Consider the following 57,671-nt stretch of genomic DNA (forward strand, 5'->3'; position numbering starts at 1 on the left):
GCGTCTTTTTATCGACTATTTTTCACTTTTCAAACTCACCCGGCGTTCTGCGTTTCGCTTCACCCCGTCGGCATGGCGCGCATTATAGGTCGTTTTAAATCTCGCGCAAGCAGTTCACGCAGAAAAATAGAGAAAAACGAACCGTTCGCCGATTTTTCAGACGATCCGTTTATTCTTCATGCGATTAAGCCCCGTTAGCAGGCAATAAAGCAGCCTATATAGGAACGATTAACCGGTTATCGACTTTATCGCCCTGCCCAATCATTTCGTCATAGGCTGATTCATGTACTAAAAACGCTTCCTTTATAGTAGCGGACGACAGTTGCTGCTTTACCTGGCTCACGCTATAGAACGGTCGCGGTTTATTGTTCTCACCAATGATGTAGCCATTACGCCCATCAAAATCGACTTCCGCCAGATAAACACCCATTTCAAATGAGTGGACCGTTAACTTATCAATCACGACGTCCTGAAAGTTCAGGTGTTCTAACCGATGCGCCATACAGACCTCCTGTTAATCACCTAGATCTGTACGGCGCAGCTCTCTTTATAGATCTGTAGATATCAACCGTATCTTAGAAATCGTATTTCGCTGAGAACTGGATCCGGTTCAGGTCGCCATCTAAATCAGATTCGAGAACCCGCGTTGCATGACGAACTTCGACCCCGACCGATACTTTACTAGCCAGTTGATAAATCAGGTTAGCGCTATAGCTTGATGTGCTTTCAGTTTGCGCAAGACCGGTCAGATCAACCGGATTATCAATCTGCTGGGCGGAATAAAAGAAACTCGACCGTAACTTGTCATTCCATGAATGCTTGTAGGCCAGCGTGTAGCCGATACTGCTAATTGCTTCTAAAGCCCCTGCCCTCGTCAATACAGCATCATTACCGGTGTTTAGGCTGAGGTAACGGCCCAGTCCGTCGCCGTAGGTGACAGCGAAACGGATATCATCAGTTTTTGACACATTGATTTTGCCGCTAAACGATAATCCATACCCCTGCACGGAATCGTCAACCAAGCCTTGTTGCATCGAGAGCTGCCGGCTTAAAGCTGATACCGTTAACCCACCCCAGTCTGCGGTATGGTTATAACGCACTACCAGATCGGGTAAAGAATTGTCATCAGTCACGATGCGACTGCCGCCACCATTTGGGGTCACTGTCGTTTCAGGATTTTCTACCGCAAACTGCCAACCGCCCGTGGTGTAACGCACCTGCGCTTGGCGCACGAACACAGTCCCATCTGTGGTTCCGACAAAGTCCAGACTATCAGGCAGCGCATTGGTATCCATAAAGGTGGTCCAGGTCTGACCAAACAACCAGCCGTCGTAACTGAGGAATGCATGGCGGATCTCCGGCGCATAACCGTTGCTAACACGCTGATCCCCAGTTCCCGTCGTAGCCATCATGTCAAATTCAAAACGTCCGGTAACTTTTTTACCATTTTCCAGCATGGTCTCACTGCTGATAAAGAAGCGGGATTGCCGTGCATGCATGTCCCAGGTCGCTGACTCACCGGCACTACCGACGGGGGTCAGACTCGGGACATAAAACTCGCGCCCAATCCCTGTAGCGATTTGACCGTCTGAAGTATCAGTCCACAGCGCATCCAGTTTGAGATACCCGCCGATATTGATTTCGGTCGTATCACCGACTTTGAAACCTGCGACTGCGCTTTGGCTGTATGCCGCCATGCATAATGCAACAGCCATGGCTGTCCGCGTGATAGTAAGCCGGCTGGTGTGACCTTGTGTGGGCAGATTTTGTTGCATAGTTGTACTCCGCTACCTTGTCTGTTGATCTGTTGTGGTTTTAATGCCACTGCAAATCTGGTAGACGGACACAAATTGCTCAATTAGCCATTAGTCGTAAACGAGGGTACTTGTAGACTAATGTCTAATTTGCCCTGACGGGTAGTTTCGGTAGAACTGGATCATCAAAGAACATCAGGCGCAAAGCGCCACACGGGGAAGACGAACCATGACACATCAATCTGTATATCCGGTCCCGGCATCGGCCAAAGAGCGGACCTGGGCGGACAACGACACTTATCTGCAAATGTACCGGGCCTCGCTTGATAACCCAACGGCATTCTGGGCTGAGCACGGTAAACGTATTGATTGGTTCAAGCCTTTCACTGAAGTCAAAGATACCAGCTTTGCGCTCGGCGAAGTCCATGTGAACTGGTTCAGTGACGGTACCCTGAACGCCAGCTACAACTGTCTGGATCGTCATCTGCCGGAAAAGGCCAATCAAGTGGCCTATTACTGGGAGGGTGACGAACCCGGTGTACAAAAAGCGGTGACCTATCAGGAGCTGTACGACGAGGTCTGCCAGCTGGCGAACGGCATGCGTGCGCTTGGCGTGGGTAAAGGTGATCGCGTCACTGTATATCTGCCAATGATCCCACAGGCCGCGGTTGCGCTATTAGCTTGCGCCCGGATTGGCGCTATTCACTCTGTCGTTTTCGCTGGTTTTTCGCCGGATGCTTTAGGTAGCCGGATTGTTGATTGTGATTCGAAACTGGTCATTACCGCTGATCAGGCCTTACGCGGCGCGCGCATGACGGCGCTGAAAGATAATACCGATCAGGCCATCGCGCACTTAGGTAAAGCCAATCCGGTTAAACATGTCATCGTTGTGAAACACGTCGGCCAGAACATTGACGAACATCCGGGCCGCGACGTCTGGTATCACGAGTTACTGGCAGCGCAGCCGAAGCACTGCGAACCGGAAGCGATGAACGCTGAAGATCCGCTGTTTATCCTCTATACCTCAGGCTCCACCGGCAAACCAAAAGGTGTGTTACATACCACCGGCGGCTATATGGTTTGGGCATCGATGACCCACCAATATGTGTTTGATTACCATCCTGGGGACATATATTGGTGTGCCGCTGATGTCGGCTGGGTCACCGGCCACACTTATATAGTGTATGGTCCTCTGGCAAACGGCGCGACCAGCGTGATGTTTGAAGGGGTGCCAACCTATCCAAGCGTCAAACGGATTGCCCAAATTGTCGATAAGTATCAGGTCAATATTCTCTACACTGCGCCAACAGCTATTCGTGCACTGATGGCACATGGCACTGCGCCTGTGGACGGCAGCAGCCTGACGTCACTGAAAGTACTGGGTAGCGTGGGCGAACCAATCAATCCGGAAGCCTGGCATTGGTACCATGACAATGTCGGTAAAGGCCGCTGCCCGATCGTCGACACTTGGTGGCAAACTGAAACCGGTGGTGTATTGATCACACCTTTACCTGGTGCAACCGCATTAAAACCAGGTTCTGCGACTCGCCCATTTTTTGGTGTACAGCCGGCTATTGTCGATAACGAAGGTAATCTGCTTGAAGGTACCTGTGAAGGTAATCTGGTGCTGCTGGATAGCTGGCCAGGTCAGATGCGTTCTGTCTATGGTGACCATGAACGATTCGAACAAACGTATTTCTCGACATATAAAGGTATGTACTTCACTGGTGATGGTGCCAAGCGTGATGATGACGGCTATTACTGGCTGACAGGTCGCGTCGATGACGTATTAAACGTCTCAGGTCACCGTCTCGGAACGGCCGAAATCGAAAGTTGTCTGGTGGCGCATGAAGCTATTGCCGAAGCTGCTGTGGTGGGTTACCCGCATGACCTCAAAGGCCAGGGTATTTATGTGTTTATCGCCCCTCGCGTCGGTGTAGAGCCAAGCGATGAACTGACCAAAGCCGTGCGGGATTGGGTACGCAGGGAGATTTCACCGATTGCCTCGCCAGATCTGATCCAGTGGGCGCCGGGTCTGCCAAAAACCCGTTCGGGCAAGATTATGCGCCGTATTCTGCGAAAAATTGCCGCCAATGAACATGATTCACTGGGAGATATCTCAACGTTGGCAGATCCGTCCGTAGTCGAACACCTGATCAATAATCGCCTCAACAAATAGCATACAGGTAAGGCCATAATCTGTAAGGGATTATGGCCTCTGTTTACCATGGACAGACCTGCACAGACTGGTTAAGCTGGTACTGGATATTTATCTTCGCTGTCCGAGGGCACCTGATGACTAAATTAATTGTCGCTGACGACCACCCACTATTTCGCAATGCGCTAATCAACGCGATTGGTCATATCATCACGGTTGAAGCGACTATCGAAACCGATTGTTTTGATGCAACTGTACAGGCCTTAGAACAACATCCGGACGCCGATCTATTGTTATTGGACTTACACATGCCGGGGAACTGCGGTTTTCTTGGTTTAATCCAATTGCGCAAGACTTTTCCAACGATGCCAATTGTGGTGATCTCGGCCAGTGATGACCTTGATGTGATCCGCCGGGTGATGAACTTTGGTGCATCGGCTTATATCCCCAAATCCGCTCATCCGCTGGAAATTGGCAATGCACTAAATGCCGTACTGAACGGTGAGTTATGGTTACCGGAAAAATATCGGCATTTATTTAAAGCGGATCCGCAGCAGCATGATGATTCGGACTTGGCTTCCAGAGTCGCGCAACTGACCCAACAACAATATAAAGTGTTGTACTACCTGACCGAAGGCTGGCTGAATAAACAAATCGCCTATGATTTACACATTTCTGAAGCCACGGTCAAAGCGCATATGACGGCTATTTTCCGCAAACTAGGCGTTACCAACCGCACCCAAGTCGTGATTCAGGCGCAGCGCTTGCAACTGGAAACTCCGGCAGATCGTGATTTGTCCCGCCACCCCGGTTAAGACAAACCGGGGATAGCGCTGTGATCGACTTCGTCAATTTGTTCAGCAGCCAGAAATTCATGGGCAAACGTCAGATAAACCTTTTGTTCGACAAAAATGCGGAATAAATCTGCGTCAATGTGCTGTTCTTTTGCCATAAAGCCAAGGATCCGCAAAGACTCAGATAGCGTTTTCGCCTTTTTGTAAGGACGGTCAGAAGCTGTCAAGGCTTCAAAAATATCGGCAATCGCCATAATTCTGGCCTGCACCGACATTTGTTCTTTTTTTAGTCCGCGGGGGTAACCGGTCCCATCCATTTTTTCATGATGGCCACCGGCATATTCCGGCACATTGCGTAAATGTTTTGGGAAAGGTAACGATTCCAGCATTTCGATGGTGATATCAATGTGTCGATTAATGACGCGTCGTTCTTCCGGATTCAGCGTGCCACGCTCTATACATAAGTTGCTGACTTCCGCCGGTGTCAGCACCGACTGCTCCACACCTGCAATGACAATATGATACCGGGCAGCGATATCCCGTACCCGCTTTTGCAGTTCCCACGACATAAATTCGCCGCCGATATTGCTGTGTTGCAAAAATTTCAAATCAACCCGCAGTTGATCCAACATCTCTTCGCGGCTGGTTTGATCCAGCGACTGATCCAGTAATATGTCGCGTTTGGCAATTTCAAAACGGGTTTCCACTAAGGCGATGTTGTCATGTAGCCCATGTAACTTGGTGGCTTTGTCCATCACATATTCCGGCGTGGCGATTTTGCCGCAATCATGTAACCAGGCCGCCACCGATAACTCATGTACATCCGCTTCACTCATAACAAAATCAGCCAACGGGCCTTCGCGCGTTTCAGTACAAGCATGTGCCAACAGCATCGTGATCGCCGGCACTCTCCGGCAATGACCACCGGTATAAGGTGATTTTTCATCAATGGCTTTAGCCAGTAGCCTGCTGAGCGCGCCAAACAGTTCTTCCAGATCCAATACCAGTTGTTTATTGGTCAGCACCATCGCCGCCATCGACGACAGTGCAATCACCAATCGTTGGGTCTCGGCTGAAAATGCCTGCACCTGACCAGCACTATCGAGGCAGTTAACCAATTGCAGTACCCCGGTTACATCACCCTGATGATCAAGTAGTGGGACTGTTAGCATCGATTGCGTGCGATAGCCAAGCTGCTGGTCGAATTCACGGGCTTTTTGTTGATTGACCAGTGGGCTCAGATACACGTCATCAATGACGATCGGTTGTTTTTGCACGGCAGCCAGCGCCACGACAGCACTGTCATTCGGTTTTCCTGCGGTATATAACGGAATTGGTGCCAGTGCCGGACTCTGCCCTGAACTGCCGCCCTGGTGTAGGCCCAGACTGCGATTAAATAAAGTGGCGAACTCAAGACTGTTGTCACTAGTCAGGCGGTAGATAGTGCCCCCATCAGCCTGACTGATGTGTTGTGCGCTTTGCAGAATTTGTTCGAGCAGAACGGTACGGTCTGTTTGGCGGGCCAGAGCCAAGCCTATATTGACAAAGTGTTCTAACTGCTCAAGATTTTCCACTGACTTCGTCCTTGTACATGATTTTCAGCGATAGTTACCGCTGAGTATAGTCAGATAATATTTGTTCATTGCAAGCTAAGAACGACAAAATTCCACTTGTCGACGGCATCAGCGGTTCGCCCGCACTCCGCACCGGCAGACCGATCGCCACAACTGTAACAACTGTTGAACAGTGGCCTGTCACGGCGCATGCCAAACTCAGCTGGCCGGTGCGGTTTCTATCAAAGTTCCGGCACTAGAACCGGCACTCAGGATGATGATCGTTGGTTAAATTCGGTCATAAAAATTTGCCAGAACACCATAAACAGCGCTGCGACCAGTGGCCCCAACACAAATCCGTTAATCCCAAACAGACTGATGCCACCAATAGTGGAGAACAACACCACATAATCCGGCAGCTTAGTATCGCGTCCGACTAATAATGGCCGCAGCATGTTATCTGCCAGACCGATCACTGTAGCGCCATAAACCACCAACACGGTGGCCTGCTGCCATTGTCCGGTTGCATACAGATAAAGTGCGACCGGCAACCAGACCAACGCAGCTCCAATGGCTGGTAACAAACTTAAAAAAGTCATCATGACGCCCCAAAGCACTGGAGCCGGAATATCTAACAGATAAAAAATGATGCCGCCAAGGGTACCTTGCACCAGCGCCACGACCAGATTGCCTTTAACTGTGGCGCGGGTTACTTCGGCAAATTTAGCGAATAACAGATGTTCGCGTTCGTCGCCAAGTGGCAACGCCTCAACCAGCAAATGCAGCAATTTAGGGCCGTCACGCAACAGAAAAAATGCCAGATACAGCATCAATGCAATATTCAGAAACAGGCCGGCGGCATTCTGGCCTATTGCCAGCATTTCACTGGCCAGAACTTTGCTGGTGGTCATCGCAAAATCGCTTAATTTTTGCCGCAGGTTATCCGTATTGATGCCGAAATCATGCAGGGTTGAAACCACAGCCGGAAACGCTGATTTAACCGCATCAATCATTTTTGCCGGATCCACTTCACCGCTTTGCAAACGGTCGTAGAAACTGATGCCTTCCTGCACAAATGACGCACCGATAGCCAACAGCGGTAAGACCACCACCAGCACTGAACACAGCAGTGTCACTAACGCCATTCGGCCACGCCGGGCTGATACGTGCAGCAATAACCACTGTTGCAGCGGATAAAAAATCACACTGAGTGCACAGGCCCAAAATACTGCGCCCCATAATGGTTCCAGCACCCAGCCGAAGGCTAACGTCACAACAACCAACATCAGCAGAAAAAATCGGCTTTCCAGTTCGGCACGCATGCAAATCTCCTTGTTGTATCTCCCTGCGTCATTCAGGGCTGTGCAGTTTCAGTGAATTTAAAGCCGCACGCAAGGCCGCTGCTTTGATCGGTTTGGCTAAAAACACCATCCCGGCCGCCTTGGCCTGGGCCGGCAGTGTCGGATCGGGCGCTGCCGATACTAAAACACCACGCAGCTTCGGCCAACGTTGTTTTAATGCGATAAACAGCTGCAGCCCATCAGGCGGCTCGCCTAATTGATAATCAGCGATCAAGATATCTACCGGCTCGTTGCGCTGCAGCGCGGTTTGACCATTGTCTTCACAGGCAATAGAACCGAGTTGCCATTGCGTTAACAACACATTGAGCGCCGCAAGATTGCTATGGTCATCATCGACACAAAGGATTTGCAATCCGGCACTGATGAGCTCAGCAGTTGTCGCTGTGCTCTCGGTATTATTGGTCAACACTGTGGGTAAATGGCTGGCCAACAGCGGCACCGCCACTCGAAAACAACTACCGTGCCCCGGTACAGAATGAACCTCGAGCGGATGGCCAAGGCTTCTGGCCATGCGCTGCACCACGCCGAGGCCAAGACCGACACCTTGCTGGCCACGTGCGGTTGCCTGCACACGGAAAAAGTCGACAAAAATCTGTTGCTGGTCCATCTCCGATAAACCAGGCCCGGTATCCCAAATTTCGATCCAGACCTGCGCGCCCCGCCGGCGACAACCCATCAACACTTTGCCGCTTTGAGTATATTTAATCGCATTACTCAATATGTTCTGAATGATCCGCCGTAAATAAGTGGGATGACTACTCACCTGAAAATGACCTGGCCGGACATGCAACTGTAACTGTTTCTGCTGCGCCAACAGCTGACTTTCATCAGCCAGCTGCAGCAGCATCGCGCGCAAATCGACCGGTCCGACCGGAAACTCCAGTTTGCCTTCGTCCAACCTGGCGATATCCAGCAAGGTCGCCATCAGCTCTTCTGTTGCCTTTAATGAATTATCCAACTGCCCCAGCATTTGCCGGCCTTTATCATTCAACCCCTGATCAATCAGCGCGGCCGAAAACAATCGCGCTGCGTTGAGCGGCTGCAAAATGTCATGACTGGCCAGTGCCAAAAAGCGGGTTTTTGAGGCATTGGCAGCTTCAGCTTCCGCTTTTGCCTGCAGTAGCTGCAACTCAGTGGTGCGACGCAGATCAACCTCCGCCAGCAGATCCGCATTCATCTGGCTGATTTGCGCCGTGCGTTCTGACACCCGGATTTCCAAATGCTCCTTGGCGGCAGCCAGCGCCTGCACCGCTTTGACGTGCTCGGTGATATCGGTAAAGCTGGTAACAAAACCCCCACCAGGTATTGGATTACCGCGAATTTCGATGACGGAACCATCCGGCCGTACGCGCTGGAACACGTGGGCGGTGCCATTTTGCAAGTGACTGATCCGCTTAGCGACATGTTCATCGGCAGCACCTTCGCCGCACAAACCACGCTCTGCATTAAAACGCACAATATCGGCCACAGCACGGCCTACCCGGATCATGCCGGCCGGATATTCAAACATTTCCAGATATTTTTTGTTCCAGGCGACTAATTGCAGATCACGGTCCACCACACTGACGCCCTGACTGAGGTTTTCCAGCGTCGAGAACAGGATCTTGCGTGAAAACTGAATGGCTTCGCGCGTGTCATCAAACATCGTGACGACGTCTTCGAAAGCAAAAGATCGACCTTCCAACACCGCATTGACCATCGCTGCGGCACTGGACGAGCCAATCACCCCGGCGAGCTCACGTTCGACATGGCGTACTAACTGCGGTTGTAAAACATCGTCTGCGGAGGGTCTGTAGCCATTGCGCTGGGCAAATTCGTCCAGAGCTTCCTGCACCCGGTTGCTACCGACAAAACGCTCCAGCAACGTCAGCATATCGGCAGAGCGCAGCGCAGTTCGTTTTAAGGATTTGCCATCATCCGGCAGTGGCAGGTTAGGTTTGACAAAAGCCACGGCTTGTAGCCGGTCATTTAAATCGGCTTTGTGTAATAGTGATACCACGACATAGGCCAGCGTATTTAACCCTAGTGACCAATACACACCGTGACTGAGCGGGTCTAACTGAACACCGAATAATGCGGTGGGTCTGAGCCATTGCAGGCCAAAAGCCCCCTGCTGCAGCAATGGCTCTGCCAGTACACCGGCATTGACCAGCTGCGGCAGCATCAGGCAATAAAACCACAACACAAATCCGACCGACACGCCGGCATAAACGCCCCAGGCATGACCCCGCCGCCAGTACAAACCACCAAGCACTGCCGGCGCCAGCTGAATGATCAGCGCAAATGCCAAAAGACCGGTTTCTGCCAACTCGTAGCTGCGCGCAAACCAACGATAATAACCCCAGGATAAAGCCATCACGACGAGGATCATCAGCCGGCGTACACGCAGAATTAATCTGCTGTAGTCGCCGGTATGTGGCTGCATCTGCCGGCGTCTTAAAATGGCAGGCATCACCACGTCATTACTGATCATGGTGCCAAGCGCCAGCGTGGCAATTACAATCATCGAAGTTGCTGCCGAAAATCCACCGATAAACACGAACGCACTGAGGATATCCCAGCCTTGGCTCGCCGGAATCAACAACACAAAGCTGTCGGCATGCGCCAGTTGCGTCGGAAACAAATCCACACCGGCCATCGCGATGGGCACGACCACCAGCGTCACCAACACTAGATACAGCACAAACCAGCGTCTTGCCTGATGCAAATGTGCTGCAGAAGTATTTTCAACAAAAGTGACATGGAACTGGCGCGGCAATAAGAAAACAGCGCAGACAGCGAGTAAGGTTTTAGTAAAAAAACTCAGCACACTAAAGGCTTCAGCCGATTGTTGACTGGCGCTGTGTTGCTGAAACTGTTGTAGTAGCAGTGAGGGGGCCGGGATCAGCCAGTACAGTACTGCACCGGCTAACAACAGAAGTGCCGCCAGTTTAACCACGGATTCAAAAGCAATAGCCGCCATCACACCACGATTTTGCTCAGTCAGGTGCAGCTTGCGGGTGCCAAACAAAATCGCAAACAACGCCATCGTCGCCGCACTCCATAGGGCGGAATCCTGCCATACAGGCCCAGTGGTGTCAGCCGCACCGCCGACCAATACCTGATAGGAGCTGGTGACCGCTTTGAGCTGCAACGCGATGTAGGGCACTACCACCACCAAGCACAATAATGCAGTCAGTGCAGCAATCGCCTGCCGTTTGCCATAACGGGCGCTGATAAAGTCAGTGAGTGAGGTCACATTGTGTTTTTTGGCGACAAACAATAGCTTGAGCAGTAAGCGATGACCGAATAAATACAACAGCACAGGACCCAGATAAATCGGCAGATAGTCCCAACCAGAACTAACTGCAGACCCCACAGCACCATAATAAGTCCAGGATGTACAATAGACCGCCAAGGCCAGGCTGTAGATCGCCCCCCCATACTTTTGTAGTAATGAATCATGCCGCGACTGGTCAGCCCAATTAGCGATGGCAAATAGGCCGCCGATATACGCGACTGCCAGCATGATGATCCAGCCTGTTGCCACTGGACACTCCTCTTTTCATTTCAATTAGTTACAACCTGTACAGCCAGCAATCATCTGCCAGGCGTTGCTGCTCAGTCTTTGATAAATAGGCCAGACTGTCAATCACATCAGCAGGCAAAACCTGATAGGTGTCAACCACTTCGACTAAAGTCGGGCTAGGCGTTTTGCCAGCAGCGGCTATTGTGTAACCAGCGGCATTTGCCAGCTCACAACAGGTTATAACAATAAACAAAACACAACGAGGAGAGACTTTATGGCGTTTCACAGCTCTGAACAAGCCAGTGCCTATTGGCGTGAAAATGTCAGTCTGATGCTGAAACTGCTGGCGATCTGGTTTGCAGTTTCATTTGGTGCCGGCATTTTATTTGTCGATGCGCTGAACGCAATCCAGTTTTTCGGCTTCAAGCTCGGATTCTGGTTTGCCCAACAAGGTTCTATCTACGTTTTTGTGCTGCTGATTTTCGTCTACGTCGTGAAGATGAATCAGTTAGACCAGAAATACAACGTCCAAGAAGATTAAGGGGCGCGCCATGGATTTACAGACTCTCACTTATATTATTGTCGGCGCGACCTTCCTGCTGTACATAGGTATTGCAATCTGGGCACGGGCCGGCTCTACACACGAATTCTACGTCGCCGGTGGTGGCGTTTCGCCATTAGCCAACGGGATGGCGACTGCTGCCGACTGGATGTCTGCTGCATCCTTCATTTCGATGGCCGGTTTAATTTCCTTTATGGGTTACGACGGCTCTGTCTATCTGATGGGCTGGACCGGTGGTTATGTGCTGCTGGCGTTATGTCTGGCCCCCTACCTGCGCAAATTCGGCAAATTTACAGTGCCGGATTTTATCGGCGATCGGTATTACTCACAAACAGCGCGCACTGTCGCAGTGGTTTGCGCGATCCTGGTGTCGTTTGTTTATGTTGCAGGCCAAATGCGTGGTGTCGGCGTCGTGTTCAGCCGCTTCCTGGAAGTGGATATTGAAACCGGCGTTGTCGTTGGCATGGCGGTAGTGTTTTTCTACGCAGTTTTAGGCGGTATGAAAGGCATTACCTATACCCAGGTCGCGCAATATTGTGTGCTGATTTTTGCCTATCTGGTTCCTGCCGTGTTTATCTCTTTGATGATCACCGGCAATCCAATTCCACAACTCGGTTTTGGTGGCACAATTGAAGGTACAGATACCTACTTGCTGGATAAGTTAGACGGCCTGTCAAAAGAGCTCGGCTTTGCGATGTATACCGATGGTACTAAGTCGATGATCGATGTATTCGCCATCACTGCAGCCTTGATGGTCGGTACTGCCGGTTTACCTCATGTTATCGTGCGGTTCTTCACAGTGCCACGCGTGAAAGATGCGCGTATTTCAGCTGGCTGGGCATTAATCTTCATCATGATCCTGTACACCACAGCCCCATCAATCGGCGCTTTTGCCCGCTACAATTTGATCAACACCATCAATGGCGCTGATCAACAAGGCACCTTGGTCAGTGAAACACCACAGTGGATCAGCAACTGGGAAAAAACCGGTTTGATCAAGCATGAAGATAAAAATGGTGACGGCCGCATGTTTTATTCAGGCGATGAGCGCAATGAGATGACCATTGACCGCGACATCATGGTATTGGCCAATCCAGAAATTGCGAAGTTACCAAACTGGGTCATTGCATTGGTGGCGGCAGGCGCAATTGCGGCAGCCCTATCCACTGCAGCCGGCTTGTTGTTGGTGATTTCGACGTCGATTTCGCATGATTTACTGAAGCGAAATCTGATGCCAAACATTTCCGACAAAATGGAGTTGCGTTATGCACGGGGCGCTGCTGCAGTCGCGATTTTAGTAGCCGGCTATCTGGGGATCAATCCGCCAGGCTTTGTGGCCGAAGTTGTAGCCTTTGCTTTCGGTTTAGCGGCGGCCAGCTTCTTCCCGGCGATTATCCTTGGCATTTTCTATAAGAAAATGAACAAAGAAGGGGCGATCGCCGGTATGTTAGCGGGCATGGTGTTTACCATCGGCTATATCGTCTACTTCAAAGGTATCTTTATCACCCCGATGGCGGCCAATATTCCGGCCAACTGGCTCCTCGGTATTTCACCGGAAGGTATCGGTACCGTTGGTATGCTGGTCAATTTCATTGTGGCCTTTGTGGTGAGCAGATTCACCAAAGAAGTCCCAGTCGAAGTGCAGGAAATTGTTGAATCTATCCGGTTCCCGAAAGGTGCTGGTGCGGCATCCGCCCACTAAACTTTCACTAAGATAACCGGACACCGCAGTATCAGGTCAGCGTCACGGCGCTGACCTTTTTCATGCAGGAGCTTGTGATGCAAATTCAGGAAGTGGTGCAGTTTTTAACGCAAGTTCCCCCTTTTGCCGAATTGCCGGCGGCCGACCTCAGCGCGCTAAGCCAACAAATCAAGATCTATTATGCCGTGCAATCCGAACAGCTACCGTTCAGCCACCAGCTGATATTGGTGCGTACCGGCTTGTTTCTGATGCAACAACAACAGCAACTCTATCCACTGCAAAGCGGTGATTGCTGGGGTTATCGCCAGTTGTTAACGCAACAGGATGTCGCCGAACAACTGCATTGTCAGGAAGATGGGTTGGTTTACCTGATCCCGCAAGCGGTGTTTGAACAATATCAACATCAATTCAAAAACTTTGCGTTGTATTTTCAACGCTTGCTTGGCCGGGCACTGCACTTACATCAGCAAAGTGCTACCGACCATCAGCGTGTTGCTGATCTGTGTGCCCGACAGGTTTACAGCATTCAAGGTGATGCCACGATCCAGCAGGCGGCGATATTGATGACGCAGCAGCGCATATCGTCTGTTTTGGTCATGGCTGATAATCAGCTTTGCGGTATTCTGACCGACCGCGATCTACGCACTAAAGTGCTGGCCACCGGCCTGCCAGCGAATACCCCCGTCGAGCAGGTAATGACGCGAAATCCTTACCGCATTGCCGCCGACGCCTTTAGTTTTGAAGCCCTGCAGCTGATGAGCCAGCATAATATTCACCACCTACCGGTCGAACGAGCAGGTAGCGTCATCGGGGTGCTGACGACCAGCGACTTGGTGCGCAGTACGCAGGAACACCCACTGTTTTTAATCAGCCATATTCACCGCCAGCATGATAGCGCAGGGCTGAGTGCCTGCCAGGCATCCATCACACAACTGTGCAGGCAATTGGGACAACAACAACTGCCGTCCCGCGAAATCAGTCAGATCCTGACCACTTTGTATGACGCGCTGGCGCAGAGCTGGCTGAAGTTAGCGCTACAACAGCTGGGCCCTGCCCCATGTGCATTCAGCTGGTTGTGTTTTGGCTCGCAAGCACGACAAGACATGTTACTCAGTGCCGATCAGGACAATGCGCTGTTACTGGAAAAAGAACCGGTCGGTGATGTTGAACGCTACTTCAGTGCGCTGGCTAGCTTTGTCTGTGACGGTTTGGCCAGCTCTGGTCAGGTACTGTGCCCGGGATTGGTGATGGCGACCAATCCGAAACTACGGCTCAGTCTGTCAGGCTGGTCAAGCCGTTTTGCCGGCATGATCCAGACCCCCACACCACAGGCGTTGCTCGACAGCAGTATCTATTTTGATGCCCGTGTGGTCGCAGGCAGTCAGGCACTGTTTAACGCACTGCAGTCAGATATTCTGGCGATGAGTAACCAGCAGCTGTTTATCTGGCAACTGGCAAAAAATGCGCTGAGCCATCAACCGCCACTAGGCTTTTTTAAGCACTTTATCCTCGAGCAGGACGGCGCCAAACGCCGGGGATTGGACTTAAAAAAACGCGGCATTGCGCTGATTCATGATGTTGTCAGAGTCCATGCGCTGGCGCATGGCGTTTCTGCTGTGCAGACGCCGGCCCGACTCGACGCCTTGGTCACATTACAGGTGCTCAGCGCCAGCGAAGCGCGGGATTTAACCGCAGCATTTGAATTGTTACATCAGCTGCGCTGGCACCTGCAATATGCCGCACTGCAACAAGACGGATCAATGACAAATTTGCAGGACCCGGCCCAATTGAATGTGCTGCAACGTCATCAGCTCAAAGACGCCTTTGCGGTGATCAGTCAGCACCAGCAAATCGTGGCACAGCGCTATTGCCGGGAGCTATAAGAATGTTATTCAGTACCTGGTTACAGCGACTGAACGCGCTACGCCGCACTCCGGCATTTCCCGGACTACAGACGGTTTCAGGTCAACTGCTGGCGCGCCAGGCGCATTTTTTGGTGCTCGATCTGGAAACTAGTGGTCTTGACGCTAAACAGCATCATATTGTCAGTGCGGGATGGGTCTGCATCAATCAGTTGCAGCTTGATTTGTCTGACAGCTTTTACAGCACACTGCGACCTGCAACTGACGAGGCCAGAACCCTCGGTCAGAGTGCCGTGATCCACGGCTTGCATCAGGCCGATTTGGCTGGTGGCATCAGCGAAAGTGAATTTTTACGCGAGTTTTTACAAGCCGCTGCCGGTCGGGTGCTGGTCTGTCATCACAGTGCCATTGAAAGCCGTTTTTTGCAGCAGGCCTTCAAACGTCAATACCAACAAAGTCCGGCACTGCGATTCGCAGATACGCTGGCCCTTGAGCAACAACGCCTGCAGCGCCAGGGCCAGGTGGTAAAAAGCAGCGCTCTGAGTCTGAACCAATGTCTGTTGCGCCATGGCCTGCCACAGGTCCAAGCGCACAATGCGCTGGAGGATGCTTACGGCTGCGCGTTATTGCTACTTAGTCAAATCCGGGCTCGCGGCCATGACTTGACGATCAGAGCTTTGCTAAACCCTCATTCAGTCTGAGGCAGACGAATGATTCACGCATGGCGATAACCCAAGGGGGATGAACTGTGCAAAAAAAAACCGCCAGAAGGCGGTTATTTTTTAGCAGAAGCCAATTACTTGGCGCGGCTGCGGTACTCGTCAGTACGGGTGTCGATTTCGATTTTGTCGCCGATCTCAACGAAAGCTGGAACCTGAATTTCAAAACCAGTTTCCAGTTTTGCCAGCTTCATGACTTTACCTGAAGTGTCGCCACGGGCAGCAGGCTCAGTGTAAGTCACTTCACGAACTACGATGGTTGGCAGGTCAACAGAGATTGCACGTTCGCCGTAGAATACAACTGAACAAGCCATTTCTGGCATCAGATACTTCAGCGCATCTGTCATGTTGTCGGCTTCGATTTCGTATTGGTTGTATTCAGCATCCATGAACACGTACATTGGATCAGCGAAGTAAGAATAAGTTACTTCTTTAGTTTCCAGCAGAACTTGTTCAAATTTGTCGTCCGCGCGGTATACAGTTTCTGTACCCTGGCCAGACAGCAGACCTTTCAGCTTCATTTTTACAACAGCGGAGTTACGGCCTGATTTGTTGAATTCAGCTTTCTGAACAACCATCGGCTCGTTGTCGACCATAATGACCTGGCCGGCGCGTACTTCTTGAGCAGTCTTCATCATAATTGAAATATCTTCTTGTTAGGAAAAATTGCGCGACATTATAAGTCGGTTTTGTGCAAAACGCACGAGGTTGCTGGCAAGATCTTGCTGAGCCAGTAACTTATGCTGCCAGCGCAGCATAAGGCCCTGTATTTCATCGAAATTATCTACGAGTTGCGGCCAAAAAGCAGCAAAATTCTGCTCTTGTTCCCAGGCCAGATGCAGCTGGCGCCACCAAGCTGCCAGTGCAGGTGGCTCATCAGCCAGCATCAGCGTCAGAAATGCATGAAGTTTTTCCAGATGCGCCTGCTCTGCCTGACGATAGATCTGCCAGATAAATGGCCGACCGGCCCAATGGGCCCGGATCACAGAATCTTCACCCCGGACAAAATTCAGATCACAGAGCGCCAACAACAGATCGTAATCCGGTTGCGGCACAAATGGCAGGATCTGCAGTGTCAGACTGCCGCTCTGCAAGACTCCATGTTGTTGCAGGGCTGGGTAACAGACCCGCAGGTATTGAGCCAGCGCACCTTCAGCAACCAGTAGCCAGTTTGGCCGGTTGTCTGAAGCAAGCAGGTCCAGCCAGGGCTGGATACCAGCCTGGCTGTAGGCAAACACGGAGATCACCCGACAATCCGGCGCAGGTAATGTCAGACCGAGTTGACGCCACGCCACAGCTCTGGCGTCCGCATCTTGCTGCAGATAGCGGGCGGATGCAACCACGTTCGACTCACGTAGCAGTCCACCCACATCGCCAGTAAAACCGGGGAAAAAGAAGTATTTTTTTAAACGGACCCCAGCCTGAGGCGATGGCAGACCATGACAGCCACCGGCCCAGTCTTCGGCCGTCAGATACTCCAGATTCAGCCACAGCGCCTGTGGGTTTGCTTGCTCAAGTGCATTAAGAAATTCCGCTGGCACAGTGCAAGCGAGGGCTTCAATACACAGCTGGACAGTACAAAGTTCAGCAGCTTCCAGCAATGTCTGTGCTGGCAACGCCGTCTGCCAGTGCAGAATGTCCACATCGTTAATGCGCTGGCGTAACGCAGCAGGAGCAACTTGCGGACAAATCCGCGCAAAGCTCTGAAGGTCATCGACAAACAACCGCACCTGGCAGCCATGCTCTGCGACCAGCTGACGGGACAGCCGCCAGCAGATGCCAATATCACCGAAATTATCAATGACGGAGCAGAACATCACCACCGACAGGCCGTGCGCAGGCACCGCAGCAACAGATTCAGACAATATTAAACTCCGCGCAAATGATCAGATTAAGCCAGTACGGCGCGCAGTATAACACCGGCAAGTTTCAGGCTGAATGCCAGACACACCAGACACAGGACTAAGAACAACAGCAACATCAGCTGATACCAGCCAAACCGCAGCCAATACCATAACCGCGCCAACAGACCTGCCACCGGCTTTGCTGTCGGCACCTGCTGAAACATTTGTTTGGCCAGCAATAACAGCAGGCACCACAACAATAATAACAACGGCAATAACAGCCATTCACTGCGCTGCGGCAACAAAAAAAGTACGACACTGCCCAGCAATAACAACAGTGCGCAGATCTGTAAAAACTGCGGTGAAAACCAGTGGCTTGAGCGTTGTAACAACTGCTGATAGCGCCGCCAGAACCCGCGCATCAGAGCAACTCCTGCGAATACAAATCCGGCGGATACAACGCGGCAATACCGGCATCGCCGCGATAATCAGCCACCAACCAGATTTGTTCAAATGGCTGGGCTTGAGGAAGCTGCATCGACTGGCGATAGTGCTGCAATTGTTCAGCACGCCACAGCGGATTGGTATTGCGGATCACCAGCCAAACGCGCTGACTGTCATAACTTTTGCCGGCTTTTTGCCGGATCAATCGATCCAATGCTGCCAGCATCCGTTGCGGCGTAGGCACGTCTGCAAGCGCCGCCAGCGCGTCACGGGTCAGTGGGCTTAAGTCGCGGCCAAGCAGTTGCATAGCCTCGGCTTCGCTACCGTACAAATGCGCAATCTCGAGGTCCAGGCGTTGTTGTTCTAAATAGCAGGACACATCAGGTTTAGCCGGTTCGTTGTGCCAGATATGCCGCATCGAAACGCCATACCGGCGTTGATACAATCGCATAAACAACCGGGCGGCTTCATGTTCCAGCCGGATCTTCTCTGACAATTCCTGCATGCACCTGACCTAATGACGAAGAAACGAATCTGATTCTACTGCAGTTTTCCGCATGGCAGCTATATTAATCAACACTGCGATGTTTCGTGTTTCAGGGGGCTTTTGTGCCGGTAAAACCCTCATCACTTCGGCCTTTATCTTTAGTCAGACGCTTAACCAGACTGAATTTATTAATTCTGGCTGGCACGATTTTTAGCACAGTGCTGTTATTGGCAGCCGTCACCTGGCATTCCGCCCGGGAGCGCCATCTGGCTGAAGCTGCCGTCAATACCGAACAACTGGCGTTAAACCTGGCAGCCAGTCTGGTGTTTCTCGATAAAGCCGCCGCCGCAGCCGAACTGCAAACTTATGCGCAGCGACAGGATGTGCTGGATCTCGCAGTGTACCAACCTGACATGCAGCTATTCGCCAGCCAGCCAGAAAAAGTCAGTCGTTTGTGGTTACAAGCTGACAGCTATCAACAGCTGGATTGGCTGCAATTGCAAGTGCGGCGCCCTATCCGTTTTAAAGCAGAAACTGTTGGCAGTGTGGTGGTGACGGAAAGCTTGGCCGGCTTACAACAGGCATTGTTGTCACTGCTGCTATTGTTTGGCCTGATCGTGATCCTGGCCTTATTCGCGGCCAGCCGGGTACTGCATTTGGTACAGCGTAAAGCACTGGCGCCGGTGGTAGAGCTGGCAGAGCTGGCTGATTATGCGGCCCGAAAACAGGATTACAGTATCAGAGGCACAGTGCGGCGGCGCGACGAAGTCGGCCGTCTGACCGAGCGACTGAATGAACTGTTCAAACGGATTGAGATCTGGCAACAGGACCTGCAACAGCAATTACAGCAGCAACAACAGGCACGGCAGCAACTGGACAAACTGGCGCACTCCGATCACCTGACCGGACTCGCCAACCGCCTATATTTTGAAACTGAATTGCCGCGTGCGGTCGCCTATGCCGCCACAGAGCAACAAACGCTGGCGCTGCTATTTATCGATCTGGATAACTTTAAAACCGTCAATGACCGCTGGGGTCATGATGCGGGTGACGAAGTGCTGCAAATCGTCGCCAAGCGCATGCAATCGCAACTACGACAGACAGACCGGCTCTTTCGCTTAGGCGGCGACGAATTTGCCGTGCTGTTAACAGATATCGTACAACCAGAATGGGCCATGCAACTGGCAGAGCGGTTGATCCAAAGCGTGCGGGAGCCCATGTGGTTAAAAAATTCATTGATGCCGGTTGGAGCGACGGTCGGACTGGCATTTTGCCCACAAGACAGCACCGAAGCTGTGATGTTGTTACAGCAAGCGGATCAGGCGATGTATCAGGCCAAACGGGCCGGTAAAAACACTTGTCGGAGGTTTACCGATGGCGAGGATTAGCTGGTTAACTGCGACGAGCTTGGTGTTGCTGAGCTGGTCTGTGATAGCACAAACGACCAAAGCTCAAACGACCGAAACCGAAGCGCCTACACAAGAAGCGGTGCAAACATCTACGGCAAATAGCTCACCGGCTACGCCGAGTCTGGAACAACTGCTCAGCACGCCACTGAGTGACGTGCCGCAGCAAATCGAAGTTAGCACCGCCGCCCGTTATGCTCAGTCCAGTAACCAGAGCGTCAATGTCACTTATGTCGTCACCGCTGCCGATATCGAACTGTTTCAATGGCAAACGCTGGCACAGATTTTACAAAGCCTGCCCGGTATTTATATCAGCAGTGACAGTGCTTTTTTATATGTCGGCGTGCGTGGGTTAGGCCAACCAGGAGACTTTAATTCGCGTCTGCTGTTTATGCTCGATGGAGTCCGGATCAATGAAAACATTTACGACGCAGGTTTGTTGGGCAGCGACGCTATCATCGATGTAGAAAACATCGACCGGGTCGAGTTTGCGGCAGGTCCTGGCGCAGCAGTCTACGGTAACAATGCGTTTTTTGGCGTCGTGAATATTCTGACTAAAACGGCACAACAACTGCGCGGTGGTGCCCTGCGAATGACGATGCAGAACAATGGCAGTAACCGCTATTTCTTTAATACCGCCAGACGGCTGGAACAGGGCGCCGAATGGTGGTTTAGTGCCAGCCATCAGCAGCATCCGGAGCTGCCACTGGCGTTTGAGCCCCCCGCCGGCGATGCTGAGGCCTATCAAGCACTCAATCATGAACACCTGAGTCGTTTACGTGTTGGTTACCGACAACAAGGCCTGCGATTCCAAGCATTGTGGTCCGGACAAACCCGCTATAGCCCCTCTTCTCTGTTGACGCCGGCAGGCTGGCAAACCGTTGCAGTTGCCGATCAGAACGACAATTTTTTACTGTCACTGGCGCACCAACATACGATCGCAGAAGATCTCACCTTAAGTGGGCACCTGAACCAAAGTGGTAGCCGTTATCAGCGTAACATCCCCATTTACCACCCGGACTTTGCTCAAACCATATTGCACAACGATCAGCTGGGTCGCTGGTTCAGCGGTGATCTGCTGTTGCAATATCAGGGGCTGACCGCGCATGACCTGCTGTTTGGTCTGGAATTTCAGGATGATGTGCGCCAGCAAATTGAAGTATTGCTGGCAGCCAGCAACGAGTTATATCAGGGTTATTATGGCCACAACCAACGCAAGTCGATGTTTGTGCAGGACCAATGGCAACTGCTACCGCAGCACAGCCTGTTACTCGGTGTGCGCTACGATGATTCCCGTGTCAGTCCAGCACGCTGGAGCCCCAGAGTAGGCTGGATCTGGCAACTTAATGATGCGCAGAATCTGAAACTGCTGCATGGCAGCGCCTATCGGTCGGCAAATTTGTACGAATTTGCCACTAACTCCAGCTTTTTTGCACCGCAACCTGAAGTTGAAACTGTAACGTCAACCGAACTGACTTTCGAACAACAACTGTCCCGACAATTCAGTTATCGCCTGAGTTGGTATTATGCGGACATCGATGATCTGATTGCGTTGGAGCCGGCCGAGGCCGTGTTTACCAACAGCAATCACATGCATAACTATGGCACTGAGCTAACGTTGGACTGGCGGTTGCAAAGCGGTGCCATGTTCAGTGCCGCCTGGTCGTGGCAACGCGGTCAGAATGCGCTGGGTCAGCGCTTGCAAAACTCGCCACAGCATCTGGTCAAACTGCAGTTTCAGCAACCGATCAGTTGGTTAGATGCACAATTTAGCGCCACCGCTTTGGGTATGAGTCAGCGTTGGGTTGGCGACAGTCCGTTAGCCGCTTATGTTGTGATCGATTTGGGTCTTACCTGGCAACTAAGTACCGAGCATCTGCTGGCCATACAACTGCAGAATGCCGGCGACCGGATGATTTTTGACCGGCCCATTCAGAGTAATCCGCCGGCATTGCAACCAGGCCGGGTATTCTCCGTCACCTGGCGGTGGCAACTATGGTAAAGCTGAGGGCACTGTGGTTATGCGTCAGTCTGTTGGGCACTTCGGTCACACCGGTGCTGGCCACTGGATTTGCTGCTGATGAATTTAGTCTCAAAGCGACCTTTTTATACCGGTTTGGCCAATACACTCAGTGGCCCCCGCCACCGCGCAGTCCGATGCGTTTTTGTATTGTGCAGTATCCGCAACTGCTACAGGCACTGCAGGCGCTGCCGATCCAGGTTGACGCCAAAGCTATCGATGATGAACCTGCGTTGGCGCAATGTGATGTTCTGATGATCGGTTTGACCGAACGCCGTGCGCTGCAACAGTGGCAGAGATTGTTGGCCGGTCGCCAGCTATTGATTGTCACAGACAATGCCGAAGCCTACCGTCAGTTGGGCATGATCCAGTTATTGACGTCACCGGATGGCATTAGTTTTCAGGTCAACTTGCAACGTACCCAATCGCACCAGCTGAAACTTGGCTCCCAGCTGTTAAAGCTGGCGCAGCAGGTCGACTAAAGGCCAGTCAGGCTGCAACGGCTTGTAACCACAACTCATACACCACCGGCAGCACCGACAATAACAGCAACAATGCCATGCTGTAGTTGAACCACTGCCGATAATGTGGCTGATTCAGCACCCGACGCAGCATAGCGCCAAACGTCAACCAGGCGCCGACACAAGGAAAACTGACTAGCAAAAACGCAGCGGTGATCTGCAATACTTCCGATAAGACAGCGCCCCCCACTGTGGTGAAGGCGGCAATGGCGCCGGATGCCATCACCCAAGCTTTCGCATTAACCCATTGAAAAGCCGCCGCCTGCCAAAAATTCAGCGGTTTATTCTGCACCGTATCAATTTGACCGGCGCCACTGCCGGCGATCTTCCAGGCCAGCCATAATAGATAAACCACGCCAATAACCTTGATCACCGTATGTAACCACGGCAGCGTGGTAAAGATCAGACCAAAACCCAGACCAACCAGCAATACCATGGCTGGAAAGCCCAGGCAGATACCACACAGGTGCGCCAGACTGGCACGCACGCCATAGTTCACGCCAGACGACATCATCATAATATTGTTCGGACCCGGCGTGATGGTGCTCGACAAGGCAAAAAAGAACACAGCGAAAAATACGTCCATCAATACTCCCGATCAGTTTGAGTTTGGCAAGTACAGCAATCAGTCATGTCCAACGGCAGGGCTGGTTGCGGTGATGGCAGGACGGGTTGGCAGGTATGGATTTTGTATCTTTAAAACCCGACGTTGGTCAAGTCCTAATCCCTTTAACTTCGCGGCAAAATGCCGGTCAAACAAGCGCTGCAGACTACCATCCTGCTGCATCTGCCGGATGCCCTGCTCCAGCGCTGCGGCTAACAACGGATTTTGCTGACTGACAAAAAAATACTCAGCTGACGGATATTGGATTAGCCAGTGCGGTTCAATCATCAGGCCTTGTGACTGCCACTGCGCAATTTCATCACTGATCTCCAGCACACCGCGGGGCACGGCGTCTACACGTTGTTTCAGCAGCAACGGGAACAAATTAGCGTACTGCGACACACCCTGCACTTGCCAGCCGTGTTGACGTAATAATTTGGTGTCGATCCAATCGTGCACCTGAGCAAACTGCAATTCACGCCACTGTGCACCGGTGCGTAGCGCCGCAAAACGGGCCTGTTGCTGCTGATGGATCAGCAGCAGCCGGTAACCACCATAACCAAAATAGATGGGGATCCGCACCGGCAAATATTTTTGTTCACGCTCAACCGACGTCAAGGTCCAAACAACGTCGACCGCACCACCCGGCATTAACTCTTCCAGAGCGCGACTACGGGAAAACAAATGCCGGGAAGGCACCACTTTGAGATGGGGCGCGCTACGCTGCAGTGCTTCCGTCAGCAAGCTGATAGCGTAGTCGGAGCGGCGGTCTTGCTGATGCTGTGGTGGCGGATAACGCACCTGATCCTTGGGAGTAGCGGCAAATGCCGGCAGCACGCAGCAAAGCCAGTAGCAAAAACCCTGCAAACAGAGCTTCATCCGTGACACTTGCATTTACCTCCATGCCCTGCCGGTATGACCAAAAAAAACTGCAGGAGCAGTTTTTAACAATGCCACGCATTGGCCCAACGGGTGAGCGTCATGGATGGCAGCGAATAAAAAACTGCAGGAGCAGTTTTTAACAATGCCACGCATTGGCCCAACGGGTGAGCGCCATGGATGGCAGCGAATAAAAAACTGCAGGAGCAGTTTTTAACAATGCCACGCACTGGCCCAACGGGTGAGCGCCATGGATGGCAGCGAATACAAAACTGCAGGAGCAGTTTTTAACAATACCACGCATTGGCCCAACGGGTGAGCGCCATGGATGGCTGCGAATAAAAAACTGCAGGAGCAGTTTTTAACAATGCCACGCATTGGCCCAACGGGTGAGCGCCATGGATGGCTGCGAATAAAAAACTGCAGGAGCAGTTTTTAACAATGCCACGCATTGGCCCAACGGGTGAGCGCCATGGATGGCAGCGAATAAAAAAAACCAGCCCGCAGGCTGGTTTTTCTAATCAGGCTTCTGCAGCAAAGCTGTCCCGTAAGCCCACGGTGCGGTTAAACACCAGATGATCTGCGCTGGCATCGCGATTATCCAGGCAATAATACCCTTCGCGTTCAAACTGATAAGCCTGCTCCGCTTTGGCACTGGCCAGGCTTGGTTCAACATAACCCTGCTTCACTGTCAGCGATGCCGGGTGAATCACTTGAATAAAGTCATCTTCCGCTGACGGGTTAGCGACACTGAATAAACGGTCATAGACACGGAATTCAGCCGTCTTGGCTTGTGAAGCTTCGACCCAGTGGATCACGCCGCGCACTTTGCGACCGTCGGCCGGGTTTTTACCCAGCGTTTCCGGATCATAACTACAGACCAGCTCGAGAATATTGCCGTCGGCGTCTTTGATGACTTCATCGGCACGGATCACATAAGCACCGCGCAAACGTACTTCACCGCCGGTGACCATCCGCTTGTAATGCTTGTTGGCTTCTTCGCGGAAATCGGCACGGTCGATATACAGCACTTTGCCAAATGGCACTTTGCGGCTGCCCATCGCTTCGTCTTTTGGATGATTCGCCACATCCAGCCATTCCACATCCGCTGCGGTGAAATTGCTCAGCGTGACTTTGATCGGATCCAACACCGCCATGGCGCGTGGCGCGTGCGCATCCAGATCTTCACGGATACAGGCTTCCAGCGCACTCATTTCAATGACGTTATCTTGTTTGGTAATACCGATGCGTTTGGCGAATTCACGCAATGATGCTGGCGTATAACCACGACGGCGCAAGCCAGCAATGGTTGGCATCCGTGGGTCATCCCAGCCAGACACATGATTACCTTCAACTAATTGATGCAGCTTACGCTTACTCATCACCTGATATTCCAGGTTCAGCCGCGAGAACTCAATTTGCTGCGGGTGACATGGGATAGTGATGTTATCGAGGATCCAATCGTATAAACGGCGGTTATCCTGGAACTCCAGCGTACACAACGAATGGGTGATGCCTTCGAGCGCATCGGAAATACAGTGGGTGAAATCGTACATCGGGTAGATGCACCATTTGTCGCCGGTCTGATGGTGATGCGCAAACTTCACCCGGTAAATCACCGGATCGCGCATACAGATAAAAGACGACGACATGTCAATTTTGGCGCGCAATGAGCACTCACCTTCTTGAAAACCGCCCGCGCGCATTTTTTCAAACAGCGCTAAGTTTTCAGCCGGCGTGGTATCGCGGGTCGGGCTTGGCTTGCCTGGCTGCGTCAGACTGCCGCGGTATTCACGCATTTGTTCGGCATTTAAGAAACAGACGTACGCCAGACCTTTATTAATCAGTTCAACGGCATAACCATATAAGGCGTCAAAATAATCAGATGAATAACGCACATTGCCAGTCCACTGGAAACCCAGCCACTGCACGTCACGTTGGATTGAATTGACGAAATCGATGTTTTCTTTTTCCGGGTTGGTATCGTCAAATCGCAGATTGCAGGCGCCCTGGTAATCCTGTGCAATACCAAAATTCAGGCAAATGGATTTAGCGTGACCAATATGCAGATAACCATTTGGCTCCGGCGGGAAACGGGTCTGCACAGCAGTGTGCTTGCCGGATGCGAGGTCGGCATCAATGATTTGCCGGATAAAATTCGTGGGGCGTGTGTCGATGTCCGCCATATCAATCAGGTCCTTTTTCGGATAAATGCTGGGATAAATGCTCGATGCATAACGCCGCATTATAACACCGGCGTCAGCGCTGACCAGTAGCAGCGCGACAGTTGTCTGTGACCGAATTCATCAAGTGGGAACAACGCGCAGATCCAGTGCTCTGGCCAAGCCGTGATTGGGAACTTCAGACAGTTATTTGGTTTTATAAACCGGAGTTCGCATGCATCAGCCCTTGTTTCGCCGTCTCGCTGCGTTGTTATTGTGCAGTGCCTGCTTTTTACTGCCGCCAGCTCAGGCCGCGCACCCAGCGGCGCCGCTGGCTGAAATTGCCGTGGCGGCCGGCAGTTGGCAAGGCAAGCTGCTGTATAACGACTATGCCTCGCCCGGCAACATGGTCACCTTGCCCACGGCGCTGCATGTATCTTTGAGCCAGCCAGACACCCTGGTGCTGTATTTTATCTATGACGATGGTCCGGGCAAAATTGTCTATGGCTATGATCAGATGCAATTCGATCTGAAGGCAGGACTGGTCAATTGGCGCAGCGGTGACAATGCAACAGACACACAGCGCTATACAATCAGCGGGGTGCAGCGTAACTCAGCCGGCACGCAGTTCAGCCTTAGCCGGCAAGCGGACTCAATGTTAATCCAATATCAGCTGACGATATCCGCCAGCAGCATTGTCATGGAGAAAACGGAAGTCGCAGCTGCGTCGCCTGCGGTGTTCCGCCATCGCTATGAATTTTCCCGCCAGAAACCATAGTGCGCCGGCTTGTGGCTTTTGACCCATGGTAAAGAGGCTAAAAAAAGGACACCCACATATTCTAAAATGTGGGTGTCCTGAATAATTGCCCGTCACTCAAACCGCTTTGCAGAACCCGTTGCTCAATTGAACGGGTCCTACATTCATTGCCCGGATTGAGTCAGATGACGCTGTAAAAACTGATCCAGCGCCTGAAAGGTCTGTAACCGGTGTTGATTGGTGCTGAGGTAATGATCGCCTTGTTCTAATTCAATATATTCAACGTCTTTACCGGACTTTTTCAACAATGCGGCCATTTGCCTGCTGTGTTTCACTCGCACCGTTCGATCTTTTGTGCCATGAACCAACAACACTGGTACTTGAATATCCGTGACGAAATTGACTGGTGAGCGCAATTCCAGGTCAACGTCATCGTCGCCAAGTTGCTTTTGTACCACTTTATAATTAGTAAAAGACTTGCTGTCGCTGACCAGTTGCTGCAAATCGGTCACCGGGGCGAAACTTGCAACACAACGATACAATTCAGGCGTTTTGATCACGCCCATTAAAGCGGCATAACCACCATAACTGGCACCGACAATACAAATGCGCTTCGGATCACTGACCCCTTGCTTGATTAACCAGCGGGTGCCATCTTCGACATCATCTTGCATTTGCAGACCCCAATTTTTTAAGCCAGCCTGCATAAAATCAAAGCCATAGCCAGAAGACCCGCGGAAATTCATTTGCAGCACGGCATATCCCCGATTAGCAAAAAATTGCGTCCAATAGTCAAATCCACCATCGTCGAAGCTAATTGGGCCACCATGCGGAAAAACAATCGTTGGCAGATTTTTACCTGTACTGGCCTGAGGCAACGTCAGCCAGCCTTCAATCGCCAATCCGTCCCGCGCTTGGTAACTCACTTTGGTTTTTTCTGCCATTAAATCCGGTGGCAGTTGGCTGTAACGCTCCAGTAACGACGACATGTTTTTTTCTTTGCGATCCCAAAGCAAATACTGCCCAGGGTGCGAGTCACTGGAAGATAACACCAGCATAAGACTCTCATCTTGGCTGGAACTGATGATTTCGTTACTGTATTCGGGCAATGCAGTATCTAATGATCGTTGCAGTTTCACGTATTCTTCGTCAATGTAACGGCCACCCAGGCCAATTACTTTTTGCTTTGCCGCCGAGTATTGCATGCTGGCCGGGACATCATAATTCTCATCTGACATCACCAACTCGAGTTTTAATTGTGGATCATTCAGGTCCACTAGAAAAATAGCCCGCCGCCCCTGATGATAAGCCGAAACATAAAGCTGATTTGCCGCTTTGCCAAAACCAATAGGCCAAATCTCATCAGCCGACAAAGCTTCAAATTCCCACAATAGCCGATAGTCGTTGGTCGCAGCATCGCGCTCTTTAATTTGATAGGTGGTCCGCTGATGAAATATCGCAATACGCGGCTGATGTTGTCGATCCGCCACCCAATCGATAAGATTTTCCCGCCCCGTTACCAACAACTGGGTTAGTTCACCATCGAGGTTGATTTTCACCACAGCCGTCGAGAGTTTATCGGTTAAACCATCGACAGCCAGTAAAATATGCTTGGGGTCGTCTGGTAAGTCATCGACGATATTGGACTGAAATTGTGGTACCCGAACTAATTTACTCAAGAACTGCCTGGGAATGACGTTTTCTGATTTGCCGGAATGAATATCTATTTTTAACAACCGGGTTTCAATCACGGGCGTGCCATAACGGCTCGATGCATAGGCTCCGCGCATCAACAATTGATCATTGTTCGCCCAGCTTAATGACAAAATGTTTAAATCACGACTATCCGCTTTGACCAAAAAACGCGACTTACCGTCCGCCAGATTAAATAGTTTCACCAGAACCAGTTGCTCTTTGTCGGTGTTAAATCGTTGCACCATCGATAACAAAGTTCCATCAGGCGATAGTGTGATGTGGTCAATACTGGGAATACTGGCGAATGCCTCGACGGGTAACATAGCCGCAGACTGCTTTACTGCAGGCTCCTTGGCGACAGCTGCAAAAGTAAGAAAGCATAACAAGTGACAAAGTAGTTTAAATTTCATGACAGGTCCGTTAGTCAGCAGAGGATAGATGAGAGGAACAACACTAAAAATCACATTATTATGCAACATAATACACAATCAAAAAACAAAAACAGTTCGCAACGCCAAGTTGAGAGCGGTTTCAACAGCATTGCATTAAGCCTGCCGGATACCATCTGGCGCCATGCTAAGGCGTTTGAGGTTATAAAATAAAACCGGCCATACAGGCCGGTTTTTGCTAGACGAACTCAACACTCAAATCAGAACTGGTAGCGCACCACCAGCGAGACTACCCGCGATGCCTGCAGGCCTTGGGCAACATCCCAGTCCGGGTTGGCGGCAAAACTGCCGTCGGTTTTAGTGATTTGCGCAATTTCATTCACTCGCGTTGGCGTGTCTAAATTCAACAGATTGTACGCCGTGCCTTTCACTGTTAAGTCCCCGCCTGCGACTGTGGTCTGATAGGTCAACGACAAGTCCATTTCATACAACCAGTCGAGACGACCCGCGCTGCCACGCGGCGCCGGCGTGCCGTCCCAGTCATAAAAAGACGCTTGGTCATACCATTGGCTGGCACACCAGTCGGCCCACAACGACGGCGCTTTACAGGTGTCGACGCCGCCCGGATGGATACTGAAGCGGTTTTTCGGCGCGCCGGAAGTGGCGCGGGCGACTAAACCCAGGCTCCAGTCGTCGCTTAACTGATAAATCCCGCTGAATTTCAGCGCATGGCGGTGATCGTTCGGCAGGTTGCCATAGCCGTGGTCCATCAGATCGGCATAATCATAAGACGTGGTCCAGCCCGGGTCGGCCTGGCCGTTGTCGGTGCGCACCAAACCTTCGGTCATGCCCCAGCTGTGCGACCAGACGTACGAAGCAAACACCTGCAGCTCGTCCAGCGGTTTGCCTTCAAGAGTAAACTCAGCCGCCAGATAACGCCGTTTCGGATCCGGTAATTGCAGGTCGGCCGCGCTTAACTCCACGCGCTCTTTTTTGCCATCCTGATCAAAGTCATACAGGAAAGTCACGTCCTGACCTGGATTGATCAGCGTGTAGAAGTAACTTTCATTCGACTTATTTTGTACCTTATTTTGCTTCAGCCACTGTGCCACAACCGGGCCGAGGTCCGAATCTTCAATCGACTGTTTTAAATCGCGATATACCAAGCGGGCGCCGCCTTTGTAACGCTCGCCTAGCTGCTGTTCGATACCTAAAGTCCATTCATCGGAATACATCGGGCCCAGATCCTGTGCCGCAATACGTTCGACATCGACCGCGCCACTTTGCACGGTATTGGTCGCCACCAGCGCGCCAATGTCCGGCGAACCGTCCGCTTTTAGCAACGGGCTGCCGTTGGCGGCAAGCTGACCCGGTTTGTAGTAAAAATGCAGATCTTTTTGACCGCTGGCCTGTTTGATATTCATGTTGGCGGCGATCGGCTGGAAATAGCGGCCAGCCGTGGCAAACACTTTCTGAGTGCCATCACCCTGTGTGTCCCAAATCAGCTGCAGACGCGGTGCGATCTGACTGTCCAGTTTGGCGTAAGTCTGACCGGTGGTGGCGGTGTTTTCAAAATTACTGTGGCGGATGCCGGCGTTTAACACCAGAGTGTCGGTCATTTGCCAGCTGTCCTGCAGATAAAATGCTGCAGAATTCACTTCGGTCTCACCGCCGGTATCGCGCTGGCGTTTGCGGATATAAGTGCCTGCCGGCAGATTGATGCGCGAAATGGCGGTATAAGTGCGGTATTCCCACCAGCCACGCGCCTCACCGACGCCGTTCTGGTATTCCAGATAATCCACACTTAAGTTTTCACTGTCATAACCAAACTGTAGCGTGTGATCGGCCAGCTGCCAGGTGAAATCCAGCCGGATCTGGTCGCGCTGATAGGACTCGCCGGTCAGATTACTGGTGGTCCAGTCGCCGATGCGTTCGCCATTCAGATTGACATAATCCCATACGCCAGGCAGGTCATTGGTCGGCACCGTATCGCTATTATCCTCGACCCGGCCTACCGTGGCCGACACCGAGAAATCTTCCGTGAAAAAGCCTTGGTAACGCGCCGAATACATAGTACCGCCGCTGGTTGATAACGTCGTACCGGTGTGAGCGCCGACGCCACTGTCTTTGTTCCATTTGTAGTTCTGGTAAGTCAGATCTGCGCTGTTATCCAATGCGGTCAGTGTCAGCGAGTGATCTTCAGTGATATACCAGTCCAGATTGACAAACCAGCGGTTGTCGTCTTTGGTGTGATCGGTAAAAGCCGTGCCGGCCGAATTGGCATACTCTTCCTGATACCGCCGTGGATTAAACAACGCGTAAAAAAACGCTTTGTCTTCCAGCAATGGACCACTGAGCCAAACACTGGCTTCGCGGAACTGTTCTTCACTGTCGGCGTTGTTCAGCGCCATGCTGCCATTGGGGTTGTATACCGTGTCGTGCGCAGAAGCTAGTGCAGCCGGGTCATAACGCAGTTCAGCACCATAACGAAACTCGTTAGTCCCTGATTGTGATACCGCGTTGACCACCCCGCCGATAAAACGGTCGTACTCGGCAGAAATCCCGCCGGTTTTTACTTGCGTCTGCGAAATCGCTTCCCAGGGTAAATCGATAGAACCAATCCCGGTGCGCAGTGCGCTGATATTCATGCCGTTTAAGAAATAGCCGTTTTCGGCCGACGAGGCTCCGCCAAAGCTTGAGGCTTTAAACTGTGAACTGCGCGCCACACCGGGGGTTAACAATGCAATGTTTTCGAAACCAGTGTTGACTGGCATTAAGTCCAGCGTGGCCGCATCCAGCGTCAGACCTGCGGTCGAATCGCTGGTATCGATTTGGCGCATCATGGCGCCTTTGACTTCAATTCGTTCGATATCACCATCTTGCGGCAGCACCGGCGCGAACGTCTGCGCCTGACCCAGGCTGATATTCAGTTGCTGTAATTCGACCGGCGCCTGACCGGCGCGGTTTGCCAGTACCTGATAACGGCCTACCGGCAATGCGCGCAGGACATATTCACCTTTGGCGTTGGTCTGGGCTGAGCGAGTAAAGCCCTGCTCCAGATGTTTCACTGTGATAGTGACATTTTCCAGCTGCTGACCGGCGCTGGAACTGACCACGCCACGCAGCAAGCCTGAAGTATTGTCCTGCGCCATGACCGGGCTAGTGTTGAGTGCCAGACCAAGCGCGCTGGCCAGCATTGATAATCGTAAGGTATTGATTTGATGTTTAATTTTATGACTGTGCTTCACTGTCCAATCCTTATTTGAGGATATTATATATTGTATACCATTTCTGGCGACGCTATCCTAGATGAAAAATTCGCCAACTGTAAAGCCTCGTTTTTGCATTTTCGTCACAAAAGTGGCGCCGCATTGCTGCATAGCCGGCTGCGACAAGATCAGGGCTTGGCTTCGGCAACCTTGGCCTGAGCAACCTCGCTCTGAGAAAGCTCGCTCTGAGAAACCTGGGCCAGCCACTGCTTAAAACCGGCATCCAGTGACGTTCCCCAGCTTTTCACCAGCGCCTGATAACGCGGGTAGTCGCCGGCACGCCAGAATTGCAGTAGCTGGCTGGTTTTCGCGGGATGTTGTTCAATCAGGTAACGGCTGGCCAGATAACCCCAGCGATAGACGCGATCGCTGCCGCCGTTCTGTTCATAGCCGGTATTAAACAGCGCGCTGAGCTCAAACGCTGGGTTTGCCGCCAAGGCCAGTGCTTGCGGGTTGTCTGCACCATGCGCGATATACTCGGCCAGCCCCTCAGTCCACCACACCAGATAAGGCGTCAGAGGCGCTGGCTTCGGGCAATGTTCCGGTGCGGCGTGGGAGTCATGTAGGTTGGCGCAAAAATCGCCATAGAGGTTAAACCGGCCATCGAGGTAATGAATAAACTCATGTCGTAAGTTCCACACCTCACCGTTGTCGCGCTGATATGCGACAAATTCGGCCTGATTGCCGGGCCGGTCCGGCATGCCTTCCAGATACATGCCGCCATTGTCGGTCGGCATCGAAAAATGCACACCGGCATAGCGTTGATAGTCCGCTTTGGAGGCATAAATGTTGGCACGCAGGGTGGAGTTGCCATCATGTGCAACAGGCTTGTGCCCGGTCTGCAGCAACTGATGAAAGCGCTGTTCCAGTGCAGCCAGATCGATACAGATCTGCGTCAGCTGCGCGGGCTGCAGGTTGGCATGGCGCAGTTGCAAAGTATCACTGCAGCGATGCTGTTGCTGCAGCACCTCAGACACTGCCGGTGCCCCGGCGGAGGTCGCTGTTGCCGCGTCGGCCGGCAACGACAACGGCGCTGTACTCAGCGCAAGCCCGCCGAGCACAAATGTCAGCGCTTTAAATGACAGCTCTTTAAATGACTGCGCCGTAAAAGACAACGCCTTAAATGTTAGCGCCCTCAGGTTAAACGGCCGCTGCGGCGCCGTCCCAAGTTGCCGTGTCTGTGTTTTCGCTAAAAATAATCCCCGCATCACTTTCTCCTGTTCCGGTGGAAAATCCACCCAGTGGCTTTACATTGCAATCAGATATATTGTATACAATAGTCAAATGCTGAATTGCAATGCTAGGATGAAAGGCACGCGCTTATGCGAAATCCCCCTGTTGTTACCGGGCCCCAACGGTCAGCCGATCTGGTCCCACAACTAAGCCAGTGGGCGCCGGCCGCCTCGACTTTATGCATACAGACGTTGGATTGTCATACCGCCGGTGAGCCGCTACGCATCATCACGGCTGGTTTTCCAAAGCTTCACGGTGCGACTGTGCTGGCACAGCGGCAAGATTGTTTGCAGCAGCATGATGCATTGCGTCAGCTGCTGATGTTTGAGCCGCGCGGGCATGCCGATATGTACGGCTGCATCATCACGCCGGCGGAACGACCTGACAGCGCTTTTGGTGTGATCTTTATGCACAACGAGGGCTACAGCACTATGTGCGGCCACGCGATGATCGCGCTGGCGAAGGTGGCAGTGGAAAGTGGCGCGGTGGCGGTGACGTTGCCGGTGAGTAGTTTTTGCGTAGACGCCCCCTGTGGTCAGGTGCGGTTGTATGCCGAAGTGGTCGCGACCACAACGCCGGACGGTAGCGGCTTTCGGGTCAGAGATAGCTGGTTTGACAATGTGCCGTCTTTTGTAGACGGGCCGCGCCGTATGACTGAAGTGCCAGGGCTTGGCACTGTGTCTTATCAGCTGGCGTATGGCGGCGCGTATTACGCGTACGTCGAAGCCGCTGATATTGGTCTGTCACTGGCTGCAACCAATCACCGCGCCATCATTGCCGCCGGCCAGCAGATCAAGCAGCAGATCAACACCGAACTTCAAATCAGTCACCCCTTTGCCGCCGATTTGAGCTTTTTATACGGCGTGATCTTCACCGGACCGGCTGAACGCGCTGCAACAGGCGCTCAAGCAGCCACAGCAGCGGCCGATCTGCGCAATGTCTGTGTGTTTGCCGACGGTGAACTGGATCGCAGCCCGACCGGCAGCGGCGTCAGTGGCCTCGCGGCTATTTTGCACCAGCGCGGTCAGTTGCAACCCGGGCAGCTGCTGCGGGTTGAAAGTATTACCGGCGCAGTGTTTCAGCTTAGTGTGCTGCAGTCCTGCAGCTACGGGCCCCATCGGGCGGTGATCCCGCGCGTGCGCGGCCAGGCCTTTGTCACCGGCCGCCAGCAGTTTTTTTTAGACCCTCACGATCAATTTCCACAAGGATTTATTTTCCGATGAATACAGGGATCCCGATGCGCGCCGATCTGCAGGCGTCACCCGAATATGCCCGGCGTATGCGCCAGTTTCGTCAGACGATGCAACAGGCTGGTCAGGATGCTGCGTTGATTTTCGCACCACAACATCTGCGTTATTTGCTGAATTACGCCGGTGAAGCGGCGACGGCGCTGATCAGCAACGACCAGTGTTACCTCATCACCGACTATCGGTTTGAAGCGCAGGCGCGACAGGAAACAGTGCAGGCGCAGCCGCAATGTCAGGTGTTGTGCCGCGACCGTGACCGGCAAAGTCTCGGCGCTTTGCTCGGCCAGCTGCTGGCAGATCTGCACTGTAACAATCTGTGGTTTGAAGCCGACCAAATCACAGTCCAGCTGTGGCAACAACTGCTGGCCGATCTGCAATCGGGCGGCAATGGCCATCTGCTGCGCGCCACCGCTTGCCCGCCGGTACTCGCCGGCATGCGGATGATTAAAGATGATTATGAAGTCAGCCAAATTCAGCAGGCAGCTGCCATCGCAGACAGTGCATTGGCACAAGTACTCGGATTATTAAAACCGGGGATCCGCGAGCACGAATTTGCCACTGAGCTGGAATACCAGCTGAAAAAACGCGGCGCCGATGAGTTGTCGTTCGCCACTATTGTCGGTTTTGGTGCGCGCTCGGCCTTGCCCCATGCCTTGCCCGGTGACAAACGGCTGCAAAAAGGTGATTTGGTGCTGGTGGATTTTGGCGCTGCGGTGAATGGCTATCGCTCCGATATGACGCGCAGTTATGTCGCCGGTAAACCGGACGTGATGCAGCAAGCGCTGTATCAAACTGTGCGGCAGGCCCAACAAGCAGCGCTGGCGCGGCTCAAAGCCGGTGTGACCGCCAGCAGTCTGTTTCAGGTGTCAGACCAACTGCTGCAGCAATCCGAATTTGGCCGTTTCGCCGGACCAGGTCTTGGCCATGGCGTCGGTTTGCAGTTACACGAGCAACCCTTTTTGAGTCCGAACTGCCATACACCACTGCAAAGCGGCATGGTGGTTACGATAGAGCCGGGCTTATATCTGCCCAATTATGGCGGCGTGCGGCTGGAAGACGATGTGCTGGTGACCGAGCGTGGTTACTCTTTGCTGACGCAAGCACCAAGCCACTTCGAATTAGCACTCTGATTAGATAAAAAGGAACACCGATGCAGTTTATCAGTGCACAACAAGTCGATCAGGTGCTGGAGTTTCCATTACTGATCAACGCTTTACAACGTGGCTTTGCCAGTGAATTCTCGATGCCGGCGCGCCAGGTTTTTCCACTATCGACTGCTGGCAGCGACGCCTTTGCGCTGTTGCCGGCCTGGACCGCTGACCTGATCAGCGTCAAAGCTTTTTGTTATTTTCCAGACAATAGTGCAGTCGATCTACCGACTTTGCATTCCAGTATTCTATTGTACCGACGCCAGCACGGTACACCGCTAGCGATGGTCGAAGGCACGCGCGTGACCTGCTGGCGTACGGCTGCGGTTTCAGCGCTGGCGGCACGTTATCTGGCGCGCCACGACGCAACGACCTTGTTATTGCTCGGTACCGGCGCCCTCGCCTTACCGCTGATCCAGGCGCATTTGTCGGAACGGCCACTGCGCCGGTTGCTGTTGTGGGGCCGATCCCCCGCTAAAGTGGCGCTTCTGCAACAACAGGTGCAACAACGGTTTCCAGCAATAGAGATTGAAATCTGCACCGACATCAAAGCCGGTTGCCGCGAGGCCGACATTATTGTGGCTGCCACCGGCAGCGCGACGCCGCTACTGTTTGGCGCCGACATCCGCCCAGGTTGCCATGTCGACTTGCTCGGCAATCACAGCCCAGCGCAGCGGGAGTGTGACAGTGTTTTGCTGCAACGGGCGTCAGTTTATGTCGATGACCGGCGCAATGTGCTGAATGAAGCCGGCGAACTGTTAATCCCGATCAGCGAAGGCGTGTTTGCCGCCAGTGATATTCGCGCCGAACTGGCGGAACTGTGCCGTGCCAACCGCTTCGCGCGCCAATCCGATCAGGAAATAACTTTGTTTAAATCAGTCGGCACCGCGCTGGCCGATTTGCTTTGTGCCGCGCTGGTATTGCAGCAGCCGTATTTCAGTTAAGCGGCAGCGTCGCCACATCAGCCTGCCTCATCCGGAGTTTTCATGACCGAAGTCCACGCGAAGACCCGCACGGCCAAACCCTTTGGCCGCGCTTTTTATCTTGCCAACGGCATGGAGATTTTCGAACGGCTGGCCTGGTACGGTTTTTTCAGTCTGTCGTCGTTGTACCTGACCAGCCCGCGCAGCCAGGGCGGCTTGGGTTTTAGCGATCAGGAGCGCGGGTTTTTGCAGGGCATGATCCCGTTTTTACTGTATTTGTTGCCGGTGCTGACCGGTGCGCTGGCCGATCGTTATGGCTACCGCCGAATGTTTTTATTGTCGTTTTGCTTGATGGCGCCAGGCTATTTTTTGCTCGGGCAAGTGCAAAGTTTCTGGCCGTTTTTTTCAGTGTTTTTGCTGGTTGCCGTCGGCGCGGCTTGTTTTAAACCGGTGGTAGTCGGCACTGTAGGCCGCAGCAGTGACGACAGTAACCGCGGCCTGGCATTTGGCGTGTTTTATACCATGGTCAACATCGGTGGCTTTTTAGGCCCGCTGGTCGCGGGTTATTTACGCGCCATCAGCTGGGATTTAGTGTTTCTGATGTCGTCGTTCTGGATCCTGCTGAATTTTATTCCAGCCCTGCTGTGGTATCGCGAACCCCAGCCCGTCAGCACCCAGAATGCCGGCGCTGCGACAGCGGATCAGCGCAGCCTGCGCCAGGTGCTGCTCGATATGCAAAGTGTGCTCGGCAATGGCCGGCTTGCACTGTTGGTGCTGCCGCTGTTATTGCTTTTGATGTTCAGCCCGCGCTTGCCGCTAAGCCCAGCGCTATTGCTGACGACTGGCCTGAGCTGGCTGGTACTGAACCTGCTGTGGAGTGCCTGGCAACGTTTTCGGACGACAACCGCTGATACCTTGCCGGTCGCATGTCAGCCGCAGCCCTGGTATCGCCAGCCAATCCGACTCGGCCATCGGCCTTTCGTGGTTTATTTGCTGATCCTGACCGGCTTTTTTACCGCCTATATGCAGTTGTTTATCACCTTGCCGCTGTATCTGCGGGACTTTGTCGACACCGCCGATTTGGTCCGAAGCTTAAGCACGATAGCACCGAGCACACTGGATTATCTAGCCGCGGTGAATGTACCACAGCTCGCCACCGCCTTACCCTTGATGGCGCAGCAATATCTGGCAGATCCGACTCAGCTGCCAGACATCGCCCGTCAGCTCGCCCATCATAAAATCCAGCTGCCGCTGGCCGACCTTGCCACCGGTTTGCAGCAGCTCAGTCAGGCCGGTCACGATGCAATGCAGCTCGCACAGCAATGGGCGCAGGTTTACCGGCAGATTAATCCGGAATACATCGTTAATCTGGGCTTTCTCAGTATTGTGCTTTGCCAGATCGCCATCAGCCGGCTGATCCAGCGTTGGCCGGCGCTGCCGGTGCTGGTCGGCGGTACTGTGCTGCTCAGTCTGGGTTTATTGCTGTGTGGTCTGTCGGCGCAGGTGCGTATCGCTGGAGCCATGCTGGGTGGCGGCATGCTGGTGATCGCCGGTGTGTTGTTATTTTCGGTCGGTGAAATGGTGGCGTCGCCAAAAAGTCAGGAGTATGTCGCAGCAATAGCACCGCCTCGTCAGACCGCGATGTACATGGGTTATTATTTTGTCGCGATGGCATTGGGTAACTTATTCGCCGGCTTATTGTCGGGCTGGTCCTATAGCTATTTTGGCCAGACGCTGCAACAACCGCTGCTGATGTGGGCTTTGTATGCGCTGATTGCGGGCCTGACCGCCATCGCATTATTGTGGTTTCATTATTGGCTAGGTCGCGGTCCCATGCATGAGTCGATGGCAGCATCGGTCACTGCAGCCGACCCAACCTGAGTCTGCTGCCGCAGCAGCAAAAACTAAGGCGGCACCTGGCCGCCTTGGTTATTACTTCGAGACTATGAGCTTCGAGACTAGTTGTTTCGAGGCTAGTCGCTACGAGAGATCAGTACTTCGCTGCCTGCCCTTCTTTAGGCAACGACGCTTTGATAAAAGCCCGTAGGTCGTCGTTGGATGATTTTAAATCTTCGTAGCGCAGGTACATCATATGACCGCTACGATAGCCTTTAAAACTTAAGCGCGATTTCATTTTACCGCTCGGGTCCAACTGCCACATGCTGTACTTGGCATCAAAATAATTGGTTGCACCATCATAATAACCCGACTGGATCAGCACATGCAGATAGGGGTTTTGTGCCATCGCCTGACGCAGGTTTTCACCGGTCTGATCGCCCTCGCGGTTCCATGGGTGCACCGGGCCAAACATGTTGTATTTGACGTCAGTTTTGTAATTGAGGCTGGTACGCAGGTAATCATTGATCGCCGGCGTGAATGAATGTAACCAGGACGTCAGTTCGGCATTGTAATCAGGCTCAGCTCCGGCTTCTTTACGGTCGATGCCGAGGTAGCGCGAATCCAGCCGGCCCACGGTCTGGCCACGGTCACGCAGCAACTCTTTCCAGAAATAATCAGTTGGAATATCCAGATTATTCGCCAGCACCGCCTGCACTGACAATCCGGAGAACTTCGCCACTTGCTCTGCTACCTGCTGTCTGTCAGCCACTTCGACATAAGAGCCTTTCGCCAGATGCGGTAAATAGGTGTTCAGCGTAAATTGTTCAGATTGCGCGAGCACGTCCATCAGGTCCAATTGCTGCAGCTCCGCCGGCAACTTTTTGTGGTACCAGGCCGTCGCCGTGTAATACGGCAGGCGGTTCGCCACATCAACCGGGCCTTCGCGTTTGATGCCAAGCTCAGTCGGTGACACCAGGATCACGCCATTTAAATACATCCATTCTTTATTTTGCAGCGCGAGCGCTAAACCGGACACGCGAGTCGTGCCGTAGCTTTCACCGATCAGATACTTTGGCGACGGCCAGCGTTGATGCCGGCTGACAAAAGTTTCAATCCAGGACGACAGATAATTCACATCTTCATTGACGCCAAAAAACATTTTTTGCTGCGCATCACGCGACGGCATTTTGCCGTCTTTGCCCGGTAATACCCGTGAGTACGCAGTATTCACCGGGTTTACAAACACGATGTCGGCAGTATCCAGTACCGAATATGGATTGTCTTTGGTGCCGTATGGCTGCAGTGGATAGCCTTCACTGTCGACATTCAACGCGCGTGGACCTGTGTAGGCAATTTGCATCCAGACCGACGCCGAGCCCGGACCACCGTTAAACGAAATTAACAAAGGCCGCTTCGACTTGTCTTTGATATCCGAGCGTTCGTAATAGGTATAAAACAACGTCGCCGTTGGATTGCCCTCTTCGTCCCACACCGGCTGCGTGCCAGTCTCAGCGGTATAAGGGAAACTGACATTGTTCACTTCCGCCTGATGTTTGGTCACTACTACTTTGTCGATATCGATCTGGCGGTTATGGCTTTCGGGTGCGGCATCTGCTGCCTGTACCGGTAACAGCGGCATGCTCAGCAACAGGGCTGACAGCAAAAACACTTTATTTTTCATGTGAAGACTCTTGGTTAGATAAAGAAAAACAGCTGGTCCTGATTAAACTGCGGGAACGCCAAAGAAATATAGTCAGACTGAGACCAATAACCAAAATACAGGTTAAGTGCGGAACTATGCTGCAACAATGACGCGGTCTGGCCGATTTTCCGCTATGGTTTGTCTTAAGTATCCCGGATCTCCCAGGCTCAGGGAGAGTTCACGCGCCGCAACCGGAATGTTTTTGCGCAGTAAGCTGGCAGCAACAATGAATATCAGCCCACTGTCCCGACACTTTCGCGCCTTGATTTATCTCTGCCTGTGCTGGCCAATTGCAGCATGGTGCCAGCATCCGGCGCCATGGCAGGCACAACTCGGGCAAATTCAGCTGGAAAGCAAATCTGCGCCACGCCAGGCAAATGCAAAAATTGACCAGTGGCTACCAAAAGTACCCACCGACAATCTTGAACTACGAGAGCAGCTGATCAATACCAAAGCGTTTAATCTGTTGATCCTGTCGGAATATGCCGCGTCCGAACAGCTGCTGCAAGAATGGCAGCAGGAAGTGCAGGTGCAATACCCCGAACGCACTACCCGCGCGCTGGAGATCCGTGGTTACGCCGCGATGCGTCAGGGTGACCATGCCAGTGCCAGCAAACTATTCAAGCAGGCACTTGAGCAGGCCACCGACTATGCGCAATTTGAACGGCAAATCACCACGCGGATCTATACCGCGATGCAGGCCATGTACACGGGCCAGCACGACCCCGCATTGGCATTACTGCTGGCGGCAAAAGCGCTGAATGACAAACATCAGTTTGCTTATCTTCGCGTCAATATTATTAATAACCTCAGCACTTTATATATTGATATGGGCAAGTATGACCAGGCACTGCCACTGTTGCAGGCGGCATTAACTGATCCAGCGTTTTTACCCGCTGACCTGTTATATGTGAAGATGGGACTGGCACGTTGTTATCTGGCGCTCCGGCAATATACGCAGGCGCTGCCGTATGCGCGCGAAGCATTAATCGGCTATCAGCAACGGGCAGATCCCTATTATCTCAGTGCGGTGTATCTGATGCTGGCAAAAATTGCCTGGCAGCAACAACAACCTGCTGAAACACAGCAACAGCTGCAACATGCGCTGGCATTGGCAGAGAAACATCATTTAAATGAACAACTTTCTGACGGCTATTTATTGCAAAGTCAGTTGCAGCAACAAGCGGGTCAACCTGCGCAAGCGCTGAAGTCATTGCAGTTACATCTGCAGTATTACAAGGTTTATCACAATGAAGCAGCGCAGGATCAGGCCTTAGCACTGCGCAGTCAGATTGACAGCCTGCAGCACGAACAGGATATTTCCGACCTGAAACAACAGGTTGAATTAAATGCATTAAAAACCGCCCATCAAACCCGCATCAGTTGGATGATTACACTAGGCACCGGTACCCTGATCCTGCTGCTATTTATGCTGATGCGTCTGCAACGACGCAAACGCGCTGAAGCAGAGCGTTTTTCAGCCGAACTGGCCAGCTCTTACCAGCAACTACAACAAACCCAGCAGGAACTGGTCACATCAGAGAAAATGGCAGCCATTGCCGGCATGGTGGCCGGTCTGGCGCATGAGCTGAATACACCGCTTGGGATCCTGACCACTGCGGTCAGTCTGGCGCAGGAAAAAACTACCGAGTTCCAGGCCAAACTGCAACAAGGACTGACCCGGCAGGACTTACAGCAGTATCTGGCTACAAATACCGAAGTGACCACACTTGCGGCGAGCAATATCGAACGTTGTGCCGCGCTGGTGCAGAACTTTAAACAACTGGCGGTCGGACGCAGTGAAGTACTCAGTAATTTTAATTTGCAGATGCTAATCAATGACATCAGCATGCTGCTGGGCTCCAAACTGCAGCAACAGCAGATCCAGCTTCATTGTGCCGGCACCGATATCATGCTGCATGCGGACGTACAGCATTTCCAATTGCTGCTGATTGAATTACTCAATAACGCTTTACTCCATGCCTTTCGCGACAAAGCTGGCGGACGTATTGACCTTAGCATCCGCCGTTGTGCTACTCATTTTGAACTGCATTACCAGGATGACGGTATCGGCTTTCATCAGGGAGCACCGGATAAAGTGTTTGAGCCGTTTTTTACCACCAGCCGCAGCAGTGGCCACACCGGCCTTGGTCTCAATCTGGTGTACAACCTGGTAACTGTGGCGTTACAGGGGGAAATCAAAGCGCTGCCGGTGACCACCGGCTTTGCCCTGTGTTGCCGGCTGCCAAACCAATGGCTGGCTGAGGACCCGCGCTGACAACAACGTCAGTTGGTAAAAAACCTGTAGGTACCGGCAAGCGCAGCGTCGCCGTACACAACGCACACCTACACCATCTACTGTCCATGCAGCATCAATTGAAACAGTATCCATGGCAATTTATAGCAAAGCACTGGATCTGTTTGACACGCAAGGTCCGTTCAGACGACGTCTTGTAAAAAAAGTACGGCGACGCTTCGCTTGCACGTACCTACCAAACTCTGTTGGACATCAGATAAAAAACCCGTCACAAGGACGGGTTTTTTCAACACTGAAAACTAAGCAGTTATTACCAGCCAGTCAGTTCACGCAGTGCTTTACCAATGTCTGCCAGAGAACGGACGGTTTTAACACCAGCGTCTTCCAGAGCACGGAATTTGTCATCAGCAGTACCTTTACCACCAGAGATGATGGCGCCAGCGTGGCCCATGCGCTTACCAGCTGGTGCAGTTACACCGGCAATGTAAGACACAACAGGCTTGGTCACGTTTGCTTTGATATAGGCAGCCGCTTCTTCTTCAGCAGTACCACCGATCTCACCGATCATGATGATCGCTTCAGTCTGTGGATCTTCCTGGAATAATTTCAGGATGTCGATGAAGTTAGAACCTGGGATTGGGTCGCCACCGATACCAACACAAGTAGACTGACCGAAACCTTCGTCTGTGGTTTGTTTCACAGCTTCATAAGTCAGTGTACCTGAACGCGATACGATACCAACTTTACCTGGCTTGTGGATATGGCCTGGCATGATACCGATTTTGCATTCACCTGGCGTGATCACGCCCGGGCAGTTAGGGCCGATCATGCGAACGCCTTTACGATCAACGTATTCTTTAGCGAATAACATGTCGATCGTTGGGATACCTTCAGTGATACAAACGATCAGTTCCAGACCTGCATCAGCCGCTTCAATGATCGCGTCTTTACAGAAAGGAGCCGGAACGTAAATCACAGTAGCAGTAGCGCCAGTGGCAGCCACAGCTTCTTTTACTGTGTTGAACACTGGTAAACCAATGTGCGTCGTGCCGCCTTTACCTGGGCTTACACCACCAACCATTTTAGTGCCGTATTCCAGCGCCTGAGTTGAGTGGAAAGTACCTTGGCTACCGGTGAAACCCTGGCAGATGACCTTAGTGTCTTTGTTGATGATAATAGACATTATTTGCCCTCCGCGGCTTTCACTACAGCTTTAGCAGCTTCTGATAATGAAGTCGCAGCGATGATGTTCAGGCCAGAACTTTGCAGTTTCTGTGCGCCTAATTCAGCGTTGTTACCTTCTAAACGAACCACAACCGGTACGCTTACACCGACTTCTTCAACTGCACCGATGATGCCTTCGGCGATCATGTCGCAACGAACGATACCACCGAAGATGTTGACGAATACTGCTTTTACAGCAGAGTCAGACAGGATGATTTTGAATGCTTCGGTCACGCGCTCTTTCGTCGCACCACCGCCTACGTCCAGGAAGTTTGCTGGCTGGCCACCGCTTAATTTCACGATGTCCATAGTACCCATAGCTAAACCGGCACCGTTAACCATACAACCGATGTTACCTTCTAAAGCAACATAGTTCAGTTCCCACTGAGCAGCACGGGCTTCACGCTCGTCTTCTTGTGATGGGTCATGGAAAGCGCGCAGTTTTGGCTGGCGGTACAGTGCATTGCTGTCAGCAACCAGTTTGGCGTCTAAGCAGTGCAGGTTGCCGGCAGAAGTGATCACCAGTGGGTTCACTTCGATCATCGCAATATCCAGATCAACAAACATCTTGGCGAGGCCTAAGTAGATGTTAGTGAACTGTTTGATTTGCGTGGCATTTAAGCCCAGTTGGAACGCGATTTCACGCGCTTGGAACGGCTGAGCACCTACCAGCGGATCGATCGCCATCTTGATGATTTTTTCCGGGCTTTCTTCAGCGACTTTCTCGATGTCAACGCCACCTTCAGTCGACGCCATGAAAATAATGCGACGGCTTGAACGATCTACCACGGCACCTAAATACAGTTCTTTTTCAATATCTGTACAGGTTTCAACCAGGATCTTGCTAACAGGCTGACCTTTTTCGTCAGTTTGATACGTAACCAGGTTTTTGCCCAACCAATTTTGCGCAAAGGTACGGATCTCTTCTTTAGAAGTCACTAACTTCACACCGCCCGCTTTACCGCGACCACCAGCGTGAACCTGAGCTTTCACTACCCACTTGTTACCACCAATACGATCAGCTGCTTCTGCGGCGGCTTGTGGAGTTTCTTCCGCGTAGCCTTCAGATACAGGTAAACCGTATTCGCGAAACAGCTGTTTTGCCTGATACTCGTGCAAATTCATGGCTTATTTCCGTTTTTCTTTAGTTTGTGACCGGGACAACCGGCCTGACCCATTGAGCAAAGCCGTAGCGATACTCAGATGATTTGGAGACTCAGGTGTTAACCTTTGCCTCCGGTTTTTGTTATACCCTTCACCCTTGACTATGTGGAGATGTCGGCTGCTTTCATTCGCTGAGGCGCCAATCTCTTTCGGCTATCGCCTTCCCACATCGCCAATGGTTTTAGGTATTAGATGTCCAACAAAATACGCGTTGGATCTTCTAACAATTCTTTGATCGTTACCAGGAAGCCAACTGACTCTTTACCGTCGATGATGCGGTGATCATAAGACAGCGCCAGATACATCATTGGCAGAATTTCCATCTTGCCGTCGACAACCATCACGCGGTCCTGGATCTTGTGCATACCCAGAATGGCTGATTGCGGCGGGTTGATGATTGGTGTAGACATCAACGAACCAAATACGCCACCGTTAGTGATAGTGAAGTTACCGCCAGTCAGGTCGTCGATCGACAGCTTGCCGTCACGGCCTTTCAGTGCCAGAACTTTGATGGCTTTTTCAATTTCAGCCAGGTTCATCTTGTCACAGTCACGCAGCACTGGTGTTACCAGACCACGAGGTGTAGACACTGCAATGCTGACGTCAAAATAGTTGTGATAAACGATATCATCGCCATCAATCGCTGCGTTCACTTCAGGGAAACGTTTCAGCGCTTCAGTCACGGCTTTAACGTAGAAAGACATGAAACCTAAACGGATACCATGTTTCTTCTCGAACACGTCGGCATATTGCTTACGCAGGTCCATGATTGGTTTCATGTTGACTTCGTTAAACGTCGTCAGCATGGCTGTAGAGTTTTTCGCTTCCAGCAGACGGTTAGCGATGGTTTTGCGCAGGCGCGTCATCGGCACACGTTTCTGTGAACGGTCACCTGAAACCACTGGAGCGCTAGCTACTGGTGCAGCTGCAGCTTTTGCTGGTGCAGCAGGCGCGCCAGCCAGGAATTTTTCCACGTCTTCTTTAGTCACGCGGCCATTTTTACCAGAACCCTGGATTTTGGCAGCATCTAAGCCTTTTTCAGCGATCAGGCGACGGACAGACGGCGTCAGTACATCGTCAGTTGCTTCGGCAGCAGCCGGAGCTGCAGCTGCTGGGGCGGCGGCAGGTGCTGCAGCAGCAGTTGCGCCGGCATTCATCTGACCAATCACTTGCTCAGCCAGTACCGTAGCGCCTTCTGCGTGCAGAATTTCGCCCATTACGCCGTCAGCTTGCGCGACGACTTCTAATACTACTTTGTCAGTTTCAATATCAACCAGGACCTGGTCGCGGCTGACTGCTTCACCTGTTTTTACATGCCAGGTGGCGATTGTTGCATCTGCAACGGATTCTGGGAGTACCGGGACTTTAATTTCCACTTTGTCACCTTTTTACAGATTGGTTTATGTCTGTCTTATCTTGGAAAACCAAAGTCAGTGCAGACAACTGCACTGACCCGAAAAAATAAGCCCGAAGCAGATGCTCCGGGACTGTGTTTATGCCAGTGTTAACGCAGCGTTGATTAAAGCCTGCTGCTGTTTGTTATGCACTGACAGATAACCGACTGCCGGCGATGACGAAGCATCCCGTCCGGCATAAGTCAGTTTGGCACCAGTCGGGATCGCAGCCCAGAAGTTGTGCTGGCTGCAATACCAGGCGCCCTGATTCTGTGGTTCTTCCTGACACCAGACAAAATCTTTCACGTGCTGGTACTGCGCCAGCACGGCGGCCATTTCGTCCTGCGGGAACGGATACAACTGTTCCACCCGCACAATGGCAATCGATTTGATATCGCGTTTACGGCGCTCTTCCAGCAGGTCGTAATAAACCTTGCCGCTACAGAACACGACGCGGCTGACATCTGCCGGATTCAGCGCATCCACTTCACCGATGACGTTGTGGAACTGACCAGAGGCCAGCTCTTCCAGCGTCGAAGTAGCAAGCGGATGACGCAGTAAAGACTTCGGCGACATCACAATCAACGGACGACGCACTGGACGAACCATCTGACGGCGGATCATGGCGTAGACCTGTGCCGGCGTCGTTGGTACCACTACTTGCATATTGTGATCAGCACACAGCTGTAAGAAACGTTCCAGACGAGCTGAAGAGTGCTCCGGGCCCTGACCTTCATAACCGTGTGGCAACAGCAGCGTCAGACCACAGAGACGGCCCCACTTCTGTTCACCTGAACTTAAGAACTGGTCGATGACAACCTGAGCGCCGTTGGCGAAGTCACCAAACTGGCCTTCCCAAATCACTAATGCACGTGGCTCAGTGGTGGCGTAACCGTATTCAAATGCCAACACCGCTTCTTCTGACAGCGCAGAATCGTATACCTGGAATGGACCTTGATCAGCTCCGAGGTTTTCCAGCGGTGTGTACACAGATGCATCGTTCTGGTTGTGCAATACGGCATGACGGTGGAAGAAAGTACCACGGCCTGAATCCTGACCGACGATCCGAATGCGCGAGCCAGTACCGGCAATTGACGCATAAGCCAGAATTTCAGCAAAACCCCAGTCGATTTTTTTCTCGCCTTTGAGCATCAATGCACGGTCTTCATAGACCTTGCCGACCTGACGTTGCAATACATGCTCAGCCGGCACTTTGATCGCTTTTTCACCCCAGGCAATTAAATCGGCAACGGACATACTGGCGTCATAAGAGGTCGTCCACTCGTGGCCAAGATACGGTGTCCAGTCAACGGCAACTTCCGTCATCTGGCGCCATTCTTCCACCACGCATTCGCCTTTATCGAGCGCGTTGCGATAGCCATCGATCATGGCCTGCACTTCGTCAGCACTGAACTGACCAGCTTTGATCAGCTTGTCAGCGTACAGCTCACGCGGTGTCGGGTGTTTTTTGATTTTCTGGTACATCAGCGGCTGCGTCGCATTCGGCTCGTCCGCTTCGTTGTGACCATTACGACGGTAACAAACCAGGTCAATGACCACATCGCGTTTAAAGGTGTTGCGGTAATCTACGGCCAGCTGGGCAACAAACACCACTGCTTCCGGATCATCACCGTTGACGTGGAAAATCGGCGCCTGCACCATTTTGGCGATATCGGTACAGTATTCGGTAGAACGGGTATCTTCCGGGTTTGACGTGGTGAAACCGACCTGGTTGTTAATCACCAGACGAATTGTGCCACCGACTTTAAAGGCGCGGGTCTGAGAAATGTTAAACGTTTCAGCTACTACACCCTGACCAGCAAAGGCCGAGTCACCATGAATAGTAATAGGCAGCGCCTGAGAACCATCAGTACAACCACGACGATCCAGACGGGCGCGTACTGAGCCCATCACCACCGGATTCACGATCTCGAGGTGTGACGGGTTAAACGCCAGCGCCAAGTGTACGTTGCCGCCTTTGGTGACGAAATCAGATGAGAAACCCATATGGTATTTCACGTCACCAGCACCAACGACTTCATATTTACCGGCGAATTCGTCAAACAATTTGCCCGGGTTTTTACCCAGCACGTTGACTAATGTATTCAAACGACCACGGTGTGCCATACCAATGACGCAGTCTTTCGCGCCTTGCTCGCCGGCGCGATGGATCATCGCCTTCAGCATTGGCACCATCGCATCACCACCTTCCAGGCCAAAACGTTTTGCACCTGGGAATTTAGCGGATAGATAACGTTCCAGACCGTCCGCAGCGACCAGACCGTTCAGGATCTGTGCTTTGGTGGCTTTGTCATAATTCGGCGTAGAACGCACGCCTTCCAGCCGTTGCTGGATCCAGCGTTTTTCGTCAGTCGAGACGATGTGCATATATTCAGCGCCGACTGAACCACAATAGGTGGTTTCCAGTGCCTGCACTAAATCACCGAGTTTCATCTGTTCACTGCCGGCCACAAAAGAGCCAACATTAAACTCAGTGTCAAAATCTGCCTGGCTTAAATCATGGTAGGACAATTCGAGATCCCGAACCCGTGGACGTTTCCACAGTTCGAGCGGGTCAAGTTTGGCATGTTGATGACCGCGGAAACGATACGCGTTGATCAGCTGCAGGACTTTAACCTGACGGCTGTCACCGCTGCCTTGGACGGCAGCGACTTCGCGATGTTTGTTTTTGGCGAGTTCAGCAAACTGTTGACGGATATCAGAGTGACGGGATTCCAGATCAACGCCGTCGATTTTAGGTAACTTCGCGAAAAACTCACGCCATTCGTCACCAACGCTGGTCGGTTCAGCTAAGTAGGATTCATAGAGCTCATCTACGTAGGCCATGTTGCCACCGCCAAGATGAGAAGACTCTAACCACGCCTTCATTACACCTTCGTGCATTTACGTTCCCTTATCTCGAAGCACCTGGAAAAAGTAGCAAAAAAATAATCAGGTTACAGGCTTTATGACTATTTTTTCCTGGGCACAGCCAGTCGCCAAAGCGGGCTGTATTTTATACTCACAGAAACAGCCCGCAAGCGGGCTGTCCGTATATTTTCTGCTTTTCCGTCATTTTGCTGAAAAAATAATCCAAAGCGCCGGATAACAGACGGGCGCTTACAGCGCCCGGTTTAACAGCATAGACTTAATCTGACCAATCGCTTTGGTTGGATTCAGGCCTTTTGGACATACGTTGACACAGTTCATGATACCGTGGCAGCGGAACACGCTGAACGCATCGTCTAAATCGTTCAGACGTTGCTCAGTTGCCGTATCGCGGCTGTCCGCCAGGAAACGGTAAGCGTGCAACAGACCTGCCGGGCCGATGAACTTGTCAGGATTCCACCAGAATGATGGGCAAGACGTTGAACAACAGGCACACAGAATACACTCATACAGGCCATCCAGCTTCTCGCGCTGTTCCGGCGACTGCAGGTATTCACCAGCTGGTGGCAGACCGTCATTGATCAGGTAAGGTTTCACCTTCTCATATTGGGTATAGAACTGCGACATATCAACCACCAGGTCACGCACAACTGGCAAACCTGGTAATGGACGAACCACAATTTTACCGCCTTTGCCTTTGCCTAAAGCAGACAATGGTGTGATACAGGCCAGACCGTTTTTACCGTTCATGTTCAGACCGTCAGAACCACACACACCTTCACGGCAGCTGCGACGGAATGACAGACTTGGATCCTGCTCTTTTAATTTCAGCAGCGCATCCAACACCATCATGTCACGGCCTTCCGGATTATCGAGGGTGTAATCCTGCATCCGTGGCGCCTGATCAACATCAGGATTGTAACGATAGACAGAGAATTCTAACTTCTTCATTCTGCAGCCCTCTTAGTACGTACGTGCTTTAGGCGGGAAAGCGTCACGGAACTTAGGTTCCATGTTCACTTTGCGCTTAAACATTGATTCAGTATCAGGCGTGTAGACGCTGTGGCATAACCAGTTTTCGTCATCACGATCCGGGAAGTCGAAACGGGCGTGCGCGCCACGGCTTTCGGTACGGTAATTCGCCGCAACAGCTGTCGAGAACGCAGTTTCCATCAGGTTGTCCAGTTCCAGACATTCAATACGCATAGTATTGAAATCAGAGCTCTTGTCATCCAGACGCGCATACTTCAGACGCTCACGGATCACTTTAAGCTGTTCCAGACCTTCGGCCATGGCCGCGCCTTCACGGAATACCGAGAAGTTCAGCTGCATGCATTGTTGCAGGTCTTTTTTGATTTGGACTGGGTCTTCACCCTGGCCTGGCTTCGTCGCTTCCCAACGTTGGGTCCGATCTAAAGCAGCCTGCAGATCCGAGTCAGACGCTGCACGGTATTCTGTGCTGGCAGCCAGTGCTTCACCGAGGTGTAAACCAGTTGCACGGCCAAATACCACTAAGTCTAACAGTGAGTTACCACCTAAGCGGTTGGCACCGTGTACAGACACACAAGCGATTTCACCACAGGCGAATAAGCCTGGCACCACGACTTCAGAGCCGTCGGCTTTTGGATGAATAACCTGACCATGTACGTTGGTTGGAATACCACCCATCATATAGTGACAGGTTGGGATCACCGGAATTGGCTCTTTCACCGGATCAACGTGTGCGAATGTTTTCGACAGTTCACAGACGCCCGGTAAACGGCTTTCTAAAACTTCGGCACCTAAGTGGTCCAGTTTCAGCTTGATATGCGGGCCCCATGGACCATCACAACCACGACCTTCACGGATCTCAGTCATCATCGAACGGGCTACCACGTCACGACCAGCAAGGTCTTTGGCGTTTGGCGCGTAACGTTCCATGAAACGTTCACCGTTTTTGTTTAATAAGTAACCACCTTCACCGCGGCAACCTTCGGTCACCAACGTGCCGGCACCAGCGATGCCTGTCGGGTGGAACTGCCACATTTCCATATCCTGCAGCGGTACACCGGCGCGCAGCGCCATACCAACACCGTCACCGGTATTGATGTGCGCGTTGGTGGTAGAGGCGAAAATCCGGCCTGCACCGCCAGTCGCCAGTACTACAGCGCGCGATTTGAAGTAAACAATTTCACCGGTTTCAATTTCAATGGCGGTACAACCAACCACAGCGCCGTCCTGGTTTTTCACCAGATCCAGGGCGTACCATTCAGAGAACACTTGTGTTTTGTTTTTGACGTTTTGCTGGTACAGCAGGTGCAGTAAGGCATGACCGGTACGGTCCGCTGCGGCTGCAGTACGGGCGGCTTGCTCGCCACCAAAATTTTTCGACTGACCACCAAACGGGCGCTGATAAACACGGCCGTTCTCAAAGCGAGAGAATGGTAAACCCATGTTTTCCAGTTCAGTAATGGCTTCAGGGCCGGTTTTACACATATATTCGATAGCGTCCTGGTCACCGATATAGTCGGAACCTTTCACGGTATCAAACATGTGCCATTCCCAGTTGTCCGGGTGTGAGTTACCCAGAGCTACTGTAATACCGCCTTGCGCAGACACAGTGTGAGAACGGGTTGGGAATACTTTCGATAACAAGGCACAAGTCAGGCCTGATTCAGTGATTTGCAGTGCGGCACGCATACCTGCACCACCTGCGCCGATCACAACGGCATCAAATTCGCGAACTGGAATATTCAATTAAACACCCCACAGAACAAAGAGGCCAACAGCCACATAACCAAATGCCAGCGTCGTCAGGAAAAATTGCAGAATTGCACGCAGCGCAGCAGATTTGACGTAGTCAGTCAGGACCTGCCACAAACCGATTTTGGTGTGTACCGCGATACAGACCAGTGCCAGCAATGTGAACGCTTTAACTAACAGATTGGAAAATAACGCTTTCCAGTTGTCGTAAGTCACTTCAGGCGTGATCAGGAAAAAACCGAGAATAAACAACGTATATAACGTCAGGATAATCGCTGTTGCGCGCAGAGACACATAATCCTGCACACCGTCGCGTTTTAAAGATGCTTGATTCAGAACCATAACCAGACTCCAGCTAATACTGCAACAACCAGCCACAGGCCAATGGCCGCTTTGGCGCTGGCGTTACCAGACTCTAATTCTTCCCAGTGGCCCATATCCATAATCAGGTGACGGATACCGCCAATGATGTGGTAGGACAATACCGTCAGTGTGCCCCACGCGATGAATTTAGCGATGAACGATGTCATCACTTCTTTCACTGCGGCGAAGCCTTCAGGTGAAGATAACGAGGCGGCCCAGGCCCAGATCACGAACACTAAAGCGAAGAACATGGCAACGCCGGTGACACGATGCAGGATAGAGGCTTTTGCCGTAGGAGGCATGGATATAGTGGATAGATCGAGATTTACAGGTCTTTGCTTTTTCACAGTTTCTTGCCTATGAATGCCCTTTGCGGGCTTTGTTGTCATTATCGTTGCTGCATAAACAGTCAACACCCAACGGATATACAGGCCTTAGCACAAAGTGGTTCAGCCCTTTATTTATCTATCTATCGGTGAACTGATTTCGAACCCGCGACAGTATATATTTCACAACCTCGGATTACAATTTATGTTTATTTTTACTGAAGAAATTCTGCATTCGTTACAGTAACGATTCGCACAGTGAACACAATACGACTAGAGTCGAATACTTATTAACCGCAAGCGCATTAAAATTGACTTTGGTGCCCTGATTACGGGTAGAATAAGAATTCGCTACAGATTTAAACCAATAACAACACAGGAGAAATCCAATGGCCGATAAAAAAGCTGTCGTGCACATCGAAGGTCTGGCGCCATTTGAGTTGCCTATCTACGCCGGCACTGCGGGTACTGATGTGATCGACGTTCGTGCTTTGGGTCAACAAGGTTATTTCACATTTGACCCCGGTTTTATGTCGACTGGCTCTTGTGAATCAAAAATCACTTATATCGATGGCGACAATGGGGTGTTATTGCACCGCGGTTACCCGATTGAACAGTTGGCCGTTGAATCTGATTACCTCGAAACCTGTTATCTGTTACTCGAAGGCGAACTGCCTTCAGCCGAACAATACAAACAATTCCGCCATGTGATCACACGCCACACGATGGTGCATGAGAAACTGGCGTCGTTCTTCCAGGGTTTCCGGGTTGACGCACACCCAATGGCGATGCTGTGTGGTGTAGTCGGTGCGATGTCGTCGTTCTACCACTCAGACTTAAACGTCAACGACCCAGAGCAACGTAAACGCTCTGCGCACCGCCTGATTGCCAAGCTGCCGACTATTGCAGCCATGGCTTACAAATACACCATCGGTCAGCCATTCGTATACCCACGTAACGAACTGAGCTACGCCGAAAACTTCCTGCACATGATGTTCTCTGTGCCGGCAGAAGAATACAAAGTCAGTCCAATTGTCGCCAAAGCGATGGACCGTATTTTCATGCTGCATGCAGACCATGAACAAAACGCATCGACTTCAACAGTGCGTCTGGCAGGCTCTTCCGGTGCAAACCCTTATGCCTGTATCGCTGCTGGTATTGCCTCACTGTGGGGCCCGGCACATGGCGGCGCCAACGAAGCTTGTCTGGTGATGCTGCAGGAAATCGGCTCTGTTGCCCGTATTCCTGAATTTGTGGCCCGTGCCAAAGACAAAAACGACTCTTTCCGCCTGATGGGCTTTGGTCACCGCGTTTACAAAAACTTTGACCCTCGTGCCAAAGTCATGCGCGATACCTGCCACGAAGTGTTAAAAGAGCTGAACATTAAAGATCCTCTGCTGGATGTAGCGATGGAACTGGAGCGTATTGCGCTGTCAGACCCGTACTTCATCGAGAAGAAACTGTACCCGAACGTCGATTTCTACTCAGGCATCATCCTGAAAGCCATTGGTATTCCAACCAGCATGTTCACCGTGATTTTCGCGATGTCACGGACTGTTGGCTGGATCTCCCACTGGGACGAAATGCTGTCAGACAAAGGCCACAAGATTGGCCGTCCACGTCAGCTGTACACCGGTTACACCCAACGCGATTACGTCAGTAAATCAACGCGTAACTGAGTTTACTCAGCGGAAAAAAGCGCCTGATGGCGCTTTTTTTATTTGCACGAACCGCATCCGGGCTCACTTGGGTTGATAGCCTGGTCAAAACACGGCAAAATCGCGCGCTGCTAGTGCAGGTACTGGTGCTGGTGCTGTCGCAAGTTTCAATCTATAGGGTGCTTTCGGATGTTAACTGCTGCTGATTTTCGCGGACAATTCCCGTTTTTTACCGCGCATCCGGACTGGGTCTATCTGGATAATGCCGCCACCGCGCACAAACCACAGACAGTGATCGAACGTGAACTGGCGTTTTATCAGCATCAGAATAGCAATGTGCACCGCGCGGCACATGGCTTGGCCCACGAGGCCACCCGCGCTTTTGAACAGGCGCGCAGCACTGTGCACCAATTTCTCAATCCAGCCGCAGACAGTCAGCTGATTTGGACCGCCGGGACTACTGCAGGCTTCAACCAACTGGCATTTGGCCTGATGGGGACTCTGCTGCAACCCGGTGACCGTATCTTACTGACAGCCCTTGAACATCACGCCAATATAGTTCCCTGGCAATTCCATTGTGAGCGCTATGGTATCCAGATTGACGTGGTGCCACTTGATAGCGAAAACCGGCTTGACCTTGTGGCTTTTCACCAACTGCTTGAGCACAAACCCAAAGTGGTCAGCATCAGTCATGTCAGCAATGGCCTGGGCCATATACAGCCAATCCGGCAACTGGTCGCAGCAGCGAAAGCGGTCGGTGCACTGACGATTATCGATGGCGCGCAGGGCATTAGCGCCGGTCCGCTTGATTTGGCGGCGATTGATTGTGATTTCTACCTGTTTTCTGGCCATAAACTCTATGCCCCAACCGGTATTGGTGCTTTGTATGGCAAAACGGCCGCACTGCAGCTGTTGCGTCCACTGATGTACGGCGGCGAGATGATTAAACAGGTTAGTTTCACCGGTACTGTACTGAACGATTTACCCTACCGGTTAGAAGCAGGCACACCGAATATTGCCGGCGCTTTGGGGCTGGCTGCGGCCGTCGAATTTCTGCAACGCTTTGATCCGGAGGTATTGCAGCAGCACAAACAACAGCTGCTGCAGCGCTTACATCAGGGTTGTGCCCAGATCCCCGGCCTGCAACTACTATCGGGCCTCGAAGACAATGCCGGCATCGTCAGTCTGGTACTACCGGGCGAACATCCATCCGATTTGGCCACTTTGCTCGATCAGCAAAAAATCGCCGTACGCGCCGGAACCCATTGCGCGATGCCGCTTTATGCCGCGTTACAGCAACCCGGCGCAGTGCGCCTGTCTTTGGCGCCGTACAACAATATCGCTGAGGTTGATGCCGCAATCGCCGCACTGGCGCAAGCTGTGGAGTTATTTTAATGCAGCAGCAAATTGATTTTATCTCCGCTCAACAGGCTATTTTTGCCGAAGTCGCTCAACAGCGCGACTGGCAGCAAAAATACCGGCAGTTGATGCAACTGGGTAAAGCCCTGCCGCCGCTGGCGGATGCGCTTAAACGCGACGAATTGCTGGTAACAGGTTGTGAATCGGCCGCCTGGCTCTGTCATCAGCAGCAGGACGGCCAGCATTATTGGGGCTTTGACAGTGACGCACGCATTATCAAAGGCGTGATCACTGCCCTGCTGAGTCAGCTAAACGGCCTAAATGCAGATGAACTCAAAGCAATTGATATCCATGCGCTTTATCAGCAGCTCGGGCTGGCGCAAGGCTTGTCGCCGTCACGAAGTAACGGCGTAGCGGCGGTGCTGTTGCGGATCCAACAAGCGTTATAAATCGGCCGGCGTTTGACTAGCAGTCGCTTGCGCTTTGCTGTCAGCCTCGGCTTTATCAGCGAGTTTTTTCAGCACCCGGCCGGCGGCAACAAAAGCAAAAGTCCCGGTGACGACCGTCACGGCACCAAAACCACCACTGCAATCCAGCCGCATCGCGCCATCAGAGGCTTGTTTAGCCTGGCAGACAGTGCCGTCCGGCTTGGGATAACGTAGCTGCTCGGTGGAGTAAACCGCATCAATGCCAAACCGGCGCTTCGGTGTACGGCTGTAGTTGTAATCACGGCGCAAGTTATTGCGCACCTTAGCCAGCAGCGGGTCGTTGATGGTTTGACTTAAGTCGGTCAGTTGCACTTGCGTCGGATCGAGTTGTCCACCGGCACCGCCAATGGTGACCAGTGGAATTTTATTGCGTTTACAATGCGCGATCAGGCTGGTTTTGGCTTTGATTGAATCAATACAATCCACCACATAGCTAAATTCAGGCTTCATCAGCGTAAACAGATTGTCGGCGGCGACAAAATCTTCGACCTGATGCACCTGACAATCCGGATTGATATCGCGAATGCGTGCCGCCATCACTGCAACTTTGTCCTGCCCGACCGTGCTTTTCAGCGCATGAATTTGCCGATTGGTATTACTGATACAGACATCGTCCAAATCAATCAGCGTCAGTGTACCAATGCCGGAACGCGCCAACGCTTCTGCGACCCAGCTACCAACCCCGCCAATGCCGACGACACAAACATGCGCGTTGCCAAAAGCTTCTAAGGCTGCGGCACCATATAACCGGCCAATGCCGGCAAATCTTAATTGATAATCAGACATATTCAGCAATCGTTATCTTGTTCGATGCCGCTTAACGACGGCAGCATTTTTAGGAGCGGAAATGCCAGCGTCCAGGGCTGAGCCCAGGCCGTGGTAAGTTTTTGCTGCACGGCGCTACTGGTGAACCAGCCACCTTGCGTCGGTGGACAGACAAACTGATATTGCTCGCCCTGCCAGTCAAACGCCAATGCATAAGCATGCAAATAAACCCGATCTGCCGGCGCGCCCTGATACAGCGCATCGCCAGCGATCGCCGCACCCTGTGATTTCAGTGCCACGCGCAGCTGATGGGTTTTACCGCTATAAGGTTTTAATAAAATCAGCCGGGCGCCTTCAGGCAATTCAGTCGCGGGCCCGTCAAAACCAGCAGACAGAAAATAGGTTAGCGCCGGATTATGCAGCGTGCTCGTCAGTTTATAAGCACCACGTCGCGCCGGTTGCATGTCGCCTTTGACCCAGCCCTGTTTTTGCTTGGGTTT

The 57,671-nt window shown here is 52.1% G+C and carries 45 protein-coding genes (1 of these 45 running past the window's edge); 19 read left to right on the plus strand and 26 right to left on the minus strand.

What is annotated here, in order from left to right:
• On the plus strand, positions 1 to 198 hold a 198-nt coding region (locus tag ACFFJP_RS16330), incomplete at its 5' end, for a hypothetical protein (RefSeq protein ID WP_377246553.1).
• 16 nt (positions 199 to 214) lie between these two features.
• On the opposite strand, the gene ACFFJP_RS16335 is transcribed toward ACFFJP_RS16330, so the two are convergent.
• Positions 215 to 502, minus strand: coding sequence for a DUF6482 family protein (locus ACFFJP_RS16335; RefSeq protein WP_377246556.1), 288 nt, complete (start codon positions 500 to 502; stop codon positions 215 to 217).
• Positions 503 to 575: 73 nt separating this feature from the next.
• Positions 576 to 1,775, minus strand: coding sequence for a DcaP family trimeric outer membrane transporter (locus ACFFJP_RS16340; RefSeq protein ID WP_377246559.1), 1,200 nt, complete (start codon positions 1,773 to 1,775; stop codon positions 576 to 578).
• Between the two features lie 208 nt (positions 1,776 to 1,983).
• On the opposite strand from ACFFJP_RS16340, the gene acs reads away from it, so the two are divergent.
• The gene (acs, locus tag ACFFJP_RS16345) at positions 1,984 to 3,933 is read left to right on the plus strand and encodes an acetate--CoA ligase (protein WP_377246562.1); all 1,950 of its coding nucleotides are present in this window, start codon (positions 1,984 to 1,986) and stop codon (positions 3,931 to 3,933) included.
• 116 nt (positions 3,934 to 4,049) lie between these two features.
• Complete coding sequence (locus tag ACFFJP_RS16350) at positions 4,050 to 4,727, plus strand: LuxR C-terminal-related transcriptional regulator (RefSeq protein WP_377246565.1); 678 nt, start codon at positions 4,050 to 4,052, stop codon at positions 4,725 to 4,727.
• On the opposite strand, the gene ACFFJP_RS16355 is transcribed toward ACFFJP_RS16350, so the two are convergent.
• From ACFFJP_RS16355 to ACFFJP_RS16365, 3 genes are all read right to left on the minus strand, one after another.
• Positions 4,724 to 6,280 carry an HD-GYP domain-containing protein gene (locus tag ACFFJP_RS16355; RefSeq protein ID WP_377246568.1) on the minus strand — a complete coding sequence of 519 codons (1,557 nt, stop codon included), beginning with the start codon at positions 6,278 to 6,280 and terminating at the stop codon, positions 4,724 to 4,726. The genes ACFFJP_RS16350 and ACFFJP_RS16355 overlap by 4 nt on opposite strands.
• Positions 6,281 to 6,528: 248 nt before the next feature.
• On the minus strand, positions 6,529 to 7,581 hold the full coding sequence (locus tag ACFFJP_RS16360; RefSeq protein WP_377246571.1) for an AI-2E family transporter: 1,053 nt from the start codon (positions 7,579 to 7,581) through the stop codon (positions 6,529 to 6,531).
• Positions 7,582 to 7,609: 28 nt separating this feature from the next.
• Positions 7,610 to 11,149: a PAS domain-containing hybrid sensor histidine kinase/response regulator gene (locus ACFFJP_RS16365; protein WP_377246574.1), complete on the minus strand. Its 3,540-nt coding sequence runs from the start codon at positions 11,147 to 11,149 to the stop codon at positions 7,610 to 7,612.
• 253 nt (positions 11,150 to 11,402) lie between these two features.
• Between ACFFJP_RS16365 and ACFFJP_RS16370 the strand changes: the two genes are divergently transcribed.
• The 4 genes from ACFFJP_RS16370 to ACFFJP_RS16385 all read left to right on the plus strand — a co-directional run bounded on the left by ACFFJP_RS16370 (position 11,403) and on the right by ACFFJP_RS16385 (position 15,955).
• Positions 11,403 to 11,669, plus strand: a complete 267-nt coding sequence (locus tag ACFFJP_RS16370; protein ID WP_377246577.1) for a DUF4212 domain-containing protein — start codon at positions 11,403 to 11,405, stop codon at positions 11,667 to 11,669.
• Between the two features lie 10 nt (positions 11,670 to 11,679).
• Entirely contained in the window at positions 11,680 to 13,392 is a 1,713-nt protein-coding gene (locus tag ACFFJP_RS16375) for a sodium:solute symporter family protein (RefSeq protein WP_377246580.1), read from the plus strand.
• 77 nt (positions 13,393 to 13,469) lie between these two features.
• Complete coding sequence (locus tag ACFFJP_RS16380; protein WP_377246583.1) at positions 13,470 to 15,275, plus strand: putative nucleotidyltransferase substrate binding domain-containing protein; 1,806 nt, start codon at positions 13,470 to 13,472, stop codon at positions 15,273 to 15,275.
• Positions 15,276 to 15,277: 2 nt separating this feature from the next.
• Complete coding sequence (locus tag ACFFJP_RS16385) at positions 15,278 to 15,955, plus strand: 3'-5' exonuclease (RefSeq protein ID WP_377246586.1); 678 nt, start codon at positions 15,278 to 15,280, stop codon at positions 15,953 to 15,955.
• A 95-nt stretch (positions 15,956 to 16,050) separates the two neighbouring features.
• Here the strand turns inward: ACFFJP_RS16385 and efp are convergent, their stop codons facing one another.
• From efp to ACFFJP_RS16405, 4 genes are read right to left on the minus strand one after another with little or no spacing between them, the layout of a single operon-like run.
• Positions 16,051 to 16,611 (minus strand): elongation factor P, encoded by a 561-nt coding sequence (efp, locus tag ACFFJP_RS16390; RefSeq protein WP_430455856.1) that lies wholly within the window; start codon positions 16,609 to 16,611, stop codon positions 16,051 to 16,053.
• Positions 16,612 to 16,629: 18 nt separating this feature from the next.
• Positions 16,630 to 17,838: an elongation factor P maturation arginine rhamnosyltransferase EarP gene (gene earP, locus ACFFJP_RS16395; RefSeq protein WP_377246589.1), complete on the minus strand. Its 1,209-nt coding sequence runs from the start codon at positions 17,836 to 17,838 to the stop codon at positions 16,630 to 16,632.
• Positions 17,839 to 17,864: 26 nt separating this feature from the next.
• Positions 17,865 to 18,239, minus strand: a complete 375-nt coding sequence (locus tag ACFFJP_RS16400) for a hypothetical protein (RefSeq protein ID WP_377246592.1) — start codon at positions 18,237 to 18,239, stop codon at positions 17,865 to 17,867.
• On the minus strand, positions 18,239 to 18,766 hold the full coding sequence (locus ACFFJP_RS16405) for a hypothetical protein (protein WP_377246595.1): 528 nt from the start codon (positions 18,764 to 18,766) through the stop codon (positions 18,239 to 18,241). The genes ACFFJP_RS16400 and ACFFJP_RS16405 overlap by 1 nt, the downstream gene beginning before the upstream one ends.
• Positions 18,767 to 18,870: 104 nt before the next feature.
• Between ACFFJP_RS16405 and ACFFJP_RS16410 the strand changes: the two genes are divergently transcribed.
• Genes ACFFJP_RS16410 through ACFFJP_RS16420 form a run of 3 tightly spaced genes read left to right on the plus strand, consistent with a single transcriptional unit; the run spans position 18,871 to position 22,656 of the window.
• Entirely contained in the window at positions 18,871 to 20,136 is a 1,266-nt protein-coding gene (locus ACFFJP_RS16410) for a diguanylate cyclase domain-containing protein (protein ID WP_377246598.1), read from the plus strand.
• On the plus strand, positions 20,123 to 22,156 hold the full coding sequence (locus ACFFJP_RS16415; protein ID WP_377246601.1) for a TonB-dependent receptor plug domain-containing protein: 2,034 nt from the start codon (positions 20,123 to 20,125) through the stop codon (positions 22,154 to 22,156). Before ACFFJP_RS16410 ends, ACFFJP_RS16415 begins: the two co-directional genes overlap by 14 nt.
• The gene (locus tag ACFFJP_RS16420; RefSeq protein WP_377246604.1) at positions 22,150 to 22,656 is read left to right on the plus strand and encodes a YfiR family protein; all 507 of its coding nucleotides are present in this window, start codon (positions 22,150 to 22,152) and stop codon (positions 22,654 to 22,656) included. The genes ACFFJP_RS16415 and ACFFJP_RS16420 overlap by 7 nt, the downstream gene beginning before the upstream one ends.
• A gap of 7 nt (positions 22,657 to 22,663) precedes the next feature.
• Here the strand turns inward: ACFFJP_RS16420 and ACFFJP_RS16425 are convergent, their stop codons facing one another.
• The 3 genes from ACFFJP_RS16425 to glnS form a co-directional block, all read right to left on the minus strand.
• Complete coding sequence (locus tag ACFFJP_RS16425; protein WP_377246606.1) at positions 22,664 to 23,281, minus strand: LysE family translocator; 618 nt, start codon at positions 23,279 to 23,281, stop codon at positions 22,664 to 22,666.
• A 39-nt stretch (positions 23,282 to 23,320) separates the two neighbouring features.
• The gene (locus ACFFJP_RS16430) at positions 23,321 to 24,193 is read right to left on the minus strand and encodes a substrate-binding periplasmic protein (protein ID WP_377246609.1); all 873 of its coding nucleotides are present in this window, start codon (positions 24,191 to 24,193) and stop codon (positions 23,321 to 23,323) included.
• Between the two features lie 506 nt (positions 24,194 to 24,699).
• Positions 24,700 to 26,364: a glutamine--tRNA ligase gene (gene glnS, locus ACFFJP_RS16435; RefSeq protein WP_377248464.1), complete on the minus strand. Its 1,665-nt coding sequence runs from the start codon at positions 26,362 to 26,364 to the stop codon at positions 24,700 to 24,702.
• A gap of 211 nt (positions 26,365 to 26,575) precedes the next feature.
• Between glnS and ACFFJP_RS16440 the strand changes: the two genes are divergently transcribed.
• Positions 26,576 to 27,118 carry a hypothetical protein gene (locus tag ACFFJP_RS16440; RefSeq protein ID WP_377246612.1) on the plus strand — a complete coding sequence of 181 codons (543 nt, stop codon included), beginning with the start codon at positions 26,576 to 26,578 and terminating at the stop codon, positions 27,116 to 27,118.
• Between the two features lie 143 nt (positions 27,119 to 27,261).
• Here ACFFJP_RS16440 and ACFFJP_RS16445 read toward each other — a convergent pair whose 3' ends face one another.
• The 3 genes from ACFFJP_RS16445 to ACFFJP_RS16455 form a co-directional block, all read right to left on the minus strand.
• Positions 27,262 to 29,115, minus strand: a complete 1,854-nt coding sequence (locus tag ACFFJP_RS16445) for an alpha/beta hydrolase family protein (RefSeq protein ID WP_377246614.1) — start codon at positions 29,113 to 29,115, stop codon at positions 27,262 to 27,264.
• Positions 29,116 to 29,441: 326 nt separating this feature from the next.
• Complete coding sequence (locus ACFFJP_RS16450) at positions 29,442 to 32,429, minus strand: TonB-dependent receptor (RefSeq protein ID WP_377246617.1); 2,988 nt, start codon at positions 32,427 to 32,429, stop codon at positions 29,442 to 29,444.
• A 149-nt stretch (positions 32,430 to 32,578) separates the two neighbouring features.
• On the minus strand, positions 32,579 to 33,658 hold the full coding sequence (locus tag ACFFJP_RS16455) for a collagenase (protein WP_377246620.1): 1,080 nt from the start codon (positions 33,656 to 33,658) through the stop codon (positions 32,579 to 32,581).
• A gap of 114 nt (positions 33,659 to 33,772) precedes the next feature.
• Between ACFFJP_RS16455 and ACFFJP_RS16460 the strand changes: the two genes are divergently transcribed.
• From ACFFJP_RS16460 to ACFFJP_RS16475, 4 genes are read left to right on the plus strand one after another with little or no spacing between them, the layout of a single operon-like run.
• Entirely contained in the window at positions 33,773 to 34,906 is a 1,134-nt protein-coding gene (locus ACFFJP_RS16460) for a proline racemase family protein (RefSeq protein WP_377246623.1), read from the plus strand.
• Complete coding sequence (locus tag ACFFJP_RS16465) at positions 34,903 to 36,060, plus strand: M24 family metallopeptidase (RefSeq protein WP_377246627.1); 1,158 nt, start codon at positions 34,903 to 34,905, stop codon at positions 36,058 to 36,060. The genes ACFFJP_RS16460 and ACFFJP_RS16465 overlap by 4 nt, the downstream gene beginning before the upstream one ends.
• Positions 36,061 to 36,080: 20 nt before the next feature.
• Entirely contained in the window at positions 36,081 to 37,022 is a 942-nt protein-coding gene (lhpI, locus tag ACFFJP_RS16470; protein ID WP_377246630.1) for a bifunctional Delta(1)-pyrroline-2-carboxylate/Delta(1)-piperideine-2-carboxylate reductase, read from the plus strand.
• A gap of 42 nt (positions 37,023 to 37,064) precedes the next feature.
• A complete protein-coding gene (locus ACFFJP_RS16475) occupies positions 37,065 to 38,882 on the plus strand; it encodes an MFS transporter (protein WP_377246633.1) in 1,818 nt (605 codons plus the stop codon).
• Between the two features lie 109 nt (positions 38,883 to 38,991).
• On the opposite strand, the gene ACFFJP_RS16480 is transcribed toward ACFFJP_RS16475, so the two are convergent.
• The gene (locus ACFFJP_RS16480; RefSeq protein ID WP_377246636.1) at positions 38,992 to 40,521 is read right to left on the minus strand and encodes a S10 family peptidase; all 1,530 of its coding nucleotides are present in this window, start codon (positions 40,519 to 40,521) and stop codon (positions 38,992 to 38,994) included.
• Positions 40,522 to 40,744: 223 nt separating this feature from the next.
• Between ACFFJP_RS16480 and ACFFJP_RS16485 the strand changes: the two genes are divergently transcribed.
• Positions 40,745 to 42,820, plus strand: coding sequence for an ATP-binding protein (locus ACFFJP_RS16485; protein WP_377246639.1), 2,076 nt, complete (start codon positions 40,745 to 40,747; stop codon positions 42,818 to 42,820).
• Between the two features lie 289 nt (positions 42,821 to 43,109).
• Here the strand turns inward: ACFFJP_RS16485 and sucD are convergent, their stop codons facing one another.
• From sucD to sdhC, 8 genes are all read right to left on the minus strand, one after another.
• A complete protein-coding gene (gene sucD / locus ACFFJP_RS16490; RefSeq protein WP_377246642.1) occupies positions 43,110 to 43,982 on the minus strand; it encodes a succinate--CoA ligase subunit alpha in 873 nt (290 codons plus the stop codon).
• Positions 43,982 to 45,148, minus strand: a complete 1,167-nt coding sequence (gene sucC, locus ACFFJP_RS16495; RefSeq protein ID WP_377246645.1) for an ADP-forming succinate--CoA ligase subunit beta — start codon at positions 45,146 to 45,148, stop codon at positions 43,982 to 43,984. The genes sucD and sucC overlap by 1 nt, the downstream gene beginning before the upstream one ends.
• A 227-nt stretch (positions 45,149 to 45,375) precedes the next feature.
• Positions 45,376 to 46,563 (minus strand): 2-oxoglutarate dehydrogenase complex dihydrolipoyllysine-residue succinyltransferase, encoded by a 1,188-nt coding sequence (gene odhB, locus ACFFJP_RS16500; RefSeq protein ID WP_377246648.1) that lies wholly within the window; start codon positions 46,561 to 46,563, stop codon positions 45,376 to 45,378.
• A gap of 117 nt (positions 46,564 to 46,680) precedes the next feature.
• Positions 46,681 to 49,485: a 2-oxoglutarate dehydrogenase E1 component gene (locus ACFFJP_RS16505; protein WP_377246651.1), complete on the minus strand. Its 2,805-nt coding sequence runs from the start codon at positions 49,483 to 49,485 to the stop codon at positions 46,681 to 46,683.
• A gap of 216 nt (positions 49,486 to 49,701) precedes the next feature.
• Complete coding sequence (locus tag ACFFJP_RS16510; RefSeq protein WP_377246654.1) at positions 49,702 to 50,421, minus strand: succinate dehydrogenase iron-sulfur subunit; 720 nt, start codon at positions 50,419 to 50,421, stop codon at positions 49,702 to 49,704.
• A gap of 12 nt (positions 50,422 to 50,433) precedes the next feature.
• Positions 50,434 to 52,206 (minus strand): succinate dehydrogenase flavoprotein subunit, encoded by a 1,773-nt coding sequence (gene sdhA, locus ACFFJP_RS16515; protein WP_377246657.1) that lies wholly within the window; start codon positions 52,204 to 52,206, stop codon positions 50,434 to 50,436.
• Positions 52,207 to 52,554, minus strand: coding sequence for a succinate dehydrogenase, hydrophobic membrane anchor protein (gene sdhD / locus ACFFJP_RS16520; RefSeq protein WP_377246660.1), 348 nt, complete (start codon positions 52,552 to 52,554; stop codon positions 52,207 to 52,209). It lies immediately after the preceding gene.
• Positions 52,545 to 52,964: a succinate dehydrogenase, cytochrome b556 subunit gene (sdhC, locus tag ACFFJP_RS16525; RefSeq protein ID WP_377246663.1), complete on the minus strand. Its 420-nt coding sequence runs from the start codon at positions 52,962 to 52,964 to the stop codon at positions 52,545 to 52,547. Before sdhC ends, sdhD begins: the two co-directional genes overlap by 10 nt.
• A gap of 326 nt (positions 52,965 to 53,290) precedes the next feature.
• Here sdhC and ACFFJP_RS16530 point away from each other — a divergent pair, with 326 nt between their 5' ends.
• From ACFFJP_RS16530 to ACFFJP_RS16540, 3 genes are all read left to right on the plus strand, one after another.
• Positions 53,291 to 54,580, plus strand: a complete 1,290-nt coding sequence (locus ACFFJP_RS16530; RefSeq protein WP_377246666.1) for a citrate synthase — start codon at positions 53,291 to 53,293, stop codon at positions 54,578 to 54,580.
• A gap of 168 nt (positions 54,581 to 54,748) precedes the next feature.
• Complete coding sequence (locus ACFFJP_RS16535; RefSeq protein ID WP_377246669.1) at positions 54,749 to 55,954, plus strand: aminotransferase class V-fold PLP-dependent enzyme; 1,206 nt, start codon at positions 54,749 to 54,751, stop codon at positions 55,952 to 55,954.
• Positions 55,954 to 56,367, plus strand: coding sequence for a SufE family protein (locus tag ACFFJP_RS16540; RefSeq protein WP_377246672.1), 414 nt, complete (start codon positions 55,954 to 55,956; stop codon positions 56,365 to 56,367). The genes ACFFJP_RS16535 and ACFFJP_RS16540 overlap by 1 nt, the downstream gene beginning before the upstream one ends.
• Here ACFFJP_RS16540 and tcdA read toward each other — a convergent pair.
• Both tcdA and ACFFJP_RS16550 read right to left on the minus strand, forming a co-directional pair.
• Complete coding sequence (tcdA, locus tag ACFFJP_RS16545) at positions 56,362 to 57,192, minus strand: tRNA cyclic N6-threonylcarbamoyladenosine(37) synthase TcdA (RefSeq protein ID WP_377246675.1); 831 nt, start codon at positions 57,190 to 57,192, stop codon at positions 56,362 to 56,364. The genes ACFFJP_RS16540 and tcdA overlap by 6 nt on opposite strands.
• A 2-nt stretch (positions 57,193 to 57,194) precedes the next feature.
• A protein-coding gene (locus ACFFJP_RS16550) for a TIGR01621 family pseudouridine synthase (RefSeq protein WP_377246678.1) crosses the window boundary here: on the minus strand, positions 57,195 to 57,671 show its 3' portion. Its footprint extends 303 nt past the window's final position; 477 of the gene's 780 nt are visible here — the last part of the coding sequence; its start codon lies beyond the right edge, outside the window; the stop codon is at positions 57,195 to 57,197.

It is taken from the genome of Rheinheimera tilapiae, assembly GCF_042432165.1.
GTDB lineage: Bacteria > Pseudomonadota > Gammaproteobacteria > Enterobacterales > Alteromonadaceae > Pararheinheimera > Pararheinheimera tilapiae.

Excerpts from the sequence above, each read along its gene's own strand:
- sdhC (WP_377246663.1), bottom strand. The coding sequence starts at position 52,964 with ATGACAACAAAGCCCGCAAAGGGCATTCATAGGCAAGAAACTGTGAAA.
- sucC (WP_377246645.1), bottom strand. The coding sequence starts at position 45,148 with ATGAATTTGCACGAGTATCAGGCAAAACAGCTGTTTCGCGAATACGGT.
- ACFFJP_RS16480 (WP_377246636.1), bottom strand. The coding sequence starts at position 40,521 with ATGAAAAATAAAGTGTTTTTGCTGTCAGCCCTGTTGCTGAGCATGCCG.
- acs (WP_377246562.1), top strand. The coding sequence starts at position 1,984 with ATGACACATCAATCTGTATATCCGGTCCCGGCATCGGCCAAAGAGCGG.
- ACFFJP_RS16405 (WP_377246595.1), bottom strand. The coding sequence starts at position 18,766 with ATGCAGGAATTGTCAGAGAAGATCCGGCTGGAACATGAAGCCGCCCGG.
- lhpI (WP_377246630.1), top strand. The coding sequence starts at position 36,081 with ATGCAGTTTATCAGTGCACAACAAGTCGATCAGGTGCTGGAGTTTCCA.
- ACFFJP_RS16430 (WP_377246609.1), bottom strand. The coding sequence starts at position 24,193 with ATGCAAGTGTCACGGATGAAGCTCTGTTTGCAGGGTTTTTGCTACTGG.
- ACFFJP_RS16445 (WP_377246614.1), bottom strand. The coding sequence starts at position 29,115 with ATGTTACCCGTCGAGGCATTCGCCAGTATTCCCAGTATTGACCACATC.
- ACFFJP_RS16505 (WP_377246651.1), bottom strand. The coding sequence starts at position 49,485 with ATGCACGAAGGTGTAATGAAGGCGTGGTTAGAGTCTTCTCATCTTGGC.
- ACFFJP_RS16530 (WP_377246666.1), top strand. The coding sequence starts at position 53,291 with ATGGCCGATAAAAAAGCTGTCGTGCACATCGAAGGTCTGGCGCCATTT.
- ACFFJP_RS16340 (WP_377246559.1), bottom strand. The coding sequence starts at position 1,775 with ATGCAACAAAATCTGCCCACACAAGGTCACACCAGCCGGCTTACTATC.
- ACFFJP_RS16420 (WP_377246604.1), top strand. The coding sequence starts at position 22,150 with ATGGTAAAGCTGAGGGCACTGTGGTTATGCGTCAGTCTGTTGGGCACT.
- ACFFJP_RS16465 (WP_377246627.1), top strand. The coding sequence starts at position 34,903 with ATGAATACAGGGATCCCGATGCGCGCCGATCTGCAGGCGTCACCCGAA.
- glnS (WP_377248464.1), bottom strand. The coding sequence starts at position 26,364 with ATGGCGGACATCGACACACGCCCCACGAATTTTATCCGGCAAATCATT.
- ACFFJP_RS16400 (WP_377246592.1), bottom strand. The coding sequence starts at position 18,239 with ATGCGCGGGTTCTGGCGGCGCTATCAGCAGTTGTTACAACGCTCAAGC.
- sdhD (WP_377246660.1), bottom strand. The coding sequence starts at position 52,554 with ATGGTTCTGAATCAAGCATCTTTAAAACGCGACGGTGTGCAGGATTAT.
- ACFFJP_RS16360 (WP_377246571.1), bottom strand. The coding sequence starts at position 7,581 with ATGCGTGCCGAACTGGAAAGCCGATTTTTTCTGCTGATGTTGGTTGTT.
- ACFFJP_RS16385 (WP_377246586.1), top strand. The coding sequence starts at position 15,278 with ATGTTATTCAGTACCTGGTTACAGCGACTGAACGCGCTACGCCGCACT.
- ACFFJP_RS16510 (WP_377246654.1), bottom strand. The coding sequence starts at position 50,421 with ATGAAGAAGTTAGAATTCTCTGTCTATCGTTACAATCCTGATGTTGAT.
- ACFFJP_RS16415 (WP_377246601.1), top strand. The coding sequence starts at position 20,123 with ATGGCGAGGATTAGCTGGTTAACTGCGACGAGCTTGGTGTTGCTGAGC.
- ACFFJP_RS16370 (WP_377246577.1), top strand. The coding sequence starts at position 11,403 with ATGGCGTTTCACAGCTCTGAACAAGCCAGTGCCTATTGGCGTGAAAAT.
- ACFFJP_RS16535 (WP_377246669.1), top strand. The coding sequence starts at position 54,749 with ATGTTAACTGCTGCTGATTTTCGCGGACAATTCCCGTTTTTTACCGCG.
- ACFFJP_RS16425 (WP_377246606.1), bottom strand. The coding sequence starts at position 23,281 with ATGGACGTATTTTTCGCTGTGTTCTTTTTTGCCTTGTCGAGCACCATC.
- tcdA (WP_377246675.1), bottom strand. The coding sequence starts at position 57,192 with ATGTCTGATTATCAATTAAGATTTGCCGGCATTGGCCGGTTATATGGT.
- ACFFJP_RS16540 (WP_377246672.1), top strand. The coding sequence starts at position 55,954 with ATGCAGCAGCAAATTGATTTTATCTCCGCTCAACAGGCTATTTTTGCC.
- ACFFJP_RS16375 (WP_377246580.1), top strand. The coding sequence starts at position 11,680 with ATGGATTTACAGACTCTCACTTATATTATTGTCGGCGCGACCTTCCTG.
- ACFFJP_RS16460 (WP_377246623.1), top strand. The coding sequence starts at position 33,773 with ATGCGAAATCCCCCTGTTGTTACCGGGCCCCAACGGTCAGCCGATCTG.
- ACFFJP_RS16335 (WP_377246556.1), bottom strand. The coding sequence starts at position 502 with ATGGCGCATCGGTTAGAACACCTGAACTTTCAGGACGTCGTGATTGAT.
- ACFFJP_RS16350 (WP_377246565.1), top strand. The coding sequence starts at position 4,050 with ATGACTAAATTAATTGTCGCTGACGACCACCCACTATTTCGCAATGCG.
- sucD (WP_377246642.1), bottom strand. The coding sequence starts at position 43,982 with ATGTCTATTATCATCAACAAAGACACTAAGGTCATCTGCCAGGGTTTC.
- ACFFJP_RS16380 (WP_377246583.1), top strand. The coding sequence starts at position 13,470 with ATGCAAATTCAGGAAGTGGTGCAGTTTTTAACGCAAGTTCCCCCTTTT.
- efp (WP_430455856.1), bottom strand. The coding sequence starts at position 16,611 with ATGATGAAGACTGCTCAAGAAGTACGCGCCGGCCAGGTCATTATGGTC.
- ACFFJP_RS16440 (WP_377246612.1), top strand. The coding sequence starts at position 26,576 with ATGCATCAGCCCTTGTTTCGCCGTCTCGCTGCGTTGTTATTGTGCAGT.
- ACFFJP_RS16475 (WP_377246633.1), top strand. The coding sequence starts at position 37,065 with ATGACCGAAGTCCACGCGAAGACCCGCACGGCCAAACCCTTTGGCCGC.
- ACFFJP_RS16455 (WP_377246620.1), bottom strand. The coding sequence starts at position 33,658 with ATGCGGGGATTATTTTTAGCGAAAACACAGACACGGCAACTTGGGACG.